The following is a 55,875-nucleotide window of genomic DNA, read 5'->3' as shown; positions in this document are numbered from 1 at the left end:
AGAAACCCGCAAGACCCTGGGAGCCGTTGTACGGGATCTTGACGCTGCCGATCTCCTTCAGCGAACCGTCCGGCTGGGTGCTGTAGCTGACCAGCTTCGAGGCGTTGCCGTAGATCTGATAGAGATAGGCGCCGTCCGGCGAGATCCAGCTATCGCTGGGACCGCTCGTCACGGTCCCGTTCAATCCCCTCGCGGTGCCGTCGCCGGGAACCTTCGGGCACGCCGGATCGCACGCAATCTCCAGGCCGCCACCATTGATGCGGTAGCTGCTGATGTTGCTGTAGCCGAAGTTCGTTGCGTAGATCGTGCGATCATCGGGAGCGACGGCCAGCCAGCACAGCTCGGACGGCAGGCCCGCGCTGGTGTCGATCTTGACGAGCGGGCCGATCTTGATCGAGCCGTTCTTCTCGATGGTGCAGATGGAGCATCCGTCGCCGACGGCATAGCCGATCACGAACGTATTCGGACGCTGATTCAGGAACGCGATGTAGAACGGAGAACCGCCCTTCGCATCGTAGAACCTGGCCGTGCCGAGCGAGCCGTCCTTTTGCAGGGCGAACACGGCAAGGCCGTCCGGATCCGGTGCATTCGACGCAATCGAGTGCAACGCGCCGCCGGCGCGCTGGACCCAGAGAATCGGCGAGCCGTCGGGATACAAGCCGGTGAGCGCGATCGGCTCATCGAAAGTGGTGCCGACAAGCACGAGCTCCTCGTTGGGCGAGACCACGACCATGGTGGAGACACGGTTCCGCTTGCTGTACGTATTCACCGTGTATCGCTCGGGCCGCGTCTTGAGCATGCCTTCGGCATCGACCGACATCAGCCGAAGATGATCCGGTCCGAACGCGTGCAGCACGAAGAGGGTGCGCGTCGACGGAGCGAAAGCCAGCGATTTGGCCGTGCCACTCCTGCCCTCGACCGGGTTGCCGGTCGACTTCACGTCGAGCAGCGTGAGACGACCGTCGCTCTCCAGGCGGAAGCTCGAAACGGAATTGTCTCCGCCATTGGTCGCAAACAGAAAGCGCCGATCGGATGTAATGATGACGCTTCCTGCACCCTCGTAAGAGTTGGGCGCGCTGTCCTGGCCGCTGATCGGCTTGAATTCACCGGAGCCGGCGCCGCCCGTCTTGATACGCGCGACCTCGGCCAGCTTGCCGTCCGCCTGCCGCGTGTAGTGAATAATGGCGTTATCGATCTCATTGGTCTGGATATAGAGATGGCCAGTCTGCCCCTTCGACATTCCCATCTCGCTCGCCGTCGCTTCTTTAGCCATCTCTCGCTCCTTTGATGATTGGCTTTGGTAAATCGAATGACTTTCGGTGACCTGCACCATTGCTATGGCTTCAGCGGAGGGTATCCATCGACGTAAACCCAGTCGGACGCCCGCACGGGTACATGGCACGCCTGGCATTGCGCCCTGTAATTCGTCGTCGTCGTTTTCGAGCGATCGCCCGCGTCGAACCAGGACCATCCCCAGCCGTCGCCCCACAACGCGCTCTCCGGGTGACGGTTCGCGGTGTCCTTCACCATGACGAACCATCCCTTCAAAGCATCGGCGCGGCTGACGGTACCGGTCGTCATTTCAGAGGTTGCCGCCTTGAACACTTCCTTGACCAGCACCGCACCGTCCGGGAAGCGCTTGTCCTTCCGATAGGCGTCGATCACTCCGGGCGAGGCGTACACGACGTGAAGCTCCTTCGAGCCGTGAGTGTCGTCTGCCGCAATCGCCCAGCTTTCGAGGAGCTGATAGGTCGTACGATAGTCATCGGGCACGTGCAGATGCCCGTCGCGGTCGGCGACACTCGCACCGGTCGAAACGCCATCCGCCGCGTTCGCCGGCAGCTGTGACTGCCTGACCGCGGCCGCGATCCCGAGGATCACGACGACGGCGACACAGGCGGCTTTGAGGATTTTCATGCCGATCTTCCGCCGATTACGCGGTCACCGCGCGTCCTTGTTGTCCAGCAGCGGATAGAACTGGGTCCAGACCTCATCCTTCTTGGCGTTGGCGATATGGCAGTAGGCGCACTCGTCCTTCGACTTCACCTTGGCCGTCGGCGCCTTCGGTTCGTGGTGATTGAAGTTGAAATAGCCCCACCCGTTGGTGTCGGCGAAGCGCTTCGAATCCTTGACGGTCACGTCGGCGCCGTTCCACTTGCCCGGGAAGTAGCCCCGTCCCGACGCTTCCGTTCGCGAGCCGTCGGCGTTCTCCTGCGGCAACGTCAGCTGCAGCTCCTTGAACAGGATCGTCCCTTCGGGGAATTCGCTGGTCTTCTTGTAGATCGCGTACGAGCCCGGCTCGATATAGACGTTGTGGAATTCCGGGAAGTTCGCCTGTCCGCCGTTGAGGGCGTTCGGCGTCAGCGGCGAGCCGACATAGACCCACTCGTGGAAATTCTTCGGCAGGAGCAACTGCCCGTCCGCGGTGTATTCCGGCAGATAGCGCGTATTGCTCTGGGCATTGCTATCCCTAAGCGATCCGAAGAACAGAATCGTTGCGACCGCACTGCCTACGATGACCGCCGCTGCTGCCTGGACTCCCACGCGCATTGTCTTCTCCCGCGACTGCGGCCGAACGCGCGAGGCGCCGGCACAATTGACCTGTCGAGAGATGACTTAGCCAGTCGCGGAGGATCCTGCGCGCTGGGGATTGCTTCCGCTTTGGCCATCTTGATGCATTCCGTGCCGAACCTGCGATCGGTGAAGAGGTTGACGCTGCGGAAGCAGGACGCGCGGCCCCAAGCGGCGCCGCGAGCGCGGCGCGGACGGCCATGGAAGCGACCGAGAGGGTGCAAGGTCAGCGGGTGAGGTCTGAAAGCGGGGCTGTTCTCAGGGGGCGCTCGCGGCAGATCCGGTAGTTGTCCTGCCAGGGACGAAGCCGCTCGAAAGCCGCGCTCGCCGCCAGCACGTCGAAGTCGGCGTTTCGCCGACCTATGATCTGCATCCCGACCGGAAGCCCGTCGGACAGACCTGCTGGAATTGAGGCTGCCGGATGGCCCGTAAAGTTGACGAAGTAGGTCAGGGCCCATCCGATCAGAGGATCTATCTCGACACCATTGATCGACTTCGGCCCAGCCGTGTTGCCGTCGCTGGCGTTGTCGACCGGCGGGCACGCGACGGTCGGCGTGACCAATAGATCGAATCTTTCAAGGACGTTCTGGAAGGCATCGTAGACCTCCGACCGGACAGCCTGGTCGCGGAAGAAATCGAGCCCCGACACGCGATTGGTCTTCTCGACCCAATCCATGTATTCAGGCGGAAAGTCGTCGCGATGCTTGCCGAACAGATCGATGCCGTCGCGCTTCATGTTCTCGATCGCCTGCAGGTTCAGAAGCATGTAGAGACGCGACCAGACGTCGCTCAGCTCCCGTTGCGAGCGAACGATGCCGAGCTTCACTTCCTCCACATGAGCGCCGGCTTCCTCGAACGCCTGTACCGCGCGGCGGACCGTCGCCGCGACTTTTCCGTCGACCGGAAAGACGTCCAGATCCGGACTATAGGCAATCTTGAGGCCACGGATCGAACGACGGGTCGCCGCGGTGAAGTCGACGGGCGGCTCGATCAGGCTGAAGGGATCTCGCGGATCAGGGCCGGCAAGTACGTTCAACGCAATTGCGGCATCTTCGACCGTCCGCGTGATGGGCCCTTCGAACAGGAACGGAGAGTCGGCCACGCCGAACGCGTTGGGACGCACGAGGAACGGCACGCGTCCGAACGACGCCTTGTAGCCATAGACCCCACACCAGGCCGATGGGATTCGTATCGAGCCGCCGGCATCCGTGCCTTCTGCAATGGGTAGCAGTCCATCGGCGACCGCCGCGGCGCTTCCTCCGGATGAGCCGCCCGTGTTCTTGGCAAGATTGAACGGGTTGCGCGTGGGACCAAACAGGTAGTTGTCGCAGGTGCCCCGGAATCCCATGAGAGGGCTGTTGGTCTTGCCGAGGAACACGGCCCCCCCACGCTTCTCCATGCGCTCGCAGAACACGCAGTAACCGTTCACGACGTGGTGCTTGAGCGCGCGGATGCCGCCCAGGCTCGCAGGCCAGCCCGGCTTGAAGTCGAACAGATCCTTGAGCGCCGACGGAATGCCGTGCAGTGGGCCCCACGACTCGCCTGCGACCAACGCGCGCTCGGCCTCTTTCGCCCTCGTGCGGGCGCCGTCGAAATCGAGATAAACCAGCGCATTCAGGCTCGGGTTGCGCGCTTCGATGCGCCGGATGAACGCATCGACCACGTCAACCGGCGACAGATCACGTCGCCGGATGCGAGCTGCCAGTTCGTGCGCGGTGAGGTAAGCGAGTTCGTCGGAATGCAAGGACCGGCTCACGCTCGACATCGTCTCCTCCTTCTGAACCACTTCAGGACGAAGCCGCATTTGACATTGAAACAGTTCTTGCCTGCGCAGCCGTGATTGCTTCGTCTTTCGCAATCTTGATGCATTCACCGCGACGGCCATCGACAAGGCATCGATCAGGGTTCATGTGCGCTGACGTGGGCTGCAGGTTACGCCGACGCGCGTTGGCACATCCCGCGCGTCACCGCACAAGGGCACGCTTCCATGGACCGACCTCCCGTTTCTCGCGGCTTCAAATCCAGGCGACAGGCACCCGAAGCCGCCCGGCTGCCGCCGGGTCAGTATCTGACGACCGACTTCCCGGTGCTGTCCGCCGGACCCACGCCGGATATCCGTGTCGCCGACTGGAAGATTGCGCTTCAACTCGGCGGATCGTTGCTGGGGAAATGGACCTGGGACGAATTCGAGGCACTGCCCCAGACCACGATCGCGGTCGACATTCACTGCGTCACCAAATGGACCAAGCTCAGCACGGTCTGGCAGGGCGTCAGCTTCGACGACCTTCTCAAGGTGGTCGGGCTGAGCGAGCCGCCGAACGCCTATGTCATGGCGCATTGCGACGGCGGATACACGACGAACCTTCCGGTGACCGACCTGGTCGCGGGAAAGGCGATGATCGCGACCCGCTATGAGGGCCTGCCGCTCGCCCCGGCGCACGGCGGCCCCGCGCGACTCCTGGTGCCGCATCTCTACTTCTGGAAGAGCGCAAAGTGGCTGCGAAGGCTCCGCTTCATGCCCAAGGACGAGCCCGGGTTCTGGGAATCGCGTGGTTATCACAATTATGGCGATCCCTGGCGGGAGCAGCGCTATGACGGCGACTGATGCGCCTCTGCAGCAGCCCAGCATCGCGTGGCAGACCGGTCGCGTGCAGGCCATCGTGACTGAGACAAGCCGGGTGAAGAGCATCATCCTGCAGCCGGCCAACTGGTCCGGGCACTGGCCCGGCCAGCACGTCGACATCCGTCTCACCGCCGATGACGGCTATCAGGCCGAACGAAGTTACTCGATCGCATCGCCTCCGGAAGAAAAGCTGCTCGCTCTCACCGTGGAACGGGTCGAGGACGGTGAGGTGTCGTCCTATCTCCTCGACGAATTGCAGGTTGGTGATGCTCTCGAATTTCGGGGGCCCATTGGGCTGCATTTCATCTGGAGTCAAACGCGCGGTGGACCGATTTGCCTGGTCGCGGGCGGTACCGGGATTACGCCTTTGATGGCCATGTTGCGCCACCGCAGGAGGTCGCTCGCACGCATACCGGCATCATTGATCTATTCGGCACGCAGCCTTGCCGAAATCGTGTATCGGGATGAACTCGCTACGATGGCTCGCGGCGATCGCGACCTCCGCCTGGTCTATGCGCTCACCCGCGAGCATCCGAGCGACTGGAACGGACATCGGGGACGGGTCAACGAGGCGCTGCTCGCAGAGAACAGCTTTACGCGCGAGCAGAATCCCACGTTCTTCATTTGCGGTCCCACCGGGTTTGTCGAGGGCATCTCGAGCATGCTCGTGAAGCTCGGCTTCGACCCTCTCGCCATAAGAACCGAGCGTTTCGGGCCAACAGGAGCATGATCGCCATGGCAGACAACATCGCCGACCTCATTCTTGGCGGTGACCCCGGCACACATTTGCTTCAAGAAGCCTTTGCCTTTGACATCACCCTGACGAAGATCCGGTGCGCGGCATGCAACACCGTGTCCTGCCTTGGCTCTCTCGCCGTCGACGGCGGGCCGCTGGAGGCGCTCGTCAAATGCGCCGATTGCGGAAGCGATCTGATGAAGGCGACGCGCACTCAGAGGGGATGTGTCCTTGAAATGCACGGTGCCCGGCACCTGTACTTCTGAATGCCGCGCCCGATCGCCCGCCAAGCCCCGAAATCAAAGACCCGCCATGCACGGTGAAGACATCCACCTCGCTGAAATCGAGCGCCAGATTGCCGCCACGGCGGCGAAGCTTCGCGAGCTGATTGAACAGTCGGCCTCACATGTCGCCGCGATGAGCGAAGAGCTCGTCGGCCAGCGAATTGACGATCAGGCCGCGCGGCTCGAGATTCTGATCAGGCGCCGCGACGAGCTCCTCAGAGCCAGATCTGGCGAAGACTGAAAAGGACGGCCGGGGCAGATCGGGAAGCGTCAGCCGTGAAATTTCAACCCGTCGACGATCTTGTCGATCACCTTGCGCTCGGCGCGCATCGAAATTCCAACCAGATTCAGGTCTGTGCGGGAAACGGCCTTCACGACCTCGCGGTTGGCGGCGTCGTGAGCGGTCCTGAACATGTCCTCGGTATAGAGCCCCGGCGTCACTCCGCGCGTCAGTGCGCGATCGAGCGCGCGAGATAGCGCCGCGCGGTCGGCGCCATAGATCAGGATGGGCTGGCCGATCAACGGCAGATATTTCGTCCCGGAGCCGTCTTCGTAGGGGTCGCCGATGCAGGCCGGAAAAGCCGCCGCGATCCCGCTGGCGAGGAAAGAGGCCACGTTCAGCTTCTGCCACGGCTCAAGGTCGGTGCGGACCACGACCGCGATCTTGGTGTCAAACTGCATGACGGTTTTGCCGCTATTCCTCAGCGCTCGCGAAGAGCGAAAGAGCCCTTACTCCATGCTTGCGCGCATCGAACGCTTTTGCAAGTGGGCCACTTCCGCGGACGGCCTTCGGGTGAAAACCAATTATATCGATTTCACCTCGCCGCCGTCCATCCGCAATGCCGAGCCGGTCATCCAGCGCGCGCCGGGCGATACGAGGAACGCCATCAACTCGGCAATCTCTTCCGGCTCACCGTAACGCGCGATCCCGGCGTCCTTGGGAAACTTCGCCGTGGCTTCCTCGACGGTCATGTTGTGCAGGGGCGCCCAGTGCTCGAGGTAGGAGCGGCGGCGGCCCGTCATCACCGGCCCCGGCAGGACGCTGTTGACCTGGACGCCATCGCTGATTCCCTTGTCGGAGAACGCCTTTGCCAAGGCGACGATTGCAGCGTTGATGGTGCCGACCGCGGCATAGGGCGCCTTGGGGAAAGAGGCCGAGTTTCCCGACATCAACACCACCGCCCCCTGCGCGGCCATGAGCGACGGCCAGGCGGCGATCGTGAGCCGCCGGGCGCCATGCAGCTTCAACGCCAGTCCGGCGTCCCACTGTGCTTCCGTCGTCTCGAACAGATCGACCTGAGGTACCGCGCCTGCGATATTGAGCAGGGCATCGATCCGGCCGAACGCCGCCAAGGTCTGGTCGACGACAGATTGAGCGGCACGAGGTTCGGCCAGATCGGCATCGATCACCAGCACCCCGGCGCCGGCGGCCCGGACCGCCCTTGCGGTGTCCTCGAGATTGGCGCGGTTTCGCGCGACCAGGGCAAGCGCCGAGAAATCGCGCGCCAGGCGTACCGCGGTCGCCCGGCCGATTCCCTGGCTCGCCCCCGTCACGATGGCGACTGATTTCGACATATGAACCCTCCCGAATACCAAGCTTGCAAATATCAGTCGCGAACAACGACCATCTTTCCGACTGCCTCGTTCGCCTCCATGACGCGATGCGCCTCGCGAATCTCGTCGAAGCGAAAGACCCGCGCCGGCTTGACGTCCAGCCGGCCGGCCGCCGCATCGGCGGCGATTTCCCGCAGCGGCACGTCGGAGAGCGGGAACCCGGGCGTGCCGAACACGAAGCTGCCGAAGAAGGTCAGGTAGACGCCGCTCGGCATCTGCAGCAGCGGGTTGAAATCCGGAATCGGATCAAGCCCGCCGAGCCAGCCGGCGAGACAGGAGCGGCCGCCGCGGCGAAGCATGGCGAGAGTGTCGAGCACGACGCTGTTGCCGACGAGGTCCAAGACTGCGTCGACCTGCTTCGCCTCGGGCAGATGCTTCGAGAGATCGCGCCGTTCGATTTCGCAGCGCGCGGCTCCGAGCTTCTCCAGCAGGGCAAAGCGTTCCCGGCTGCGCGTCGTCGCGATGACCCGCGCGCCGGCATTGACCGCAAGCTTGAGTGCGGCCTGACCGAACGAGGACGTCGCTCCGCGAATGACGAGAACCTGACCTTTCGCGAGATCGAGATTTCGGAAGAGACAGGTCCATGCCGTCGCGAAGGTTTCGGGGATCGCTGCGAGCTCGGCCCAGGGCAAATCCGCATCGATCGATGCGACGTTCGAGACCGGCGCACGCGTGTATTCGGCGTAGCTGCCGTTGATGGTTCGACCGAGACCGCCCATCAATGCGGCCACCTTGGCGCCCACCGGAAATTCTCCGCCCGGGCACGACTTGCCGAATCCCTTGACCTCGATGACGGCATGACCGAGCTGCGGCTCCGGCTCCGGAACGTCTCGATAGACGAGGCTGTCCAAGCCACCGAATTTTTCAAGAACGATGGCGCGCATGATGGCTCTCCCGACGTTTCTCGCGGCGAGGGAAGCGGCGGTTACCCATTCGAATTCAGCTGGCCAAGAAAATCACCGATCGAAGCTGCGATCTCCCGCGCGTGAGTCTCGAGCGCAAAGTGCCCTGTGTCGAAGAAGCGCACTTCGGCGCCCGGCATGTCGCGCTGAAACGCCGTCGCGCCCGCCGGCAGGAAAAAGGGATCGTTCTTGCCCCAGACCGCCAGGAAGGGCGGCTTGTGCTTGCGGAAGTAGGCCTGGAATTCCGGATACATGGCGACGTTGGTCCTGTAGTCGCCGAAGAGATCGAGCTGGATCTCGTCCGCGCCTGGGCGCTCGAGATAATGGTTGTCCAGCGTGAAGCCATCAGGGGAGATCAGGGAGGTGTCAGGCACCCCGTAGGTGTATTGCCAGACCGTCGTCTCCGGCGAAAGGAATGATCGCAGCACCGCCCGATTCGCTTGCGATGCATCTTGCCAGTAAGCCCGGATCGGGCTCCAGCCATCGCTCAATCCCTCCTCATAGGCATTGCCATTCTGCGAGATGATGGAAACGATGCGCTCGGGATGCCGAAGAGCCATCCGAAAGCCCGTCGGCGCGCCATAGTCGAAGACGTAGAGCGAGAAACGGGCGAGTCCGATGACTTCTGTGAACCGTTCGATCACCTGCGCCAACGCGGCAAACGTATATGCAAAGCTTTCGCGAGCCGGCATGTCGGACTGGCCGAACCCGGGCAGATCCGGCGCCACCAGTCGGAAGCGATCCGAGAGTGCCGGGATCAACTCGCGGAACATGTGGCCGGCCGTCGGAAATCCGTGCAGCAGCAGCAAGGCGGGCGCGTCAGCCCGGCCAGCCTCCCGGTAAAATACGTTCAGTCCGTCCACGTCCGCCTTGCGGTATCGAATGCTCGTCATCTGCGGTCCCTCCCTCGACACCTGTTGCGCCCGGTGAAATCGATGTTCCGATGGCAGCCGATCCGAGGCGGTCTCACCTGGACATTTCGTGGCTCGGGGCGATCCGGTTACAGACTTCCCGGGGATTTCTGCCCGTACGAGGCTGCCTGTCGCCTGCTCTGCCCGATCTATCGTGCCTCGGATCTATTCATTCGAACCCCCTGCGATAGTCCGTAGGAGTCCAACCCGTCGCTTTGCGAAAGGCGGAGCTGAAGGAGCTCGTTTGCGCATAGCCCAGGCTGAGTGCGATGTCCGTAATCGATACCGCGCGATCCGCCAGCCGCAGCTTGGCGAACTCCATGCGTCGCTGCACCTGATACTGGTAGGCCGGGATTCCGAACGACTTCTTGAAAGCGCGGCAGAAGTGGTGAACGCTGAGCCTGACGAGCTCGGCGAGCTTGAGGAGGCAGACCTGTTCTCCCAGATGCCCCTCGACGTACTCGACCACGACACGCTTCTGCCAACCCGCGAGACCTCCACGACTGACCGCTGCCGGTTCGCGAACAACATCGTGATCAGACCTGGAAAGCTCGTGGGCGAGCACGCCGCAGAGCGCTTCGAGGTAGGGCGCGCAATTCGTCTCGGCGCTCTCGATCGCCTTCTTCAATTTGGAGGCGGTTTCCCAGACCAGCGGATCCTCGAAGTATATTCTCGGCGCGAGCCCGGCCGCGCTGTCGTCGGACTTGTGAAGCGCGGCGGGATCGAAGTAGAGGAAGGTCACCTGCGCAGACGAGGCAGTCTCATGCCATTCCCGATAGGCGCGTCCCGCCGGGACAAAGGTCAGCCTGTGCTCGGAGCCGCGCAGCTTCGACGAGCAGAGGCCATCGATGGAGGTCTCACCGCTTTTCCGCGCTCCCTCGTTGTACAACGCCAGGAGATGTCTCGACCCCTGAAAGCGAAATTCAATCCTGTTGCCGACCGGGAGGTGAACGCTCTCCGAAAACCACCAGCGCCAGCCTATCCCAAGGCGCTTCACCGGCTCGGAAGGCGTTATGCTGACCGTCGGATGAAGCGCTGCGTCGGACGGCCTAGAAGACAGCGTCTCGTCCACCGGCCGGATTGGCGAAGCGGAGACCGCCATCCGTGGCGTGCTCTCACTCGAATTTGATACGTACATCCCCATCGTCGTCGCCCTGTTCTGTGCTCCGGATGGCCGCGTCCAATCGTCAACGAATTTCTGCACGGAGGAGATGCCCTGGTCGCCTGGATACGGGCGTTGAAGCCGCAAGCTGCACGTGACGTTACCTCTCCGGTCAAGACGCGCTGCCAACGCCGGCTGACAGCACCGCACAGGGGCAACATGCTTTTCATCGCCCCCGCGGACAATCTCACGCTTGTGCTGTTCCGGCCCATACTTAGGTATGGGTCGCGTGCATTGAAGGCGCCGAGATGATTCAGCACGAGATGCCAGTCCCGAAGCTTCAGCCCTGGAGTTGGAGCGCTTCTGCCATTCGGACGAGCATTGCCGCGGTTTTTGCCCCGAGCTTCCGCATCACGCTGCCACGATGCATCTTGACTGTCGCTTCGCTGATCGAGAGCTCGCTGGCGACCTGCTTGTTCATCAGACCGGATGCCACCAGCGTCATCACTTGCCGCTCGCGCGTGGTCAGGAGTGCAAACTTCTCCTGCAACTGCGTCAGGTGCGCGCTGTCGTCGCGCCGATCGATGTCCTTTCGGATCGCGGCCGTGATCGCATCGAGAAGGTCCTGATCCCGTATCGGCTTGGTGAGAAAATCGACCGCCCCCAGCTTCATGCCTCTTACCGACATGGGAATGTCGCCAAAGGCGGTCATCAGGATCACCGGGATTCCGACATTGATTTTCGTCAGGTACTCCTGCAGCTCCAAGCCACTCGTGCCGGGCAATCTGACATCGAGCACCAGGCACGCAGGGGCATCCGACAGTTCGACCTTGAGGAAATCCGAGGCTGATCCGTACAGGGCGACCTTGTAGTGCAGGGACTCGAGCAGATCGCCAAGGGACTCGCGAACCGCGCGGTCATCGTCGACGATATGAACAACGCCGGAAGGAGGCATGTCTACCGGCTTTCCGACGTCTGAACCGCCTGGCGAAGCGGGAGAGCGAAGGTGAACTTCGCTCCGCACCTCCCGTTTTCTTCCACCCATAGCTGTCCTCCGTGGAGTTTCACTATCTTGCGGCAGATCGACAGTCCCAGACCGAGTCCCGCTCCCTTCGTCGTGTAGAGCGTCTCGAAGACCCGCTCTCTATCAGCCGGGCTGATGCCGCCCCCCGTATCCGCGATTGCCACGGAAATCATACCATCGGCGACCCCCGAAGAGAGGGCCAAAATGCGGTTCCCGTCCTCGACCCCGGCCATGGCCTCGATCGCGTTGCGCACGAGGTTGAGGGCGACCTGCTGGACCTGAACACGGTCTGCTTCGACACGCGGCGATGATCGATCGAAGTCGGTACGGACGATGACCCCGGCTCGCTCGATTTCCCTGTTCGACAGAAGCAGAACCTCCGCAACCGCATCGTTGATATCGAACTCGGCAAAATGGACCTGCGTGCCCCGCACGAGAGAGCGGACCCCGGTCACAACCTCCGCAGCTCGACGTGCCTGTCTGATGATGCGTGCGACCGATTTGCGGGCCTCCGCGGCCTGAACGGGATCCCGGGCGAGCCACCGGAGGCAAGCTTCCGCGCTCATGATCATGCCCGTCAGCGGCTGGTCGATCTCGTGAATGATCGAGCCGGCGAGCTCGCCAAGGGACGTCAGACCCGTCGCACGCGCAAGCTCGTTTCGCGCGTCGGCGAGAGCCTGCTCCGCCGCCTTCCGTTGCGAGACATCCGTGATGATGCCTTCCAGCTCGAGGTCTCCCGTGGGCCCCTCATCGAATTGCCCAACGGCGACGACATGCAACGTCTTGCCGTCCCGGTGGATCACGCGGTACTCGTGGGTGAATGGCGACTTCGTGCTGATCGCCTCGGTGAGGTCTTGCTCCAGCGCGGGATAATCCTCGGGATGGACCCGGCTCCTGAACACCTCGAAGGGCACGGGGTTCACGTCCAGGTCGATATCCAGGATGCGGTAACATTCGCGCGATCCGCGCGAGAGCAGGGTCCGCGTGTTCCAGCGATAGCTGCCCATCCCGCCGATCTGCTGCCCTCTGACCATCCACATATTGGTCTCGCGCAGCGCCTCGAACAGGCGGACGGATTCGAATGAGACGGCGGCCTGATTGGCCAGCATGGATGTCACCCAGACGCATCGCGGCGTGAAGATCTCCGCATCTCCATCCGCTTCGAGATAGAGAACGCCGATCGCCCAGTGCTGGTGAATCAACGGCAGGCACAGCTGCGCTATCTTTCCAGACGGCGGGTTCGCGGGATCGATCAGTGCGGAGCTCTCCGCGCCGGCTTGCCTCACGACCGTTTGCTTTCGATCGAGCACCTCTTCGGCAAGGTCGCTCGGCAGGCGGAATTCGGCGTGCGGCGGGAAGGAGGCAAGGAAGTTCGCCCTCTCGCGCGGGAAGCTCGCATCGGCCTTGGCAAGCAGCTCTCTTTGCCCGCTGAGCAGGATCGCCCCCCGACTGGCCCCGGAGTAGCTCAGCGCCTCCATGAGGAGAGCCTTGGCCAATCCCTGATAGCTGATTTCTCTCGAGATAATCTGAAACGCCTTTGCGACCAGATCGAGTTCGTGCGTCTCGTTATCAAGCCTCATACTGAGATGTCTCGTCGTGAAAATCATTTCCAGACGTCTCGACGCATCACCCCGCCGCTTGCGTATCGAGGGGTGGGACGAGGCGCGTCAGTACGCCGCAACATGTAACGGGACTTGCGAACGTTGCCAAGTTTGGTCGCGAGAGCCGCGGTTCACGAGCCCGCGCCGTGCACGTCGTTGCGCATTGCCCCGATTTTTTTCGAAGCAGCTGTAACCGATGCGACGTTTGCTCCGAATGTCTACGAAAGTGCGGAGCAGCGGCAGTGCGCCCCGCTGGCCGTCGGCATGACTCGCCTGCTGTTCAGGCCCGATCGGGGCGTCGAGACACTGCCGCGCAGGCCTGCATCGGCAAGGAAACAGGAATGATGACCGCGGACTCTCCGAAGACAAAACGCCTGAATGCCCTCTCGGACGCGGTTTTTGCAGTCGTTATTACAATTCTCGCCCTGGACCTGCGCCCGCCGCACGCTCCGAGCCTCAATGCTCTGTTCGAACTCTGGCCGACCGTCATCGGCTACGCAGTCAGCTATCTCTTCATCGCCATCGTCTGGGTGAACCATCACCATCTTCTGCACTATGCCAGCGCGGCGACGCCCCGATTGATCTGGGGAAACTTCGCTCATCTGTTTTCCGTATCGCTGCTGCCGTTCTCGACAGCCTGGATCGCGAGCTCAAAGCTGGCGCCGCTGCCCGTCACCGTCTACGCCGGCGTATTCGCCCTGGTGAACGCGACCTATCTGCTGCTGTGCTGGGAAGCCGTCGACCGGCCGGCGATCGAGGCGATCCCGGACAAGGCGCGCATGATGATGCGGATGCGATCCTTGACCACCCTGTTCGGCTTCCTCGCCGCGGCGGCCGTCTCGTTGCACTATCCCATTCTCGCGCTGGCCATGATCTGCATCTGCCTTGCCGTGTATCTCAAGCCTCAGGTCTCAGGACACGGGCCGCATCTTGCTTCAGCAGATACAACGATACCGCAAGCAGCACGACATCCTTCATCAGGAACGGAACGTTACCCGTCATCGCCGGAAAGCCGCCTGCAGCAGCGTCCCAACCGTCCGGCATAAACGGAATGATCGTGACTGTTGCGATGAAGGTACCGGTCGATCCAAGGGCGCCCAGAATGCCGAGCCGCTTGCTCCAGAAGCCCGCGAATATCAAAGCACCAAAGGTCCATTCGGCGACGCCGAGGAACCAGCTGGCGCCTTGATGGCCGAACGCGGGATAGAGCCACCAGATCAGCGGACCGTTGCTGATGAAGGGGTCCAGGCGGTCCGCCTCGTACGCCCACCATTTCTGGTAGCCGAAGAAGAAGAACAGGATCACCATCGACGCCCGGACGATGTGGTAATCCAGGTCTCCCGCAAGCAGCCCCGATATCGGCAGCCTGCTTGCGAACGATTTGCGCTGGGCTCTCGCCAATGTACTCATGGTGCCGATCCTCCTGATCCTAACTGACAGGCCCTTGCGCGGTCAGCGCCTGACCGAGATCGATCAGAAGCCGGCAGACAAGGCCGTCGGGTGCGAAGTCGAGATCGACCTGCGCGCCCGGCAGGGCCCTTGCGATCAGTTGCGTGCCAAAGCCCTTGCGTACTGGCTTGGTCACAATCGGTCCGCCGCGCTCGCGCCACTGGATCGCAAGACCTTGTCCGCCGAGATAGGGCGGGCTTTCCCAGATCACCTCGACGGCTCCTGCCGTCGATGTCAGCGCGCCGTACTTGCTCGCGTTGGTAACCAGCTCGTGAATGATGACGTGCAGCGCCAAGGCGATGTGCGGCTCCAGTGTGAGGTCCGGCCCCGCGAGCAGAATGCGGCCTCTGTGAAACATCGCGTGCGGCTTGAGCGTTCGCTCCAGCATCGCCGCGAGAGACACGCGCTGCTCTCCCGCGGATTCGATCATCCTGTAGGCGTCGGACAGGGTCGCGATCCGTGCCGAGAGCGCCTCGCGAAAATCGGCGGTCGTATTCGCATCGGTGTTGTTCACGAAGCACAGAACGATGCTGAGGATATTGCGCATGCGATGCTGCAATTCCCTGACGACAAGCTCGAGCTCGTCATCCCGGATCGGGGCGATCCGCTCAAAGTGCGCGCACCCGCTTCCGCCGTCGTGGAACGAACCGGTGACAGTGTGCCTCATGTGCAGACCTATCGCTGTTTGCTGAACCGGATTTCGATCAACATCCGCGGCAGATTTTCAGCTTCTTGTCGAGATCTGCGTCCAGACCTTCCAGTTTCCGGTTGAAGTCGGTAATGCGCTTCTGCAACGCATCCTCGGCGACTGAATTCGGCATGAATTCATTGCCGCGCGGCTGCACCTGGACGGTCTCAGCCGGGCTCGGCGCTTTCGGCGACGGCGCCGGGAGCGGATCTGCCAGGGCGGTTAGAGGAATGGCGGCGAAGCTCAGGATGAGGGATGAACGGAGTTGCATGGTCGCGCCTCAACGCAGTTGATTGCCGTGATGACGCGCACATTATGCAGCATGTGTACGAGCCTCGCTGTTCGTGGATTGCGCCGATTGAGGCGATATTGTTGGAAATGATTCCGTCTGCGCCCCGATTCATCCTAGGGTGCCGCCGGCGCGGGCCTTTGCTCCGCGAGAATGACCGAGAAGAGCCCGCTGTCGTCAGTCCAATCGGCGACGGGATGCCATCCGCCGGCCTGCAGCAGGACGAAGGCATCCCTCCGCCCGTATTTGAGGCTGTTCTCCGTGTGGATGGTCTCGCCCTTCGACAACGAGAAGACGCGACCGTCGACCTCGAAGCGGACGTCGCGCGTGGCTTCCAGATGCATCTCGATACGCGCCTCCGCATCATTCCAGCGCGCCAAATGGCGAAACGCGCCCAGGGGAATCGAGCCGCCCAGCTCGCGGTTGATCCGGTGCAAGAGGTTGAGATTGAATGCGGCCGTCAGCCCTTGCGCGTCGTCATATGCTGGCAGCAGAACATCCTGATCCTTGATACGGTCGATGCCGATCAGCAGCATCGATCCGGCACCCAGGGTCACCGCCATCGCCCGCAACAGGTCGACCGCCGCAGGCACAGTGAGGTTTCCGATCGTCGACCCCGGAAAGAAGCCGAGGCGCGCAGTCGAGGCAATCTCGTCCGGCAGCGCAAAGGGATAGGTGAAATCGGCCTCGGTTGGATAGATCGGCAGTCCCGGGAATGCATGCGACAAGCCTACCGCAACCTCCCGGAGGAATTCGCCCGAGATGTCGATCGGCACATAGGCAGAAGGCTCCGTCTCTGCCAGCAACAGTCGCGTCTTTGCCGACGAGCCTGAGCCGAATTCTATGACTGCGCGGCCCGGCCCCGCGAGCGCGGCGATTTCCGATGCTGCGGACGCAAGGATCGATCGCTCGGTTCGTGTCGGGTAGTATTCGGGCAGCAGCGTGATGGCTTCAAACAGAGCCGATCCGCGGCGGTCATAAAGCCATCTCGCCGGAATTGCCTTTGGCGCGAGGCTCAGCCCTTCCATGATGTCATAGCGGAACGCCGCCGTCAGGTCGGCCACCGTAGATCGCATTTCGTTCTGGAGTTGAAGCAATTTCGGCTTTCCTTCGCACGACGTCTCGGTCGGCCCGGCCCGCGGCCGCAATGACGTCAGGATACCAATGTGGACAATTTCTTCAGGCCGCGATGGATATTGATCTTGACCAGGGCCGCCGACTGTCCGGTCGCACCGGCCGCTCGCGCGATGCTCAGACCATTAAGCTTCACGAGGCGGATCACGGTCTCTTGCGCAGGCTTCAACCGGCCAAGCAGCTGGTCCAGCGCAGCAGCGCTGATCGCGGCACCTTCGTGATCCTCGATTGCGATGTCTTCGTCGAGCGCGAGCGCGCTGTAGCGAGACGCATCGCGCACGCGATCGACCCATTTGTAGCGGGCAATCGCCGTAACCCAGGCGCCGAAGGGCTTCGAGGCCGCGAACGTGTGGCGTTTCGCGTGAATGGCCAGGAGCACCTCCTGCCTCGCATCGTCGGCGGCGGGATAGGGAAGCCGGCGCGCGTAGTAAGCCCGAAGCCACAGATCCAGCTCCCGCAGCAATCGCTCATATGCGTCTCCATCCCCTGCTCGCGCCGCAAGCAGAAGCCGGCCCCATCGCTCCGAACAATCGTTCCATCTCTCCCAACGGGCCGCCCTCCGGCGATCATGTCGCGGCGAATCCATATCCCCCCGGGGGCGTGCACGCCCCGGATCGTCGCCGCCAGACGATTGCGTCGCCATAGAGGACGTGATGTCGTCAGCCGAGAGCGCTTTCATCTTCGAAGGCTCCTGTCGAGACACTCAAGCAGCGCGCTCGTTTCGAACGGCTTTCTGAGAAGGCAGAATGCGCCGATCGAGGCCGCTTCGGCGTCCAGCTGCTTGTGAGGAAGCGCGGTAATGAGAATCACCGGCGCTCCGACCTTCTGCTGCTGGAGCTCGCGAACGAGGTTGAGCCCACCCATTCCAGGCATGTGAACGTCGGCAATGATGCAGTCGAAGCTGAACCGGCCGGCGTAGCTCAGCAGCGCTTCGGCCCTGTCAAACGGCTCGGAGCGGTAGCCGATCGATCGCATCAGATCCACCAAAGACAGGCACAGGGCCTCGTCGTCATCGACGACACCTACGTAAGGGACCTTCACCTGACTTACCCTCGCAAGACGCGATCATCATCGAAACGCGATCGCAACACGGGCGATTGAAGCGCAAGCCGCTCTCCAGTTGACCAGGCGGCTGCTGTCGTGACGTTCGATGCTTGTTCGCGAGAGGCACATGTTCGGTCTCCCCAACTGAGGAAAATCCAGTAGCTGCGCCAGGATCGGTTGCGCATGTCGGCCTCGAGCATGCGTTCGGTGGGTGCCTCCGACAATCTCGCGATTGTGATGCACAGACCCATACTTTGGTATGGGTTTGCGGCGCCAAGAGCGAGCCACCGAGGGCGACGCGATGTCAGGCCACGCCGATCCCGGTCGCCTGCGGCCGAACAGCGCAAGTTTGAGAAATGCACGATAACCCGCGCACAGCGCGCCCTTCGAAGCTTGGCTACCGTTCAGATCGCGACAGACGTCGACGCCGCCCTTGGCGCCAATCCGCGACCTCGAGGATGAGACGACATCAGATGGACCATCTCATAAAGAAGCTGTCCGAGCTCGATCTGGTCAGAGGCGATTTTGACTACCATGTCACGCGTGTGGCGATGATCGTCGTCTTCTTCGTCTTCAGCTGCCAGAAATGGTTCGACTACGAAGCGCACGCGTTGATTCCGTTCATCAGCAATGGTCCGCTGATCTTCTGGCTGTATCCGGTGTTTGGCGTGCGCGGCGCGGCCTACTTCCTGGGTTCAGCGGAATTGTTGTTTGGATTGCTTCTTCTGCTCGGCTTCTGGAGCAGAAGAGTGGCGATCCTGGGATCGCTGGGTTCATGCGCGACCTATGTCGCCACCGTGACGATCATTCCGTTTTTCCCCGATGCCTGGCCCGCGCCGGCCGGCGGATTTCCTGCGGCCACGTTGCCGTTCCTCTTCCTCATGAAGGATGTCGTACTGCTTGCGGCTTCCGTCTATCTGCTCAAGCGTGACCTCCTCCGGGCAGCAGCCGACGTGTCACCGGCTCAGAACGGGATTGTTCGACAGGAAGCGATGCAATAGTGCCGGTTGGCACTGGAAGAGCAGGATCAGCGTGCCGGGCCGCCCGATGAACGCAGCTTCCCAGCCGGCCGCCACGGCGCTACGCGTATCCCAGGCGTGGCAGGCGATCATGCAGAGCTGCGAGGGGACGCCAAGTTCATTCTCCATTTGAGCGTAGGTTTGCGGCGACGGCTTACAGATCTTGAAACTGTCCTCGCTGAATGACCTTTCGAAGAATCCCGCAATTCCCCCACGCTCAAAGCTGGAGGGTCTGAACTTCAGCCAGGTTATTCGCAGAGTGAACAGCCTGAAGCCAGCAGCGCGGAGCCGTCTTCCAGTTCACCGTGCCGATCGATGACGGCTTTGCGGTTGGTTGAGCCACGCCCCGAAATCCGAATGTGGCTCATGCCATGGCTCCGATCCCGGCTATTGTTGGGGATTGGCGTTGGGAGTACGTTCCCGGACGGGACAGGTGAGCACCTTTCCCTCCTTTTCAATCGACTGGCCGGCTAGTTCCGGAGTCCGGCAGATGCACGTATCCTCGCGGGTATCCACGAACGGCAATGCCGGTCTCAAAGCGTCATGGGACGACGGCGAGCGCGTCTTTTGTCGCGAATGGCGCCGGGGCGCCGATGGCGATGTCAACAGTGTCCTGACCGTAAGGGCGGCGACGGAACATCCGCCGGCCGCGGTCCTCGACCGGCTCGCCCATGAATACGCCTTGCGCGACGAGCTCGATGGGACCTGGGCCGTACGGCCGCTGGAGCTGATTCGCGACGGTGGTCGAACCTTGCTGATATTGGAAGATCCCGGCAGCGAGCCGCTCGAGCAGTTGCTCGGCGCGCCGATGAAGCTGGACCATTTCTTGCGATTGGCTCTCGGCATCACCACCGCCGTCGACCAGCTGCATCGGCAGGGCCTGGTCCACAAGGATTTGAAGCCGGCCAATCTTCTGGTGACCGGGGCAGACGAGGTCAGGATCACCGGATTCGGCCTCGCATCTCGCCTGCCGCGCGAGCGACAGCAGCTCGAACCACCGGAGACCATGGCGGGCACGCTGGCCTACATGGCGCCCGAGCAGACCGGCCGCATGAATCGGTCCGTCGATTCCCGCAGCGATCTGTACGCAATCGGCGTGACGTTCTACCGGATGCTGACGGGCGCACTGCCGTTCACCGCGGCCAGTCCGATGGAATGGGTGCACAGCCACATCGCGAGACGTGCCGTTCCGCCCGCCGAACGAGTCAATGGCGTGCCTTATGCCGTGTCGGCGATCATCATGAAGCTCCTCGCCAAGACGGCCGAGGACCGCTACCAGACCGCAGCCGGTCTCAAGAGCGACCTGGAACGGTCACTCGCCGAATGGGAAGCGCAGGGACGAATCGATGATTTCGTCCTGGCCCAAACCGATACACCGAACCGCCTGCTGATTCCCGAACGGCTCTACGGCAGGGAGCACGAGATCGAGGCGTTGCTCACCTCGTTCGATCGCGTCACCCGGAGCGGCACGCCCGAGTTGATCCTGGTGTCCGGCCCCTCCGGTATCGGCAAGTCCGCTTTCGTCGACGAAATGCACAAGGCCTTGGTCCCGTTGGGAGGGTTCTTCGCCTCCGGCAAGTTCGATCAGCACAAGCGCGATATGCCTTACGCGACGCTCGCGCATGCGCTCCAAGGCCTTATCCGAGGCCTCCTCGCCAAGAGCGATGCCGATCTGGCACCCTGGCGTAACGCACTGCACGAAGCGCTGGGCCAGCTCGGTCAGCTGATGGTGGATCTCGTACCGGAGCTGCGGCTGGTGATCGGGGATCAACCGCCTGTCCCGGAGGCTCCCCCGCAAGACGCACAGCGACGCTTCCAACTCGTCGTTCGACGCTTCATTGGCATCTTCGCCAAACCTCACCATCCGCTCGTGCTTTTCTTCGACGACCTGCAGTGGCTCGACGTGGCCACACTTGATCTGATCGCGTTTCTTCTGAACAGATCCGACCTGCAAAATCTGCTTCTCATCGCCGCCTTTCGACGCAAGGATGTCGACGTCAAACATCCGCTGGCACAACGGCTCGTCGAAATTCGCGCCTCCCGTAAACGGGTGCGGGAAATCGACCTGGCACCCCTCACCCGCGCTGCCGTCGAGGAACTCACCGCGGATGCACTTCACTGCGAGCCGGCATACGCCATGCCCCTGGCGCAGCTGATATACGAGAAGACGAACGGGAATCCGTTCTTTCTCACGCAGTTTCTGCGGGCACTGGCCGAAGAAAACCTACTGACCTTCGATCATGACAAGCGACAGTGGCGCTGGGATCTCGAACGCATCAAGGAAAAAAGCTACGCCGAAAACGTCGCGCGCCTCATGGTCGGCAAGCTGAGCGGTTTGCGCGACGAGACACGTCGGGCCCTGCTGGAGCTGGCCTGCCTGGGCAACAGCGCCGAGATCGCAACGCTCTGCCTCGTGCACGGAGCATCGGAGCAGACGCTGCACGCGGATCTGCGAGACGCGACGCGTCTCGAACTGGTCCGACGCCTCAAGAGCTCTTACGCGTTCGTCCACGATCGCGTGCAAGAGGCCGCTTATGCGCTTCAACCGGACCAGGACAGGCGAACGGCCCTGCACCTTCGGATCGGTCTGGTCCTGGCAGCGCAGCTGACGCCCGACGAAACCAACGAGCGCGTCTATATCGTTGCCAACCAGCTGAACCGCGGCATCGCCGCTCTGACCAACGGCGCTGAACGCGAACAGGTCATCGCCGTCAATCTCGCCGCGGGCCGGCGCGCGCGAAATGCAACGGCCTACCACGCGGCGGCAACCTACCTTGAAATCGCCCGCGAACTGCTCGGGGAGGAAGGGCATCCGCGGTGCAGCCGGGACGCCTTCGCGATCGGCCTGCTCCACGCCGAATGCAAATTCCTGCTCGGCGAGCTGAACACGGCGGAAGCGGAATTGACGGTCCTGTCGCAGAGCTGTTCGGACATTCAGGCGAGCGCCGAGGTCGCCAGACTCCAGGCGCAGCTATACACCACCGCGGGACAGCTCGAGCGCGCGGTCGACGTTTGCCTCGCATTTTTGCGCAGAACCGGGATTGACTGGTCTCCTCATCCCAGCCGCAGCGAGGTGGACGAGGATCGGCGACGCCTGCGGAGCTTGACCGAAAAGCTGTCCGACGAGCAGCTTCATGCGCTACCGCCGATGACCGATCCGGATCATCGTGCGACCATGGGCGTCCTGGCCGACCTCCTCACGCCTGCGTTTCTCACCGATCGCAACCTCTCCGACACCATGCTCTTGGAGGCCACTCGACTGACGCTCCAGCACGGGACCAGCCCTGAAGCGTGCTACCCGCTGACCGCCATATTCGGCGTGCTCGCGAGCAATTCAACCGATGCTGAACTTGGATTCCGGCTATCGCAATTTGGCGCAGCCCTTGCTGACAGGCAGCCGCAGACAGGGCTGAGCGGCCGGGCGCTTTTGGTATTCGGCCTTCACGTGACCCCATGGATTCTCCCGATCCGATCGGGACGGCCGTTCATTCGGCGCGCTCTTGCGATCTGCTTGACGACCGGAGATCTGGCATTCGCGGCGTATTCGCATCGCGGACTGATATCGGTGGATCTCTTCTGCGGCGATCCGCTCACGGACGTCTGCTCGCGCGCCGAGCGGTCCCTGGCATTCGCCGAGGGTCTGGGCGTCCGATTGGCTGCGGAGGGCCTCATCAGGCAACGAGATCTGGCGCAGAGCCTTATGGGGCGCGATGGCCGGAATGACTTCGAGAGCCCCGCGGCGCTTCAGCCCTCGGATGCGAGCGAACCGATAAGCGCCTTCTTCTACTACGCGACGCAAATTCAGATCGAAGTCATTGCCGGACGTGACGATGTCGCGATTGCCCTCGCCGCACGCGCAGAAGCGCTCTCATGGTGCGTCCGCTCTTATTCGGATTTCACCGAATACCGGTTCTACACGGCACTCGCTCATGCCGGGGCTTATCACGCATCACGCCCCGAGGATCGCGAGCGGCGCCTCGGCGACCTCCGGGAACACCACCGCAAGCTGACAGTCTGGTCCAACCGCTGCCCCGCGAATTACGCTGCCCGGCAGAAGCTCGTCGCGGCGGAACTTGCGCGCATCGAAGGCCGCGAACTCGAGGCGGAACAGCTCTACGAGGAATCGATCCGATTGGCGCAAGAATCCGGATTCGCGCAGATCGAGGCGATCGCTGCGGAACGCGCAGCAGGGTTCTACGAGGCGCGCGGCATTCGAACGGTTGTCTTGTCCTACCTGACAAAAGCGCGCGATTGCTACGCGCGCTGGGGCGCCGAGGCGAAGGTGAGCCAGCTCGAGAAACTCCATCCGAACCTGCGGGAGAGAGGATCCGCGCTCAGCGCCGCAGGGACGATCGGAGCACCTGTCGAGCAGCTGGACCTTGCGACGGTTCTCAAGGTGTCGGAGGCTGTTTCAGGCGAGATCGTGCTGGAGAAGCTCACGGAGACCCTGCTTCGTTCGGCCATCGAGCACGCGGGTGCGGAACGTGGCGTGCTGATTTTACCGAGGGGTTCCGAGCTGAGAATTCGGGCGGACGCGGTGACAGGCGGCGGTTTGATCGCTCTCGATCTCGCCGATTCACCGATCTCCGCCGCTGAAGTCCCGATGTCGATCGTCCTTTACACGGCTCGCACCCAGGAAAGCGTCGTGCTCGACGATGCCTCGACGAGCAGCGCGTTCGGCGGCGACGAATACATCCAGAAGAAGCACGTCCGATCAGCCTTGTGCGTGCCGCTCGTCAAGCAAGGCAGGGCGGTGGCATTTCTGTATCTGGAGAACAATCTCGCCTCGCGCGTCTTCACACCCGCCCGGATCGCGATCCTCAAGTTTCTCGCATCCGAGGCTGCGACCTCGCTCGACAATGCCCGTCTGTACCGGGAGCTTCAGGAGCGGGAGTCGCGGATCCGCCGGCTGGTCGAGGCCAACATCATCGGGATCTTCATCTTCGATCACACCCCCGACATCCTCGATGCCAACGACGCGTTCCTGAAGACCATGGGATATGATCGCGAGGATCTCGCCGCGGGCCGGTTGCGCTGGGCAGATCTGACGCCGCCCGAATGGCAGGAGCGCACCGACCGCGCCCGGGCCGAATTGAAGGCGACGCGGGTTGTCCACCCGTTCGAAAAGGCGTTCTTCCGCAAGGACGGCAGCCGGGTGCCGGTGCTGACCGGCGGAGCCTTGTTCGACGACGAGCAGGAGCAAGGCGTTGCCTTCGTGCTGGATCTCAGCGAGCGCAAGCGCGCCGAAACCGAGGCACGCGAGAACGAGCAGCGTTACCGCGTGGCTCAGATGGAGCTGGCCCACGCCAACCGCGTGGCGGTGATGGGACAGCTGACGGCGTCGATCGCCCACGAGGTCAATCAGCCGAACACCGCCGTCATCGCCAGCGCGCAAGCGGCCTTGAGCTGGCTCGATCACCAACCACCGGCACTGGAGCAGACGCGCAGGGCGCTGACACGCGCCATCGAGAACGGCATCCGCTCCAGCGAGGTCATTGAGCGAATCCGGGATCTCGTCAAAAAATCACCGCCCAAACGGGATTCCCTGGCGATCAACAGCGTCATCGGCCAAGTCATCGAACTCACGCAGGCTGAAGCAGCGCGGCACGATGTGTCGATCCAGACGATATTCGCCGATCGTCTGCCCAAGGTCATCGGGGATCGCGTCGAGCTGCAGCAGGTCACGCTCAACCTGATCCTGAACGCCATCGAGGCCATGAGCGAGACAACGGGGGGCAAGCGCGAGCTGTTGATCCAGACCGCGAGAGCAGATGCCGAGAGCATACGCGTATCGATCACGGATTCGGGACCGGGCTTGTCTGCGGAGAGCCTCGCGCGGCTGTTCGAACCCTTCTACACGACCAAATCGGGCGGCCTCGGTGTCGGACTGTCGATATGCCGTTCGATCATCGTGGCGCATGGCGGCAGGCTCTGGGCGACCGCAAACGAACCGCGCGGCGCCGTCTTCCAGTTCACTGTTCCGATCGATGACGGCTTTACGGTTGGTTGAATCATCTCGGCTGGCGTCATCACGCCGCAAAATTGGTGGGATGACCTGTAACCAAGGCCGGGCCGCGGACGAAATATAGCCATCGGATCGCGCCGGCGAAGCCAAGCACGGGCCGGAACAGATCCGCCATCGACGGCGTGCTGCAGGGAGAGATCAATTGGGACTGTCCTGGCAACAAGGCCCGCTTTCAACGGGAGCAATCGGCCGCTTTCTCGTCCCCGAGCCGCTGCCCAAGCGACTCCTGTACGTCGAACCGTTACGCCGCCGCATCCGCGTGCGCTTTGGGGGAAGCTGGATCGCCGATAGCGAGCGGGTGCTCCTGCTTTTCGAACCGGGCCGTTATCCCGTCGCCTATTTCCCGGAGGCCGATGTTTCCCCACATGTGCTGGAACCCACCGAGCACATCACTCAACACGCCGATCTTGGGCCGACGTCCTGGTACAGCGTTCGGGTCGACGAGCAACACATCGCGGCGCGCGGAGCATGGCGGCACACCGACCTGCCCGCCCATGCAGGCGATTTGCAGGGTCTGATCGCTTTTGCCTGGCGGGCCATGGATGCCTTCTACGAGGAAGACGAACGCATCGTGGGCCATGCCGCCGATCCCTATCACCGCATCGACATCCGCCAGACCTCTCGTAACCTGGTGGTCAACCACCAGGGCCAGGTCATAGCCGATACAAGGCGGCCGCTGGTCCTTTATGAGTCCGGCTTTGCACCGCGTTGGTATGTTCCTCGTGCCGACATCGATGAGTCTGCCCTCACTCCGGTCAAGCTCCAGACCTTCTGCCCGTACAAGGGCCTCTGCAGCTATTACTCCATCGGAGACGCGCGCCAGGCGGCATGGTCGTATCCCGACGCCTATCCCGAAGTCCGGCGCATCTCCAGTTTTGTATCGTTCGAGCCGGACATCGTGACGGTCCATCTCGATGGCACGCAGCTGCGTCTCGAACCCGGCCAATTAGTGGTTCCACACGGCCCCGATCGTAATCTTGACATCGCCGAGGTGGTCGCCGAGCCAACGCCTGGTGGCCAGCCCGCTGAAGCTGCAACCAGTCCCCTCCATCGACGCTCGTGAGACGAACGAGCATATCTTCGAGATCGCGCAGCATTCAGCCTTTCGCGTCCACGACTATTGTGGCCCTCAACGGAGCCGCTCATCCCGAGCCTCCGCTACGGGAGCGCCACAATGTCCCATCGTTCGAACCAGACACGCTCGATCCGCTCCACTTTTGCGGGCCTTCTCCTGATCGGCCTGCTGTCGCCCGCACATGCTTCCGACCGGAACAGCTCTCGCGACGTCCTCCCCGATCTGCCGTCGCGGGCCGCCGCGCGTTTCGCCTCGGTCGAGCCGACGTCGCGCCTGCCCTGGCTCGCTCCGGTCGGCCACCGTCAGCCGAGCCGGGCCGACGCGCCTCAATCAGATGCCCTGTCGGCCTGGGAGCGCGAGCAGCAGCAGCGCGATCAGATGCTGGATCGCAAGCTCATCATCTGCCGCGGATGTTGAGCTAGCCCGGCCACCTCACGCGCGCCGGCCTAGGCATTCTCGACACCCGATGCCGCCTCGGCGCTCTTCGCCAGCTCCAGCTCGTCAATCGTCGCAGGCGACTGCGCAGCCTTTCGCCATTGCGCGGGAGTGATGCCCATGTGGCTCTTGAAAGCCCGCTGGAATGCCGCCTCGGACAGATATCCGACCGCTTCAGCCACCGCTCCGGTCGAGAGCGAGGATTTCCTCAGTTCGTTCGTTGCCAGCGTCATGCGGATGTCGGTCAGCAGCTCGCTCGGCGAACGTCCGACCTTCTCCTGGAATTGACGGGCGAGTGTCGCACGCGACATGTTGGCGAGCTGCGCGAGCTCGGGCAGCGTCCATGCGCGCGCGGGCGCATTGAACATGGCCGCGACGACCGGCGCGAGGCGCGGGTGACCTGCGAGCGCAAGCAGCCCGCGTGGCGCGTCCCCGGTCTCGCTGGCGAGGCGCAGTACGAGCGCGAACATCGCCGTCGACAACGCGTTCAGCATCGCGCGGCCACCCAGCTGATCGTCTGCGGTCTCGCCGCGCATCAAGGCAACGAGGCCTGCGAGCTGCCCCGCCGTATCCCGCTCTCCGGCCTGCGCGCCGGCCCTCACGATCAGCACCGGCGGCAGATAGTTGCGCAGCAGCCGGTCGTGCGGCGGGGCGATCGAAAAATGTCCGCACAGCAGATCGAGCCGCGCGTCCGAGCCGGGATTCTCGCTGATCGTGAAGTTGAGTGAGGCGCGGTTGCGGGCCTTCAGCGGCGCAGCTCCGCTGCCGTCGTGCATCACGTGCCGGGGGTTGCGCGGCAGCAGCAGAATGTCGCCGGCCTCCAGTAGCAACGGCCGGCCTCCCGCCGGATCGTCCAGCACCGCCGAGCCTGCGAGCACCGCATGGTACGGGATCTCGTTGACCTCGCCCGGCCCCTGCTCGATCCGCCAGGGCGCGCCGTAGGAGCAGCGCAGGTCCAGACGGCCGCGCACCGGCATCATCTCGAACAGCCGGCTCAGCCAATCCATCGTATTCCTCTCTCGGTATGTCATTTGAGACGATTGAGCATATATACAAGCATATCAAGCATTCAACATCTCATGCCACGACCCTACTGTCACTCCGCAATCGTTCACCACCCCAACACGGAGTGCCATCATGTCCCGACTTTCCGTCCCGAACCTCGAAACTGACGCCGGCCCCTCCGGCCAGGTCTATGCCCAGATCAAGAAGGCGATCGGCAGCGTGCCGAACACCTTTGCGGCCATCGCCGCCCATGGCCCCGCTGCGCTCAAGGCCGTGCTCGCTGCCGACACTGTGCTCGCCTCCGGCGGACTGACCAAGTCCGACAAGGAGATCATCAAGCTCGTCATCAGCGAAGCCGCCGGCTGTGACTATTGTGTCGCCGCCCACAGCCATCTCGCAAAGCTCGTCGGCCTGGCGCCGGAGATTGTGAAGCAGATCCGCGATGGCCGGCCCACCGGTGATGCCCAGCGCGATGCGCTGGTCGCTTTCGTCGACAAGCTTGCGCGCACCAGCGGCACCGTCAGCCACAAGGATTTCGTCGCGATCAAGGCCGCCGGCTACAGCGACGCGCAGCTCGTCGACATCAGCCTCGCCTTTGCCACCACCGTGTTCACCAACGTCTTCAACCGCATCAACGATACCGAGATCGACTTCCCGGCGGTCGCCTAACGCGACGGCCGCCACGTCGCTCATCTCACATCAGGGATCACGACCATGACCACGCTTGCCAACACCCACACCGCCCAAAATCCTCTCGTCCGCGCCCTGCAGGGATCCGGCCTGCTCGCGGAAGATCTCGACTACCATGTCGTCCGCGCCTCGATGGTGATCATGTTCTTCTTCTTCGGTTACCAGAAGTGGTTTCCGTACGAGTTCGAACGGTTGGTCCCGTTCATCAGCAACGGCCCGTTGATCTGGTGGCTCTATCCCGTGTTCGGCCATGCCGGCGCCAGCTATTTCCTCGGCGTTTCTGAATGGACCTTCGGCGCGCTGCTGCTCTCGGGCTTCTGGAGCCACCGGCTTGGTGTGCTCGGCGCCCTCGGCTCGACCGGCACCTTCATCGCGACCGTCACCATCATTCCCTTCATGCCGGAGGGCTGGGACGTCGCCGCGGGAGGCTTCCCCGCGATGACGGGCAACGTGCCCTTCCTGATGAAGGACGTCGTGCTGCTCGCGGTCTCCTTCTATCTGCTAAGGCAGGATCTGGTTCGCCTGACGCGGTAACAGGTGGCATTCTGCCCAGCGACGCGTCGCCGGCGAGCTTTCCCGCTCGCCGGCGATTGCACGTCGCGACGATCACGGCAGTGTGCCCGCAAGCAGCCGTTTTCGCAGAGCATCAATGAACGCTCTTACCCGGACGGGCATTTGCGCGCGAGTCAGGAAAACCGCCCATATCCCAAGCTCAACCGGCGCGGCATCCGCCAGAACGATGCGCTTCAACTCTCCGCGTTCAATCTGCTCGTAAACATCCCAATAGGTCATCATGGCGACCCCCACGCCCGCAAGACAAGCCGCTCGAACAGCGTCGACTGTGCTGGCCGACAGCGGGCCGGCGATCCGGATCTGCTCCAATTCGCCTCCACGTACGAACGGCCAGGTCTCCATCGCATGAAGCTTGATGCAGGGGTGGCTCACCAGATCGCCCAGCGTTGCCGGCTCGCCGAAGCGAGCGATATAGGCTGGCGATGCGCAGAGGATGTAGGGATTGTCGGCGAGTCTTGTCGCGATCATGTCGGAAGGCTTCATCGGCGCCACGCGGATCGCAACGTCGAGACCCACCGAAGCGATGTCGACGCGATCGTCGCTCAGGACAAGATTGACCCGAAGCGCCGGGTTGTCCGCGATCAGCTTGGCCACGACGGGTACGATGACCGCATGGCCGATGACGTTCGGCGCGGTGACCTTGAGCACACCTGAGAGCCCCGAGCCGGCGGACGACACGGACTCGAATGCTGAATCGCGGGCGGCTATCAGGGCGGCGGCGTGAGGCAAAAAGGCCTCGCCCTCAGGGGTGAGCGATAGCGAGCGCGTCGTCCGATGAAACAGGCGTGCGCCCAGCTCGGCTTCGAGCGCTGCGAGCCTTCGACTGACCAACATTGGCGTCGTGCCCATCTCTCGCGCCGCAGCGGACAGGCTGCCGGCGGTCACGATGCTGCGAAACAGGGCCACATCCGCGAAATCCATTTTATAACGATAATCGATAAAGTGCTTAGCTTCCAGCCGGGCTTCTGTCGGCTCACGGCGAGATTTAAATCGATCTCCAGCAAGGGAGGCCACTCCCGAAGGTAAAGGCTCTGGAGATTCAAAAATGATGGACAGCGAAGCGAAGGCGCTTTTCACGCCGATCGATATAAACGGCCGTACCGCGAAGAACCGTCTTGCTGTTGCGCCAATGACGCGCATCACGGCGACCCAGGACGGCCGGGCCACCGAAACCATGACGCGATACTACGAGCGGTTCGCGCGAGGCGGGTTTGGAACGATCATCACCGAAGGCATCTACACAGACCAGGCGTTCTCGCAGGGCTACGTCCATCAGCCCGGCATGACCGACGAAGTGCAGGCCATGGCCTGGAAGCCGGTCGTCAACGGCATCAAGTCGCACGGAGCGGTGGCCATTGCCCAGATGATGCATGCGGGAGCGATCAGTCAAGGCAATCGCTTTCGCGACAGCACGGTGGGCCCGTCTGCCATTCAGCCAAAGGGCGAGCAGATGACATTCTATCACGGAAAGGACCGCTACGTACTGCCGGCAGCCATCACGGAAGAGCAGATCGCCGACGCCATCGCCGGCTTCGCGGGCTCGGCTGCGCGAGCGATCCAGGTCGCCGGGTTCGACGCCATCGAGATTCACGGCGCCAACGGCTACTTGCTCGACCAGTTCCTGACCGACTACGCCAACAGCAGAACCGATCGCTGGGGCGGCGCCACGGAGAACCGCGTGCGGCTAATCGTGGAAACCTTCAAGGCGGTGCGCGCGAAGGTCGGGAGCGCGGTGCCGGTCGGCGTCCGTATCTCGCAAGGCAATGTGAACGACTATCATCACAAATGGGCGGGTGCGGAGCGTGACGCCGAAATCATCTTCGGCAGCCTCGGCGATGCCGGCGCCGACTTCGTCCATGTGACCGAGTTTGAGGCGTGGAAGCCTGCTTTCGCCGAGGACGGCCCGTCATTGATGCGCCTCGCCAAGCGCTACGCCCCCAAAGCGACGATTTTCGCCAATGGCAGCCTGCACAACATCGAGCAGGCGGTGGCTGCGCTCGACGATGGCGCCGATGTCGTCACGATAGGCCGCGGGGCCTTGGCGAACCCCGACCTGCCCAAGCGTCTGTTGGACCGCAGCTCTCTGGATGAATTTGACCCTGCGATCCTCGGCCCCATCGCCGACATCAAGGACACCGAACTGATGATGTGAGCGCGTCCCGCGACGTCGATGCCGAGGGCCGACGCTCTGAAGATCGTGCACGCATCGAAAGGAACGATCATGACGGACGCGATCTCCGATGCCTCGGTGGCGTTGTCGCTCATGCTGGAAGCATTGCGCATGCTCGATGGGCCCGAGCATTCGAAGGCTGCGGCCCACCTTCGAGCGGCCATCGAGCAGCTATCGCCTCACACCGCGCAACACTTGCTTCCACCTCTCGGTAAGGCTCCGAGCAGGTCCTAAGTCGTCGTCGGGGGTGTGACCGCAACGATCTCATCATCGCTTCGGCACCGCTCATCTCACCGCACGACCCGTGAAGACGGCAAGGCCGTGATGGTCGAGACCACCGGTGATTTCATAAAAAGACTTCTGATACAGTTCTTATGAATTTTCAAATTCATTCTGGATGACGACTCGCTATCGAAAATATGACTTGCACCAAGTATCTGAAATTACGCGGCTATATTATTTTCTTCGATCACGACAAAGCGAACCAATCCCACGCGTTCTTTGATGTGTTTTTATAAAAACGCATTTTATATAGAGACGCACAATAGTCGGATGCAACCGAAAGGATCAATGGCATGGCCAAGTTCGCCTTCTTCGTCGAGTTGAAAGCCAATCGGGGCAAGGAAGCGGAAGTCGAAGCTTTCCTGAAGCAGGGCGCCGCGATGGCGAAGGCAGAGGCCGGAATAGCGGCGTGGTACGGGCTCAAGGAAGAGGAGCCGGGACGCTACGGAATCATCGACACGTTCAATGACGAAGTTGGACGAGACGCGCATTTGAACGGCGAACTTGCAAAGGCGCTGTTCGCGAAGGCAGGCGAGCTGTTTTCCGAAGCTCCCAAGGTGCACCGGCTTCACGTCATCGCCCAGAAATAGAGCGTCTTACCGAGGCTCTTCGTTGCAAGGCAGATGATGAGCTTGGGCGACGCGACTTAACGAACACTTCAGCGAAGCGACCTCCCCCTAATTCTCCTGAAAAAGGACTCACGATGAACCAGGAATCGCCCAAGCCCACTGTCGTCCTTGTGCACGGGGCCTTCGAAGACGCGTCGATCTGGAATGGAGTGATTGAGAGGCTGCAGCGCGACGGCTACCCGGTCGTCGCCTTCGGCAATCCGCTGCTGGGCCCGGCAATCGACACCGCGTACCTGCGCAGCCTGTTGGACAAGATCCAGGGGCCCGTGATCCTGGCGGCCCACTCCTATGGCGGGGCCGTCATCACGCAGGCCGGGGACGACCCCAAGGTCAAGGGCCTTGTCTACGCGGCCTCCATCATGCCCGCGGTCGGAGAGGCCGCAACCCATTTGCTCGAACGGTACCCCGGCAGCACATTCCCCACGTCCGTCGAGCCGACCACTTACACCCTGCCCGACGGTACCAGCGGCACGTATCTCCTCTACCAGCCCGACAAGTTTCACAGCAACGTTGCCGCCGACGTGCCCGCGAGCGTGGCCGCCCTGATGCTCGCCGGCCAACGCCCCATGAACCTGGCGGCCCTAACCGAACCGCTGACATCCGCGGCATGGACGAGCAAGCCGAGCTGGCAAGTCAGGCCGCTGCAGGATCGCGCCATTCCGGTCGATGAATACAAGTTCGAAGCCGATCGCGCCCACTCCACCGTCATCGAGGTGAACGCTTCGCACGCCGTCCCCGTCTCCAACCCTGAAGTCGTGGCCGACGCAATCGAACAGGCCGCCCGCGCAGCAGCGAAGTAACGGCGTCCGCAAAGGGCGGTTGTCTGGCATCATTCAAACAGGAGGCCCATCCGATGACGCAGGACGGTGAGCAAGAAGCAGCGCCGCCCTGGGATGCGGCTCGGGTGAACCTCACATCGAACGAACTGGCCCCCGGCGTTTTCGCGGTCATGCCTGACGACGTGTTCGAGAAAGACCACGTCGCCACCACGGCCGGCTTCGTGATCGGCGAACGCAGCGTACTCGTCGTCGAGTCAATGCTGAATGGCGATCTCGCCTCGCAGCTTATCGGGCTCGTACGGCAAGTGACGTCGAAGCCGATCCGCTTCCTCGTCAACACCAGCTATCATGGCGACCACGCCTACGGGAATTACCTGTTTCCCGACAGCACTGTCGTGATTCAGCATCCGGCGACCAAGCGCTACATGGAAGAAAGCTTCGAGGACGATCGCCGTTTCATGATCAGCCTCATGGGTAAGGGGAAGGGCATCGAACGCGTGCAGGCACGCGCCGCTGACATCACCGTCCCCGACATGATCAGCGTCGATCTGGGCAGCCGCATCGTCGAGGTCCGTCACTTTGGGTTCGCGCAGACGCCAGGCGATTTGGTCATATGGGCGCCAGACGCGAAGGTGCTTTGGGTCGGTAACATGATCCAAGCACCGTCTCCGGCGCTTCCGTGGCTCCTCGAAGGGCGGCACAAGGAGACGATGACGACCCTTGCGCGCGTGCGCGACTTCCTGCCGGAAGACGCAACCATCATTCCAGGCCACGGCCGGCCGATGCGTCCCGCGGACATCGAATTCCCGCTTCGCTATCTTCGCGAGCTCGACAGCGCCGTGCGCACGGCGATCGCAGAAGGTCGATCGATCGAGGCCACGCTCGAGGCGGTCGCCATGGCGCACTACGGCGAGTACAGCCTGTTCGATTGGGCGCACAACTCCGTCAACGTGCCCGCCGCCTTCCGCCACCTGCAAGAGCCGGGTGGCGGAGTGGCCTAGAGGAAGATGCATCGGGGTCGACCGCGAGCCTGGAGCATCTCGTCGCGTTCGCAACCCTATCGATGTAGCTGATGTTACATCGATTTTTCGTTCGCATCGCCGGGAGAACGTCGATGCCGCCGACGTGTGAATGCAGCAGCGATCGAAGCGCTTGCTGTGCGCGTCACCTCATTGCCGGCTCGCAAGGCAACCCCTTTCGCTGATAGACACAGGGTCGGAGGCAGCTTTCGCCATGGAGCAGTTCGACTCGGTCCGAATCTTCCGGACCGCACGTCGGAAAGCGACTGCGGATTGGTCGGTGCAAGGAAGTCTGCCCCCGTTGTGGTCTTCGTCCTTTGGGCGATCAATTTGCGGGAGCGACCCTTGGCGAAAGGGTTACAGGAAGGGGAAATCAAGCAGGAGCTGCAAAATGGCGGGCACCTGCGCAATGTCCTCATCATCACCAAGACGATCGAGGGTATGGCGGAGCACCTGGCCTATGTTCGGCCGAGCTGGCGACGCGAATTCCTGCCGCTGCGAACCTGGGGCGACAAGGAAGATCGTACCTACAAGGATCTGGATCGGCTGCTCGTGCTTCTCCGCGACGACTTCGGCTATCGGGGCTTCATTGGGCTCTACATGGATGGTGATCCCGATCTCGTGCGCTATCGGGCGCTTTCGGAAAGCGAAGAGGCCGACGACAAGCCGTAAAGCTCGGATCCGACGGCACCGCTGGCTCACTGCGTGGCTCGCGGTGACATCAGGACTCTCACCCGCAGAATAAAAATGGCTCGCTTGATGCGAGCCATTTTCTCATCGGGACCGGTAAAGTCCGAACCTGGTTGCGGGATACACCACCACCGACCATGCCGGGACGACGCCCTTCAGCGATGTCGGGCCGCCAGGGTACGTCACGCGTCAGCGAAGGCCGCCGGTGACGTGGAGTGTCTCGCCCGTGACGTAGGACGCTTCGTCCGAAGCGAAGAAAGCCACCGCGGCAGCGATCTCCTCAACCTTGCCGATGCGGCCAAGCGGGGTGGTGGATTCGATCCAGTTGCGCATGTCGCCCTCGTGCAGGCCGGCGGACACGACGCCTTCGGTGGCGATCATGCCCGGATTGACGGCGTTGACGCGGATCTTGCGCGGCGCGAGTTCCTTCGACAGCACGGAGGAGATCGCATCCACCGAGGCTTTGGTCGCAGTGTAAACGGCGGTGTTCGCCGGCGCGATGGTCGATACGCCCGAGCTGATGTTGATGATGCTGCCCCCATTGGGATTGAAGTGCTGCACCGCTTCCCCCGAGATCAACAGAAGCCCGAGCACATTGAGGTCGAAATGCTTGTGGAAATGCTCAGGCGTGATGGCCTCGAGCGGCGCGAACTCGTAGATGCCCGCATTGTTGACGAGGATGTCGATCGCACCGAACGCCTTCACGGTCTCCGCGACGACGCTTTTCACGTTTTTGGCATCGGCCAGGTTGCCGTGCACGGCGACGGCTTTGCCACCCTTGGCGATGATGGCGGCGACCACGCGGTCGGCGGCCTCTTTGCTGGCGCTGTAATTGACGGCAACCGCCGCACCCTCAGCCGCAAGCCGGGCGGAGATTTCGGCGCCAATGCCTTTGGATGCGCCGGTCACGAGCGCAACTTTGCCTTCGAGTCTCTTGGTCATCGCATGTCTTCCGTTGTTCGGCGGGATGCCGATATTCAATAGTTCAATACTAGTGAACTATTGAATGAATTCAAGGGACGTGCTATATTTTGAGCATGGTGCAGTTCGTTCACCCATCGCGGGACGAGATTACACTCGCCGGGGTGCTTGGAGCTCTCGCGGATCCAATGCGGCTGCGCATCGTCAAAAGCCTGGCCGCGCAAAACGATTGCATGTCGTGCACCGAGGCGGCGCCTTGCCCTGACATGGCGAAGTCGACCCTGTCGAACCATTTTCGGATCCTGCGGGAGGCCGGCCTGATCCGGACGTCAAAGCAAGGCGTCCAGCACCGCAACGTTTTGCGCGAAGAGGATATCAACGCGCGGTTTCCAAAGCTGCTGAAAATGATCCTGAGCTTTCCGGACTGAGGGCATTCGCGCACGACAGATTTGTGGAGCGCGCAAGGTATCCACTGATGTTTCCACCGGGCGTATCCCAAAACAAAAATGGCCCGAGCTTCCGTCCCGGCGCGGCGTGTTGCCCGGCGTTCGCGCCATGATCGATCTTCTGGCTACAGCGCTGAAGGCCCAGGTCTAGCGCGCCGTCTCTGCGCCGACCTGCTAGGGCTGCAAGACATGTTGCTCCGCGCGCGTGACGGAGCCTCCAAGCAGGCACCCCACAGGCCGGCTGTCGGCGAAGCCGAGCCGCACCCGGATCTCGGACAACGACCCCATCGCCCGGCCCTGCATGATGGTGATCCGCGCGCTGTTGCGCTCGACCAGGCCGTTCTTGAGCAGTCCGAACGCGAGCGCCGCGGCGGCAATGCCGGTGGCAGCATCTTCCGGGTAGCCTGATGACTGCGGAAACTGTCGCGCCTCGAAGCGCCGTTCGCCCTGATGTTCGATGGCGTAGGGGTAAAGTCCGGTGGACCCGATCCGCCCGCAGCACGCCTCGATCCGCGCCGGGTCCGGCACCAGCTCGTTGAGCTCGCGGACGCCCTTGATCGGGATGAGCGTCTTCACGCGCGACGTGACGGCGTTCTGCACCGGCATATCCAGCAGATCGCGGCGCGACAGCTTGAGCGTCGACAGAACGTCCTCCTCTTCGGCACGCGAGAGATCAACGACCTTGCCGACGGGCTGGCTGATCTCGACGGACGGTTCGCCCGAGTCCACACGATCGACATAACCCGTCACCGATCCGCTGCGCGTCTCGATGCGGACCTGTTCGCCCGGCAAGCGCCCCTTGGTCGCGAGGACCCAGAGCGCGCCGATGGTCGCGTGACCGCACATCTCCATCTCGTGTCGCGGAACCCAGAACCGGAAGGCATAGTCGGCGTCGCCGCTGGGAGCCGGCAGGACGAAGCCCGACTCATGCCCGAAGCGCCGGGCCACCGACTGCATCCCTGCAGCAGTCAGGTTCGATGCATCGATGACAATTGGACAGGGGTTGCCGCCGCGCCCCGTGTGGGTGAACACGTTGACAAGCTCGACCTCGGTCATTGGACAGCTCGCTTCATGGAGTGCGCGACGGCGTCAACGATCGCGTTGGCAACAGTTTGATGGACCATGGTCAGATTCTGATGGCGCTCGAATGCCTCGCTGGGCGGAAGTGACAACCTCTGCATGTCGAATCCAAACCTGGGAAGTCGTAACGCTATTCAAGTTTTAGTGACATGTCCGGCTAGATCATTTCTTACAAGCGTCGAAATATTTGCACCGCGCCGATGTTTCTTATGCTGATGACAGCAACACCAGGATCCCCGATGCCCCCGGCTGCGCTGGTCTCCCTGGCGACGTCGGTGCCTCCCCACGTGTTTTTGCAAGAGGACGTGCTAACGGCGGCATGGGATGTCTTCGGCGCCCGCTTTCCCGAATTCGAACGGTTCTCAAGCATTTTCTCGAATACCGGCATAGTCAAGCGTCACGGCGTCAAGCCGTTCGACTGGTATCTCGAACGACGAGGCTGGCCCGAACGCACCGAGGCCTTTCTCGAGGGAGCTGAAGCGCTATTTGTCGATGTCGCCGAGAAGGCGCTGGCGAGCGCACAACTTGCTGGCGGCGATGTCGACACTGTCGTGACCGTCTCTTCCACGGGAATCGCGACACCAAGTCTCGAGGCGCGCGTTGCTCGCCGGATGGGCTTCCGGTCCGATACGATGCGTGTACCGGTGTTTGGTCTTGGCTGTGCGGGCGGGGTTTCTGGTCTATCGATTGCGTCGCGCCTCGCCCAAGCGCGCCCTGGCACCAACGTGCTGCTGGTCACGATCGAGCTCTGCTCACTCGCACTTCGCCTGGACGAACTTACCAAAGCCAACATCGTCGCCGTCAGCCTGTTTGGCGACGGTGCTGCTGCAATCGTGTTGCGCGCGGGCGATGGCGGTGCGACGCAGATCGAGGCTGCCGGCGAACACCTTTGGCCGGATACGCTTGGCATCATGGGATGGAGTGTCGATCCGGAAGGATTCGGCGTCATCTTTCGCCGCACCATACCTGACTTCGTCACGAGGCATTTCAACTCCGCCGTGACCGAAATTCTCTCCAGAATGCGTCTTTCGGTGGAAGACATTGACCGCTTCATCTGCCATCCCGGCGGCGCGAAAGTTATCTGCGCATTGGAAGGCGCGCTCGCGCTCGACCAAGGAACGCTCTCCCATGAACGACAGATTATCGCCGACTTTGGTAACATGTCGTCACCCACTGTATTGTTCGTGCTTGAGCAGGCTCGCGCGAAAGGGCTGCCGGCGCGCTCACTGTTGACGGCGCTCGGACCCGGCTTCACCGCGAGCTGTGTCACGCTACGGCACACTGCGTGACGTTTGCTGAACTCATTCTCGGCGCCATCACGCTGCAGCGCGTCGGCGAACTCGTCATTTCGCGCGCGAACACTCGAAAGCTCCTGGCCCGCGGCGCCGTCGAGGTGGCACCCCGGCATTATCCGTTGATCATCACGGTTCATGCCGTCTGGCTGTTGTCGCTGTGGGTGTTCGGCCGCGACCAACCGGTGAATGTCGTTGCCCTGGCCGGCTATCTTATCCTTCAGTGCCTTCGCTTCTGGATCATCTGGACGCTCGGCTCACGATGGACGACGCGGATTATTGTTCTGCCCGAACAGCCGCTCGTGTCAGCGGGACCCTATCGATTTCTGTCGCATCCCAACTATGCCGTGGTTGCCGGCGAGATCGCCGTGCTCCCTTTGGTTCTGGGTTTGCCGCTGCTGGCCATCGTCTTCACCATCCTCAACGCCGCGGTTCTCGCGATCCGCATACGGGCCGAAAACCTCGCCCTCGCCGCATCCCGTGAGACATTATGCGTGGCGCATAATGACTGAACGGGTTACCGAGCCGAGTGCAGCTACGTGGCTTGGCTTCGTCCTGATGTGCCTCGGCATGTTCATGGCGATCCTCGACATTCAGGTCGTCGCCACTTCGCTACCCACGATCCAGAGTACACTCGCCATATCGCGAGAGGCGATGAGCTGGATTCAAACCGCGTATCTGATCGCCGAGATCATCGCCATTCCACTGACCGGGTGGCTTACGCGCGTTCTGACGCTGCGATGGCTGTTCGTTATTGCGATCAGCCTCTTTACCCTTGCCTCCATCGGCTGCGCATTCAGCAGCAGTTTTACGACGCTTGTCAGCTTCCGCGTGCTTCAGGGTTTCGCTGGCGGCGTGCTGATTCCGGCGGTTTTTTCCGCTGTCTTTCTGCTGTTTCCGATCCGTTTGCATCCCGTTGCCACCACCATGGCCGGCATCATGGCCGTGCTGGCGCCCACGGTCGGGCCGGTGGTCGGTGGCTGGATCACCGACACCTGGTCCTGGCATTGGCTGTTTCTGATCAATGTCGCTCCTGGGGTGGTCGCCGCACTCGCCACGCCAATGCTGCTGCCGCGCGAACGACCCCGGCTTTCTGATCTGGCTACACTCGACGTGCCGTCTCTCGGACTTCTTGCGGTTTCGCTTGCATGCCTGGAGATCGGTCTGAAGGAAGGCCCGCAACGCGGGTGGCTTTCTCCATTCTGCTCCATCCTGATCGTCTTGAGTGCTGCCGCGGCAACCGTCTTCGCCATCCGAACACTCAGGGCCGCGCATCCGGTGGTCGAACTGTCAACCTTTAGATCGCGCTCGTTTGCAATCGGTTGCGCATTGAGCTTCTTCCTCGGAGTTGGATTGTTCGGCTCGGTCTATCTCATGCCGGTCTTCCTCGCCTATGTTCGACATCATGACGCATTTGAAATCGGCACGATCATGCTCGTCACCGGCGTTGCGCAGCTTGCCACCGCGCCGATTGCGGGCCTGCTGGAAAGCAGGTTTGATCCCCGCTGGTTGTCGGCGGCGGGGTTTGGTCTGTTCGCGATCGGGCTGGGTTGCAGTGCATTCGAGAGCCGTGTCGCCGACTTTCAAGAAATGTTCTGGCCGCAAGTCTTGCGCGGCGTTGCGATCATGTTTTGCCTGCTGCCTCCGACCCGGCTGGCGTTGGGTTCGCTGACCGCATCACGGGTACCCGACGCAAGCGGCCTGTTCAACCTGATGCGAAACCTTGGGGGCGCAATCGGCATCGCGCTGATCGATACGATCCTTTACGGGCGCACCGGCGGGCACGCCGACGCTTTGCGCGAGCGCCTGATTGCGGGCGATGTGACTGCGGCTCAGGCGATCGGGCTTGACGTCACGCTGTTTACCCACCGCCCTCCGCAGGTCTCCGATGCCACGGTTGAAGCCTATCTGCGTCCCATGGTCGAAAAGGCCGCGTTCGCGCTCAGCGCCAACGAAGCCTGGGCCCTCCTCGCTTGCGTGGCGCTGCTCGGACTGTTGCTCATTCCGTTCGCGGCCGGTCCCCTGGAAGGCACTGATGAGAATTCTGGTGATGGCGCACTCAATTGAGTGGTGAATAGAGATCGCAATTGCCGCGACGCCCGGCCCAACCGGCGAAGTTCGGCGTGGTTCGCTTACCTATCTGAGGAAGGCCGCACTGACCGAGGGACTCGTCGTGACCTGAGACGGTAGGCGCCCGCCCCACCAAAACAAAAATGGCCCGCGTGATGCGGGCCATTTTCGTATCGGAACCGGTAAAAGTCCGAACTTGGTTGCGGGGATAGGATTTGAACCTATGACCTTCAGGTTATGAGCCTGACGAGCTACCGGGCTGCTCCACCCCGCGTTAAACCTTTGCGCGCCTTCGCCGAAATGCCGGGGACGATGAATGAGGGCCGGCGCTATTCGCGTGGCTTGCTCTCGCGTCCCAAAGGCTTCCTTGGAAGGCAACCCCGGGGCAAAGCCCCTCGGGTGCGAGGCGTATGTACCAACCCGGGCTGCCTTTGGAAAGGGCCGCGGGGACGTTTTTTTCGACTTTATGACAGTGAGTTGGGCCGATTTCCGGCCCGTTTGGTGCGCTCTTGCCAGAAGTTCCACAAAGGGCCAGCTTGCGGGCAACAAAACCGGGGGCAAACGTCGTTTTCAGGGGAGACCACCCATGGACCATACCTTGGACCGCCCCTTGGCGAGCGCGCCACTCCCGGCGCTGAAGGATGCCTTCGAGGCCATGGTCGCGCGGGCGCGGGCCGAGCCGGCGCCCGACCTGGCCGAGCGGCTCGACCGGCTGGCGCGGCTGCGCACCGTGGTCGCCGACAACGAGGAGCGATTCCGGCAGGCAATCTCGGCCGATTTCGGCCACCGCTCGGCCGTCGAGACCACTATTGCCGAGACGATGCTGGTGTTCTCCGAGATCCGGCATGCGACCAAGCACCTGAAGAGCTGGATGGCGCCGCAGCGAGTGGCCACCGCGCTGCAATTCCTGCCCGCGCGCAACCGGCTGATCCCGCAGCCGCTCGGCGTCGTCGGCATCATCGCGCCCTGGAATTATCCGCTCCAGCTCACGCTTGCGCCCGCGATCGGCGCGATCGCCGCCGGCAACCGTGTCATGATCAAGCCGAGCGAACTCTCGCCGCACTTCTCAGTGCTGCTGAAGGAGTCGGTGGCCGCGAAATTCGATGCCACCGAGCTACTGGTGACAGGCGTCGAGGACGAAATCGCAAAAGCCTTCGCACACCTCCCCTTCGATCATCTGGTGTTCACCGGCTCGACCCGGGTCGGCCGGCTGGTCGCGGAGGCCGCCGGGCGCAATCTCACGCCCGTAACGCTCGAGCTTGGCGGCAAGTCGCCGGCGATCATCGACGCCTCCGCCGATCTCGAGGAGGCGGCCGAGCGCATTGCCTACGGAAAGCTGCTCAATGCCGGGCAGACCTGCATCGCGCCGGACTATGTGCTGGTGCCCGAGCGCTCGTTGCAGGCCTTCGCCGAAAAAGTGCGCGCGCAGATGCGGCGCATGTTCGGCACCGATCCCGCCAACAAGGACTACACCTCCGTCATCTCCGACCGGCATTATGCGCGGCTTGAAGGACTCGTGGCAGATGCTGCGCAGCGCGGCGCAAAAATCCTGCAACCGGCGAAAGCGGACGATCCGAACTGGAAAGCACACCGCAAGTTCCCGCCGACGCTGATCGTCGGCGCGACCGAGGCGATGGCGGTGATGCAGGAAGAGATTTTCGGCCCCGTTCTGCCGGTGCTGGGCTATCGCGATCCGGCGGAGGCGATCGCTTTCGTCAACGCCCGCGACCGGCCGCTCGCGCTCTACTGGTTCGGCAAGGATCGCGCCGCCCGCGACGAGGTGCTGTCGCGCACGATCTCCGGCGGCGTCACCGTCAACGACTGCCTGTTCCACTTCGCGCAAGCCAACCAGCCGATGGGCGGCGTCGGCGCGTCCGGCACCGGCGCCTATCACGGCGAATGGGGTTTTCGCACGTTCAGCAAACTGAAGCCGGTGTTTTATCGCTCCAAGTTCAACCGCCTCGCCGATCTCTATCCGCCCTACGGCGGCAAGATCGCGCGGCTGGAGAAGTTGATGCGGTTCATGTCGTAGCTTTCAGTCATTGCGAGCGAAGCGAAGCAATCCAGAATCCCGCCGCGGGGACAGTCTGGATTGCTTCGCTTCGCTCGCAATGACGAGAAGAAAATGCAGAGGGGGGAACATCAGTGACTGACACATTCGACTTCGTCGTCGTGGGCGCGGGCTCCGGCGGCTGCGCGGTGGCGGGGCGGCTGTCGGAGGATGCGGCGACATCCGTGGCGCTGCTCGATGCCGGCGGACGGAACGACAATTGGCGGATCACCACGCCATTCGGGCTCGCTTTGCCATACAGCGCGGCCAACTGGGCCTTCGATACCGTGCCGCAGAAGGGATTGAACGGCCGCATCGGCTATCAACCGCGCGGCAAAGGCCTCGGCGGCTCCTCGGCGATCAACGCCATGGTCTACATCCGCGGCCACAAATCGGACTACGACCACTGGGCCTCGCTCGGCAATGCCGGCTGGTCGTACGCCCACGTGCTGCCCTATTTCAAGTGCTCGGAGAACAATTCCGATTTCGACGGCGAGTATCACGGCAAGGACGGCCCGCTGCATGTCAACAGACTGCGCTCGGACAATCCGATCCATGACGTCTTCCACCAGGCCGCGCGCGAGGCGCAGTTCCGCATCCGCGAGGACTTCAACGCCGAGGACCATGAAGGGCTCGGCAGCTACCAGGTGACGCAGCACAAGGGCGAGCGCTGGAGCGCGGCGCGCGCCTATGTGCAGCCCTACATGGACAAGCGCGCGAATCTGCGCGTCGAGACCGGGGCGCAGGCCACGAAGATCCTGTTCGAAGGCGGGCGCGCGGTCGGCATCGAATATGTGCAGGGCAAGCAGACCAAGCAGCTGCGCGCCCGCCGCGAGGTGATCCTCGCCGGCGGCGCCTTCCAGTCGCCGCAGCTATTGATGCTGTCGGGTGTCGGCGATGGCGATGCGCTTGCCGCGCACGGCATTGGCGCCGAACATCATTTGCCGGGCGTCGGGCGCAATCTGCAGGACCATCCGGATTTCGTGTTCGTCTACGCCTCCGACTATCCGCATTTCGTTCATTCATCGCTCGGCCGGTTGCCATCCCTGCTCCGCGCCATCCAGCGGTATCGCCGGGAGCGACGCGGCCTGATGACCACCAATTTCGCCGAGTGTGGCGGCTTCCTGAAGACCAGGCCCGACCTCGCCGTGCCAGACATCCAGCTGCACTTCGTCATCGCGATGCTCGACGACCACGGCCGCAAGAAGCACAAGGAAGCGGGCTTCTCGTGCCATGTCTGCCTGCTCAGACCGAAGAGCCGCGGCAGCGTATGGCTGAAAAGCGCCGATCCGCTCGCTGCACCCATGATCGATCCGAACTTTCTGGGCGAGGCGGAAGATCTCGAGTCGATGGTCGCGGGCTTCAAGACCACGCGGCGGCTGATGGAGACGCCCGCGCTGCGCGCGTTGCAGAAGAAGGACATGTTCACGTCCGATGTGAGAACGGACGACGACATCCGCGCCATCCTGCGCAATCGCGTCGACACCGTCTATCACCCCGTCGGCACCTGCAAGATGGGCACCGATGCGATGTCGGTGGTCGATCCGAAGCTGAAGGTGCATGGCATCGAGGGCTTGCGCGTCGTCGACGCCTCGATCATGCCGACCTTGATCGGTGGCAACACCAACGCGCCGACCATCATGATCGGGGAGAAGGCGGCGGATATGATCAGGGCGGAGGTGCGTGCGAGTTAGCGCAACGCCGCCACCCAATTCTCCGCCGTCGTCCCCGCGACCGAGGGGATCCATAATCACAGGGAGATGTTGTGGGGCGAGATGGCAACTCCGAGTCTTCGCCAAACATCTCCCTGGGGATATGGGTCCCGGGCTCGCGCTACGCGCGCCCCGGGACGACGGCGGGGCTCAATTCAGCAGGAAACCACCATCGACGGTGATGACACTCCCCGTCATGTACCGCGACGCCTTCGAGGCCAGCAGCAGGATCGCGCCATCGAGATCGGACTCGGCGCCGACGCGGCGCTGCGGGATGCGTTTGGCCAATCGCTCGCCCGCGGGCGTCGACCAGAAGGCGTGATTCATTTCCGTGTCGATATAGCCGGGCGCCAGCGCGTTGACGCGGATGTTCTGGCCTGCGAGCTCCAGCGCCATCGCCCTGGTCGCCTGGAGGATGCCGGCCTTGGAGATCGCATAGGGCGACACCGCCTTCAGCACACCGGTGCCGAGCACGGAAGCGATGTTGACGATGTTGCCTTCCTGCTTGCGCGCGATCATGCGGCGCGCGACTTCGGTCGCGAGGAAATAAGCGCCTTTCAAATTGGCGCCGATCACGGCGTCCCAATCGGATTCGGTCTGCTCGGTCGCGAGCTTCTCGATGGCGATGCCGGCATTGTTGATCAGCACCGTGATCGGACCGAGCGCGGCTTCCGTGGCATCCACGGCCTTGGCGATCGATGACATGTCCGTGACGTCGAGCGCGACCGCGGCAGCGCGGCCGCCCTTGCCGCGGATCTCCTCCTCCAGGCTCTTCAGCTTGTCGGTCTGCCGCGCGGCGAGCGCGACGGCCGCGCCATGGTCCGCCAGAACCCGGGCAAATTGCCGCCCCAGCCCCTGGCTCGCGCCCGTCACTAGGATGGTTTCTTGACTGACGTCGAATAAGTCTGACATGACGCTTGCCTTGAGTGTTTTCCCTGAGCTTTGGAGCCACCAATACAGACGATTTTAACGATCTGAAACCGGAATGATCGGTCCGGCGTTCATTCGTTCCAACGACGCAAGCGTTCCATCGAGGCAGGCCTGACGCTCATGAACAGTTTCGATCTCGCGGTCTATGCGGCACTCGCCGTCGCGATCGGCTTCGGTTTCAGGACCGGCCTGCTCGGCAGCGCAATGACCATTCTCGCCTATCTCCTGGCCGCTCCCATCGCCGTCGCGCTGATGCCGTTGATCGTGCCGCAGGTCGCGACCAATCCGAACGCGCCGCTGCTGCAAAACTGGATCTGGTTCTTCGGCATCTTCGTGGTCGTCGGCATGCTCCTTGGTTATATCGGCCGCCTCGCGCTGAACGACACGATACGCGAAGCCGGGATCGGCGACCGGCTCGCCGGCGCCGCACTCGGCGCCGTCAGGGTCGGCCTCGTCGCCACCACGCTGGTGCTGGTGTTCGACCAGATCGTGCCGGCCAACCGCCAGCCGCCGTTCCTCGCCGGTTCGCATCTGCGGCCGCTGTTCTCGGCGGCCGGCAAGATGGGCTTCAAGACATTGCCGCCGGAGGCCGCGGCCGCGATCGACCGCCTCAAGCAGGAACGGCGCATCTAGCTTATTGTCTGGGCATGATCTTTTCGGAAAACCGCTGCACACTTTTCGGGATCATGCCCGCACATTTGCATCGCCGCGCGACCGCGCCATGCATTTTGACGCGGCCCCCTCCCTTATCAGCGGCGCCACGATTGGCTAGAGTGCGGCCCGTCTAAAACCTGCCTGACATTACGGGAGTGAAACAGTGGATCTTGGGATCAAAGGTCGCCGCGCCATCGTCTGCGCATCCAGCAAGGGCCTCGGCCGCGCCTGCGCCATCTCGCTGGCGGAAGCCGGCGTTGACATCACGCTGACCGCGCGCGGCGCCGAAGCCCTGAAGAAGACGGCCGACGACATCCGCAAGGCCTATCCGGGCGTGAAGGTCACCGAAATCGTCGGCGACATCACGACGCCTGCCGGCCGCGAGGCCGTGCTGAAGGCCTGCCCAGAGCCGGACATCTTGATCAACAATGCCGGCGGCCCGCCGCCCGGCGATTTCCGCAACTGGACCCGCGACGACTGGATCAAGGCGATCGACGCCAACATGCTCACGCCCATCGAGCTGATCAAGTCGACCGTCGACGGCATGATGGCGCGCAAGTTCGGCCGCATCGTCAACATCACCTCGGCGGCGGTGAAGGCGCCGATCGACATCCTCGGTCTCTCCAACGGCGCGCGCGCCGGCCTCACCGGCTTCATCGCCGGCCTGTCGCGCAAGACCGTGATCAACAACGTCACCATCAACGGCCTGTTGCCGGGCCCGTTCGAGACCGACCGCTTGACCGGCACCGCAAAGGCCGAGGCCGACAAGCGCGGCACGACGCCGGAGCAGATCCTGGCCGAGCGCGCCAAGCTCAACCCCGCCGGCCGCTTCGGCCAGCCCGACGAGTTCGGCTATGCCTGCGCCTTCCTCTGCGGCGCCAAGGCCGGCTTCATCACGGGCCAGAACATCTTGCTCGACGGCGGCGCCTTCCCCGGAACGCTGTGAGAGCAGTCTGGTACGAGCAAACAGGACCGGCGGCGGATGTCCTCACCTATGGTGAGATGGCGACGCCGGTCGCTGGCCCAGGCGAAGTTCGCATTCGCCTGGAGGCCTCCGGCGTCAATCCGGCCGATGTCGGCCGGCGCGGCGGCAGCTATCGCGCGATGGAATTTTCGCGCGTCATTCCGAACAGCGACGGCGCGGGTTTCGTCGACCAGATCGGCGACGGCGTAACGCGCTTCAGGGTCGGCGACCGGGTCTGGCTGTTCAACGGCCAGCGCAACGGCCGCGCCTTCGGCACGGCGGCCGAATATATCGCGCTCGCCGAGCAGCTGGTGACGCCGCTGCCGGATCATCTTTCCTTTGCGGAAGGCGCAACGCTCGGCATCCCCGCGATGACCGCATGGTGCAGCCTGTTTGCGGATGGGCCGATCGTCGGCAAGACCGTGCTTGTCACCGGCGGCGCCGGCGCGGTTGGCCATTATGCCGTGCAGCTCGCCAAATGGGGCGGCGCGCAGGTGATCGCGACAGTCAGCTCGGCGATGAAGGGCGAGCAAGCCCGGCGCGCGGGCGCCGATCTCGTGGTCAATTACAGGGACGAGGACGTCGTCGCCAAGGCGATGGCGTTCACCGGCGGACGTGGTGTCGATCGCGTGGCCGATGTCGATTTCGGCGGCAACGTCGCGACGACGTTGAAGCTGATGGCGCTCAATTCGACGATCGCCGTCTACGCCACCAACGGCAACCGCACACCCACGGTGCCGATGCGCGAACTGATGGAGAAGTGCATCACGCTCCGCTCGCTCGTCTTGTTCGCGCTACCGCCCGCGCTGCTTGCGGCGGCCCAGGCCGATATCACGAAATGGCTGGCGGCAGGGCCGCGCATTCACAACGTCGCGGCGCAGTTCGCGCTGTCGGATACTGCGCAGGCGCATCTCGCGGTCGAGAAGGGTGACAAGCTCGGCACCGTGATCGTCGACTGCGCGCGGTGACGACTTAGGATACCGGCGTGGTCCGCTCGTCGGTCCAGTCGATGCCGAGCTCGTCCATGCCATCGGCGAGCAGATCGCCCAGCATCGGCTCACCCAGCAGGTATTGCACCGTTTCGCGACGCGGGTTCTTGTATTCACCGCGCGCCTCGGCGGCGCGGGCACGCAGATCGTCCCACTCCTCCACTTCGCCATCGCCGCGGCCAAGCCACATCAGCGTGACGAGGTCGAGCTGCTCGTCCTCGTTCAGCGCGCGGATGAAACCGGACAGTTCGGCTGCGACCGGGTCGGAATTGGTGTCCTCGAGCACGTCGATCTCGTCATCATCAGAGGGATTGGACCCCGAGTCGGGGTCGGACGCCGCCTCCTTGACGTCGAATTCGCGGGCCTTCTCGATGATGAAGGCGACCTTCTCGGCGGAAATGGCAAGCTCTGGCATCGTCGCTCTCTCTGGCTGTCTCGGGGTTCCCCCGATAACGCAACATCGCGACAGATGATCCATTGCGTTCGACGGCGGAAGGCCGCATCTTTCGCGAAAGCAAGAAAATTGGGATCGCCGCATGCCGTGGACCGTGGGCAAGGTCAAAATCACCAAGATCGTGGAAATGGAGACGGTCGGCTCGACCCGCTTCATCCTGCCGGCCGCGACCAATGACGAGATCCAGAAGCTGCCTTGGCTGATCCCGCATTTCGCCACCGAGGAGGGCCGGCTGAAAATGTCGATCCACTCGCTGGTGGTGGAGACGCCGACGCGCCGCATCGTGGTCGACACTGGCCTTGGCAACGACAAGCAGGGCCGCGGTGTCCCGGTCTGGAATAACCGCAGCACGCCGTTTCTGGAGACCATGACGGCGGCGGGCTTTCCCCCTGACAGCATCGACACCGTGCTGTGCACGCATTTGCATGTCGACCATGTCGGCTGGAATACAAAGCTCGTCGATGGCAAATGGGTGCCGACTTTCCCCAGGGCGCGCTACCTGTTCGGCAAGACCGAGTATGAATATTGGCGCGACTATACGGCCGAGCCGGACAAGGTCGCGGTGTTCAACGATTCCGTGAAGCCGGTCGTCGATGCGGGCCTGGCCGAGTTGATCCCGAGCGATCACCGGCTCTGCGAGGAGATCAGCGTGATCCCGACCCCCGGCCACAGCCCCGGGCATATGAGCGTCCTGATCGAGTCCGGCGGCGAACAAGGGTTGCTCAGCGGCGACGTCGCCCATCACCCCTGCCAGATGGCGCATCTCGACTGGTGCTCGGTCGTCGACACCGATACCGCCCAATCGGCCGCGTCGCGGCACAAGGTGTTCTCGCGCTTTGCCGATACCCCGACGCTGGTGATCGGCGGCCATTTCTCGGCCGGGCACATCAAGCGGGACGGGGATGCGTTCAAATTTGTGGCGCTGCAATCGTAGGGTGGGCAAAGCCACCGGGTCGCGCGAATGCGCGCCCGATGACAGGCTCCGCGTGCCCACCATACCGGGCCATCAAAAAGAATTGGTGGGCACGGCGCTCCGCGCCTTTGCCCACCCTACAAAGGAAGGGCTGCAATGCGCCCCGTTTTGAGCGGTTGAATTTCCCGCCGCCCTGTTCCATGAAGCTATTTAACCGATCGGTCCATCTCCAGGGAGAAACGAGAATGAAGCTTGTTCGTTATGGCGAAAAGGGTGTGGAAAAGCCCGGCCTGATCGACAAATCCGGCCAATTGCGCGACCTGTCGGCGCATGTGAAGGACCTGACCGGCGAGGCCTATTCGCCGGAATCCCTGAAGAAGCTGGCGGGCCTTGACCCGGCCTCCCTGCCCGCCGTCTCCGGCAAGCCGCGCTTCGGCGCGCCCGTCACCGGCATCTCGAAATTCGTCGCCATCGGCCTCAACTACAGCGACCACGCCAAGGAAACCGGCGCCGCGATCCCGACCGAGCCGATCATCTTCATGAAGGCCAACACCTCGCTGTCCGGCCCGAACGATGCGGTCGAAAAGCCGCGCGGCTCGACCAAGCTCGACTGGGAAGTCGAGATCGCCGCCATCATCGGCACCCGCGCCAAGTATGTCTCGGAAGCCGATGCGCTGAACTACGTCGCCGGCTATTGCGTCTGCAACGACGTCTCCGAGCGCGCCTTCCAGACCGAGCGCCTGGGCCAGTGGACCAAGGGCAAGTCGCACGACACCTTCGGCCCGGTCGGCCCGTGGCTCGCCACCAAGGACGAGATCAAGGACGTGCAGAACCTGTCGATGTGGCTCGACGTCAACGGCCAGCGCCGCCAGACCGGCTCGACCCAGACCATGATCTTCTCCATGGCCAAATGCGTCTCCTACGTGTCACAGTTCATGACCTTGCTGCCGGGCGACATCATCACCACCGGCACCCCGCCCGGCGTCGGTCTCGGCATGAAGCCGCCGACCTTCCTCAATGTCGGCGATGTCGTCACGCTCGGCATCGAAGGCCTCGGCGAGCAGCGCCAGGAGATTGTGGCGGCGTAAGGCCTCCGCCCTCTCCCCGTCATTGCGAGGAGCGAAGCGACGAAGCAATCCAGACTATTTCCACGGAGACAGGCTGGATTGCTTCGCTTCGCTCGCAATGACGATAACCAACTGCCGGTCACCGCGTAGGACATTTTCCCATGAAACTCTCCTTCTCTGCCGCCTCGCCCTTCGCCCGCAAGGTGCGTATCGCCGCGATCGAGCTCGGGCTGATCGACAAGATCGAGCTCACGCCCGCGACCGTCGCGCCGGGCACGGTCAATGAGGATTATTCGCGCATCACGCCGCTGAAGAAGCTGCCGGTGCTGATCACCAATGACGGCGACGTCATTCTGGATTCCTACGTGATCGTCGAATATCTCAACGAGATGGCCGGCGGCAGCCTGATCCCCGATTACGGCCCGCGGCGCTGGAAGGCCAAGACCGATCACTCCCTGATCAACGGCATGCTCGATTCCATGCTGCTGTGCCGCTACGAGAAGATGGTGCGGCCGCAGGGCCTGCAATGGCAGGCATGGTCGGACGACCATTGGAACCGGGCCTGGACCGGCATGGCGCGCTTCGAGAACATGCCCGAAGTTTTGAACGGCCCGTTCGACATCTCGCAGATCGGCCTCGTCTGCGTGCTCGGCTATGCCGACTTCCGCTTCGCCGATTGCGGCTGGCGCAAGGCCTATCCGAAACTCGACGCCTTCCACCAGAAGATGCTGGAGCGCCCCTCGGTCAAGATCTCGGTGCCTCCAGCGGCGTAAACTAGGCTGCGGGGAGAAGGACGATGCGCGATCGCTTCCCCCGCCTCAGCATTCTCGGCGCGAGCCTCGTGCTCGCGTTGACCGTCTCAGCCACTTCCGTGCAGGCCGACGGCATGGCGACTGGACGACAAAACCTCGCCTGTGGATCGCCGTCGTCAATCGACGACGGGTGGACGACTGCGTCGCCCGACAGCGTTGGCATGGAAGGCATGCGGCTCTGCAGCATCGCTGCACGGCTCGATCAACGCGCGACCTCGGTCCATTCGGTTGTCGTCGTGCGCCACGGCAAGCTCGTCTTCGAGCAGTATTTTCCCGGCTACGACCAACCCTGGGGACAACCGGACGGCCAGCACGAATTTACCGCGACGACGAAGCATGACATGCGTTCGGCATCGAAGAGTGTCGCTTCGCTGCTCGTCGGCATCGCGATCGATCGCAAGCTGATCGAAGGCGTCGACGAGCCCGTGCTCAAATTCTTCCCCGACCATCAGGCGGCGAAGCAGGCGGGCTGGGAGGCCATCACGCTGCGCCATCTGCTAACGATGTCCTCCGGCATTGAATGGGACGAGGCACGGTCCTGGACCGATCCGAAAAACGACGAGCCGCATCTCACCTTTGAGGCCGATCCGATCGGCTATGTGCTCGCAAAGCCAGTCGCTGCGCCGCCCGACGTGCTGTGGACTTATAATGGCGGCGGGACTGAACTGCTCGGCAACATCCTCGAACGCGTCTCGGGCAAGCCGCTGGAGGCATTTGCTCGCGAGGTGCTGTTCCAGCCGCTCGGGATCAGCGATTTGGAGTGGAAAGCCTATAAGAACGGCAAGATTGCAGCGGCCGCGGGCCTTCGCTTGCGGCCGCGCGATGCGACGAAGATCGGCCAGCTCGTGCTCAATCGCGGCCAGTGGAACGGCCGGCAGATCGTCTCGGCCGACTGGATCGCACAATCTACCACGCCGCGCTTCCAGGCGATCGGCTATTTCGGCAGCACGATGTTCTACGGCTATCAATGGTGGATGGGCCGCTCGCTCGCCGGTGACAAGGAAATCAAATGGGTTGCTGCCTTCGGCTGGGGCGGCCAGCGCATCTTCATCGTGCCCGAGCTTGATCTCGTCATGATGACCACCGCTGCCCAATACGGCCAGCCGAAGGAAGGGCTGGCCGCGATCGACATCCTCTCCAACATCGTCATTCCATCCGTGCGCGATGCACGGTGAGTGCAAGGGAAGCGAGCATGAGCCTGAAATTCACCGTCGGCGATCTCACCATCCATCGCGTCATCGAGCAGGAAACCTCGTTCGTGCCGGCGCTGGAGATGCTGCCGGGACTGACGCCTGAGGTCCTAGCCGAGAACCGGGCATGGATGCGGCAGGCCAAGGCGCTGGACGAGCAGGACGTGCTGCTGCTGTGCTTCCAGTCCTATGTTGTGAAGACGCCGCATCACACCATCCTGATCGACAGCTGCATCGGCAACGACAAGCCGCGCCCGCAGCGGCCGAAATGGAACATGAAGACCGACGATACGTACTTGCGCGGACTCAACGCCGCCGGGTTCGCGGTCGACGACATCGATTTCGTGATGTGCACGCATCTGCATGTCGATCACGTCGGCTGGAACACGCGGCTCGAGAACGGCCGCTGGGTGCCGACCTTCCCCAAGGCGCGCTACCTCTTTGCCAAGCAGGAATTCGATCACTGGTCCGAGCAGAACGCGAAGGCGGAGATCCCGCCTTTCGCTGACAGCGTGCTGCCGGTGGTCGAGGCCAGGCGCCACGAGCTGGTCGGCAACGATCACCAGATCGGCGATCACGTCCGCATCCTGCCGACGCCGGGACATACGCCCGGCCATATCGCCATCACGATGGGCCGCGGCAAGGACGACGCCGTGTTCTCCGGCGACCTCATGCATTCGCCGCTGCAGACGCTCTATCCGGAGCTGTCGATCAAGTTCGACGTCGACCCGGCCGCGGCGGCGAAAACGCGCCGCAGCTTTCTCGAGCGCTATTGCGACACCGACACGCTGTGCTGCACCGCGCATTTCCCCTCGCCGTCGGTCGGGAAGATCAGGCGCAAGGGCAGCGCGTTCGTGTGTGCGGCGGTGTAGCGCGCGGCAATCGCCCGGCTTCCGTCATGCCCGGGCTTGTCCCGGGCATCCACGTTCTTACAATCAACGGCAACAAAAACGTGGATGGCCGGGACAAGCCCGGCCATGACGAGGAAACAAAAAATGGCCGACCTCCCCGACGTCCCTCTCCCCGCCGGCATCCGCTCGCGCTATGTCGACGGCATCAACGGCTTGCGCATGCACGTGCTCGAAGCCGGCTTCGAGACCAAGGGGCGGCCCTGCATCCTCTTGCTGCACGGCTTTCCTGAGCTCGCCTTCTCCTGGCGCAAGGTGATGCCGGCGCTGGCCTCGGCCGGTTATCACGTGATCGCGCCGGACCAGCGCGGCTATGGCCGCACCACGGGATGGACCGCGGATTACGACGGCGATCTCACGCCGTTCTCGCTCCTCAACCTCGTGCGCGACGCGCTCGCCCTGGTGTCGGTGTTCGGCTACAGGCAGGTCGATCTCGCCGGGCATGATTTCGGCAGCCCGGTTGCGGCCTGGTGCGCCCTGATCCGGCCCGACGTGTTTCGCTCGGTGACGCTGATGAGCGCGCCGTTCGGCGGAGCGCCGCCGATGCCGTTTGGCACCGTCGACAGTCCGGCAAAGCCGCCAGCAGAAGACCCCGTGCATCGCGAGCTCGCCGCGCTGCCGCGCCCGCGCAAACACTATCAATGGTATTACGCGACGCGCCCGGCCAACGCCGACATGCAGCACGCGCCGCAGGGCGTGCACGATTTCCTGCGCGCCTACTATCACCAGAAGAGTGCGGACTGGACCGACAACAAGCCATATCCGCTGACGTCGTGGTCCGCGGGCGAACTCGCAAAACTGCCGACCTACTACGTGATGGACGCCGGCGAGACGATGGCGGAGACGGTTGCGAAGGAGATGCCCTCGCCGGCCGCGATCGCCGCCAACCAATGGCTGCCGGACAGCGACCTCGCCTATTACAGCGCCGAATACGGCCGCACCGGATTCCAGGGGGGCTTGCAATGGTACCGCTACGGCACCTCGGGCATGCTCAACAGCGAGATGCAGCTGTTTGCGGGCCGCAGCATTGACGTGCCCACCTGCTTCATCTCGGGCAAGCAGGATTGGGGCACCTATCAGCGCCCCGGCGTGTTCGAAGCGATGCAGGGGCGCGGCTGCACGAAGATGCTCGGCTGCCATCTCGTCGACGGCGCCGGCCATTGGGTGCAGCAGGAACAGCCGGCCGAGGTGAGCCGCTTGCTGCTCGAGTTCCTCGCAAAAGTCGCCTGATTTGACCCGGGAACCCCGGCGCCTTATATAGTTTAGAATAATTCTAAACTATTAAACAGGTCCGCCGTGAAGACTTTTGCCGAACTGACCGAGCGCGAGGTGCTTGCGGTCGCGATCTCCTCCGAGGAGGAGGACAGCCGCATTTACATGACCTTCGCCGAGGACTTGCGCGAGCGTTACCCGGACACGTCGAAGATTTTCGAGGAGATGGCCGAGGAGGAACGCGGCCACCGGCATCGGCTGCTGAAACTCTATGAGGAACGCTTCGGCCAGCACCTGCCGCCGATCCGCCGCGAGAACGTCAAAGGCTTTCTGCGCCGGCGGCCGATCTGGCTGACGAAAAACCTGCCGCTCGACACCATCCGGAAAGAGGTCGAGACCATGGAGCTCGAGGCCGAGCGCTTCTACGCGCGGGCCGCCGAGCAGGCCGAGGATGTCGGCGTGCGCCGCCTGCTCGGCGATCTCGCCGAGGAGGAAAAGCATCACGAGAACCGCGCCGTCGCGCTCACCGACGAGATTTTGAAGCCCGACGTGCGCGCCGAGGAAGACCGCACGCGACGGCGCATGTTCGTGCTGCAATATGTGCAGCCGGGCCTCGCCGGCCTGATGGACGGATCGGTCTCGACGCTGGCGCCGCTGTTCGCCGCGGCTTTCGCCACCCACCAGAACTGGCAGACGTTTCTGGTCGGCCTCGCCGCCTCGATCGGCGCCGGCATCAGCATGGGCTTTGCGGAGGCGCTGTCCGATGACGGCTCGCTCACGGGACGCGGCTCGCCATGGCTGCGCGGCATCACCTGCGGCACGATGACGACGCTCGGCGGGCTCGGCCACACCCTGCCTTATCTCGTCCCAGACAGCTGGCCGAACGCATTCTGGATCGCGACGGGAATCGCCGGCGTCGTCGTGTTCTTCGAATTGTGGGCAATCGCCTTCATCCGCGCGCGCTACATGGACACCCCGTTCCTCCAGGCCGTGTTCCAAATCGTGCTCGGCGGCGCCATCGTGCTCGCGGTGGGGATATTGATCGGGGCGGCGTAGCTACCTCGGTGTCATGCCCCGCGAAGGTGGGGCATCCAGGGCGGATTCAAACGGTCGTCGCAACACTCGGAGGTTGGAGGTTGCGATGAACGTTGTAAGGCGCCGATCGGCGCGGTCAGGACGAGCCCCATTGCCATCGCCAGGACGGCCGTCTGTTGCAGGACGCGATGAACAGAATAGATTTTGGCTGGCGATTGCCGCGGGGCTAAGCAGCGAGGATGCTGCGCTGGAAGCCGGATTGTCACAACCTGTCGGAAGCAGATTATTCCGAAAGGCGGGCGGCATGCCACCAGCGATGTTCAGATCTTCGGCAAAGGTACTCTCCGGGCGGTACCTCTCATTGGTAGAGCGCGAGGAGATCGCACTCCTCAAGGTGCAGGGCCATTCCAGGCAAGAGATTGGACGTCGCCTGGGGCGGGCTGCTTCGACAATATCCCGTGAACTGCGACGCAACGCGGCTACCCGCGGCGGCGGGTTGGAGTATCGGGCAACAACTGCCCAATGGCATGCGAATCGATCCGCCCGCCGACCCAAGCCGACCAAGCTTGCGCTCAATGCAACCTTGCGCACTTATGTGGAGGAGAGACTTGCTGGCGGCGTCGTAGCCCCGAGCGGCGCGCTCGTTCCTGGTCCCGCCGTTCTGTGGAAGGGCCGCCGGCATGGCCCACGCAAGGATCGGCGATGGGCCAAAGCCTGGAGTCCCGAGCAGATTGCCCGACGCTTGCCGATCGACTTCCCGGACGACAAGACGATGCGCATCAGCCACGAAGCTATCTATCAAGCTCTCTTCGT

The 55,875-nt window shown here is 62.9% G+C and carries 55 protein-coding genes, 1 tRNA gene and 1 pseudogene (1 of these 57 only partly in view); 33 read left to right on the top strand and 24 right to left on the bottom strand.

The features are described 5' to 3' along the window. From AC0L3X_RS25815 to AC0L3X_RS25800, 4 genes are all read right to left on the bottom strand, one after another. Nucleotides 1-1,273 carry the 5' portion of a beta-propeller fold lactonase family protein gene (locus AC0L3X_RS25815; RefSeq protein ID WP_063980893.1) on the bottom strand. It extends 2 nt beyond the left edge of the window, so only the first 1,273 of its 1,275 coding nucleotides appear in the window; its start codon is at nt 1,271-1,273; only part of the stop codon is in view: it crosses the left edge, with 1 base visible at nt 1. Between the two features lie 62 nt (nt 1,274-1,335). Further along, nucleotides 1,336-1,917: a cytochrome P460 family protein gene (locus tag AC0L3X_RS25810; protein WP_473316966.1), complete on the bottom strand. Its 582-nt coding sequence runs from the start codon at nt 1,915-1,917 to the stop codon at nt 1,336-1,338. A gap of 24 nt (nt 1,918-1,941) precedes the next feature. Further along, complete coding sequence (locus tag AC0L3X_RS25805; protein WP_063980891.1) at nt 1,942-2,550, bottom strand: cytochrome P460 family protein; 609 nt, start codon at nt 2,548-2,550, stop codon at nt 1,942-1,944. Nucleotides 2,551-2,797: 247 nt separating this feature from the next. After that, nucleotides 2,798-4,336 (bottom strand): amidase, encoded by a 1,539-nt coding sequence (locus AC0L3X_RS25800; RefSeq protein ID WP_063986067.1) that lies wholly within the window; start codon nt 4,334-4,336, stop codon nt 2,798-2,800. A gap of 222 nt (nt 4,337-4,558) precedes the next feature. Between AC0L3X_RS25800 and AC0L3X_RS25795 the strand changes: the two genes are divergently transcribed. The 4 genes from AC0L3X_RS25795 to AC0L3X_RS25780 are packed head-to-tail and all read left to right on the top strand — an operon-like array spanning nt 4,559 to nt 6,455. Then, nucleotides 4,559-5,176, top strand: coding sequence for a sulfite oxidase-like oxidoreductase (locus AC0L3X_RS25795; protein ID WP_063980890.1), 618 nt, complete (start codon nt 4,559-4,561; stop codon nt 5,174-5,176). Further along, nucleotides 5,163-5,924: a ferredoxin reductase gene (locus tag AC0L3X_RS25790; RefSeq protein WP_063980889.1), complete on the top strand. Its 762-nt coding sequence runs from the start codon at nt 5,163-5,165 to the stop codon at nt 5,922-5,924. The genes AC0L3X_RS25795 and AC0L3X_RS25790 overlap by 14 nt, the downstream gene beginning before the upstream one ends. 5 nt (nt 5,925-5,929) lie before the next feature. Further along, nucleotides 5,930-6,196: a DUF6510 family protein gene (locus tag AC0L3X_RS25785; protein WP_224517587.1), complete on the top strand. Its 267-nt coding sequence runs from the start codon at nt 5,930-5,932 to the stop codon at nt 6,194-6,196. Next, entirely contained in the window at nt 6,162-6,455 is a 294-nt protein-coding gene (locus AC0L3X_RS25780) for a hypothetical protein (protein WP_187387914.1), read from the top strand. Before AC0L3X_RS25785 ends, AC0L3X_RS25780 begins: the two co-directional genes overlap by 35 nt. Before the next feature lie 29 nt (nt 6,456-6,484). On the opposite strand, the gene AC0L3X_RS25775 is transcribed toward AC0L3X_RS25780, so the two are convergent. From AC0L3X_RS25775 to AC0L3X_RS25745, 7 genes are all read right to left on the bottom strand, one after another. After that, complete coding sequence (locus AC0L3X_RS25775) at nt 6,485-6,895, bottom strand: DUF2000 family protein (RefSeq protein WP_063980886.1); 411 nt, start codon at nt 6,893-6,895, stop codon at nt 6,485-6,487. Nucleotides 6,896-7,018: 123 nt separating this feature from the next. Beyond that, on the bottom strand, nt 7,019-7,789 hold the full coding sequence (locus tag AC0L3X_RS25770; RefSeq protein WP_063980885.1) for an SDR family oxidoreductase: 771 nt from the start codon (nt 7,787-7,789) through the stop codon (nt 7,019-7,021). A gap of 32 nt (nt 7,790-7,821) precedes the next feature. After that, nucleotides 7,822-8,712: a zinc-binding dehydrogenase gene (locus tag AC0L3X_RS25765; RefSeq protein ID WP_063980884.1), complete on the bottom strand. Its 891-nt coding sequence runs from the start codon at nt 8,710-8,712 to the stop codon at nt 7,822-7,824. A 41-nt stretch (nt 8,713-8,753) separates the two neighbouring features. Continuing rightward, nucleotides 8,754-9,623: an alpha/beta fold hydrolase gene (locus AC0L3X_RS25760; RefSeq protein WP_063980883.1), complete on the bottom strand. Its 870-nt coding sequence runs from the start codon at nt 9,621-9,623 to the stop codon at nt 8,754-8,756. Nucleotides 9,624-9,810: 187 nt separating this feature from the next. Then, nucleotides 9,811-10,713, bottom strand: a complete 903-nt coding sequence (locus tag AC0L3X_RS25755; RefSeq protein ID WP_231143842.1) for a helix-turn-helix transcriptional regulator — start codon at nt 10,711-10,713, stop codon at nt 9,811-9,813. A 370-nt stretch (nt 10,714-11,083) separates the two neighbouring features. Next, the gene (locus AC0L3X_RS25750; RefSeq protein WP_063980882.1) at nt 11,084-11,698 is read right to left on the bottom strand and encodes a response regulator transcription factor; all 615 of its coding nucleotides are present in this window, start codon (nt 11,696-11,698) and stop codon (nt 11,084-11,086) included. A 2-nt stretch (nt 11,699-11,700) separates the two neighbouring features. Further along, a complete protein-coding gene (locus AC0L3X_RS25745; protein ID WP_063980881.1) occupies nt 11,701-13,347 on the bottom strand; it encodes an ATP-binding protein in 1,647 nt (548 codons plus the stop codon). Nucleotides 13,348-13,709: 362 nt separating this feature from the next. Between AC0L3X_RS25745 and AC0L3X_RS25740 the strand changes: the two are divergent. Continuing rightward, nucleotides 13,710-13,982: pseudogene (locus AC0L3X_RS25740) on the top strand (TMEM175 family protein); the annotation flags it as partial. Nucleotides 13,983-14,265: 283 nt separating this feature from the next. On the opposite strand, the gene AC0L3X_RS25735 reads toward AC0L3X_RS25740, so the two are convergent. The 6 genes from AC0L3X_RS25735 to AC0L3X_RS25710 form a co-directional block, all read right to left on the bottom strand. Then, nucleotides 14,266-14,778, bottom strand: coding sequence for a YkgB family protein (locus AC0L3X_RS25735; protein WP_084794953.1), 513 nt, complete (start codon nt 14,776-14,778; stop codon nt 14,266-14,268). A 19-nt stretch (nt 14,779-14,797) separates the two neighbouring features. Continuing rightward, nucleotides 14,798-15,484 carry a sensor histidine kinase gene (locus AC0L3X_RS25730; protein ID WP_063980879.1) on the bottom strand — a complete coding sequence of 229 codons (687 nt, stop codon included), beginning with the start codon at nt 15,482-15,484 and terminating at the stop codon, nt 14,798-14,800. Between the two features lie 37 nt (nt 15,485-15,521). Further along, nucleotides 15,522-15,776 carry a hypothetical protein gene (locus tag AC0L3X_RS25725; protein WP_063980878.1) on the bottom strand — a complete coding sequence of 85 codons (255 nt, stop codon included), beginning with the start codon at nt 15,774-15,776 and terminating at the stop codon, nt 15,522-15,524. A 134-nt stretch (nt 15,777-15,910) separates the two neighbouring features. Beyond that, complete coding sequence (gene egtD, locus AC0L3X_RS25720) at nt 15,911-16,858, bottom strand: L-histidine N(alpha)-methyltransferase (protein WP_283017982.1); 948 nt, start codon at nt 16,856-16,858, stop codon at nt 15,911-15,913. An 89-nt stretch (nt 16,859-16,947) separates the two neighbouring features. After that, nucleotides 16,948-17,391, bottom strand: coding sequence for a sigma-70 family RNA polymerase sigma factor (locus AC0L3X_RS25715; protein WP_231143841.1), 444 nt, complete (start codon nt 17,389-17,391; stop codon nt 16,948-16,950). 212 nt (nt 17,392-17,603) lie between these two features. Further along, the gene (locus tag AC0L3X_RS25710; RefSeq protein ID WP_063980875.1) at nt 17,604-17,969 is read right to left on the bottom strand and encodes a response regulator transcription factor; all 366 of its coding nucleotides are present in this window, start codon (nt 17,967-17,969) and stop codon (nt 17,604-17,606) included. Nucleotides 17,970-18,445: 476 nt separating this feature from the next. Between AC0L3X_RS25710 and AC0L3X_RS25705 the strand changes: the two genes are divergently transcribed. The 4 genes from AC0L3X_RS25705 (at nt 18,446) to AC0L3X_RS25690 (ending at nt 26,508) form a co-directional block, all read left to right on the top strand. Continuing rightward, nucleotides 18,446-18,973, top strand: a complete 528-nt coding sequence (locus AC0L3X_RS25705) for a YkgB family protein (protein ID WP_063980874.1) — start codon at nt 18,446-18,448, stop codon at nt 18,971-18,973. Nucleotides 18,974-19,481: 508 nt separating this feature from the next. Beyond that, nucleotides 19,482-25,001 carry a trifunctional serine/threonine-protein kinase/ATP-binding protein/sensor histidine kinase gene (locus tag AC0L3X_RS25700; protein WP_063980873.1) on the top strand — a complete coding sequence of 1,840 codons (5,520 nt, stop codon included), beginning with the start codon at nt 19,482-19,484 and terminating at the stop codon, nt 24,999-25,001. A 157-nt stretch (nt 25,002-25,158) separates the two neighbouring features. Continuing rightward, a complete protein-coding gene (locus tag AC0L3X_RS25695; protein WP_063980872.1) occupies nt 25,159-26,079 on the top strand; it encodes a DUF427 domain-containing protein in 921 nt (306 codons plus the stop codon). Between the two features lie 111 nt (nt 26,080-26,190). After that, nucleotides 26,191-26,508 (top strand): hypothetical protein, encoded by a 318-nt coding sequence (locus AC0L3X_RS25690; protein ID WP_231143840.1) that lies wholly within the window; start codon nt 26,191-26,193, stop codon nt 26,506-26,508. 29 nt (nt 26,509-26,537) lie between these two features. On the opposite strand, the gene AC0L3X_RS25685 is transcribed toward AC0L3X_RS25690, so the two are convergent. Then, nucleotides 26,538-27,533 (bottom strand): AraC family transcriptional regulator, encoded by a 996-nt coding sequence (locus AC0L3X_RS25685; RefSeq protein WP_063980871.1) that lies wholly within the window; start codon nt 27,531-27,533, stop codon nt 26,538-26,540. Nucleotides 27,534-27,663: 130 nt separating this feature from the next. Here AC0L3X_RS25685 and AC0L3X_RS25680 point away from each other — a divergent pair, with 130 nt between their 5' ends. Further along, on the top strand, nt 27,664-28,200 hold the full coding sequence (locus tag AC0L3X_RS25680; RefSeq protein WP_063980870.1) for a carboxymuconolactone decarboxylase family protein: 537 nt from the start codon (nt 27,664-27,666) through the stop codon (nt 28,198-28,200). A 45-nt stretch (nt 28,201-28,245) separates the two neighbouring features. Continuing rightward, a complete protein-coding gene (locus AC0L3X_RS25675) occupies nt 28,246-28,755 on the top strand; it encodes a YkgB family protein (protein ID WP_063980869.1) in 510 nt (169 codons plus the stop codon). A gap of 72 nt (nt 28,756-28,827) precedes the next feature. Here the strand turns inward: AC0L3X_RS25675 and AC0L3X_RS25670 are convergent, their stop codons facing one another. After that, nucleotides 28,828-29,934, bottom strand: a complete 1,107-nt coding sequence (locus tag AC0L3X_RS25670; RefSeq protein ID WP_231143839.1) for a LysR family transcriptional regulator — start codon at nt 29,932-29,934, stop codon at nt 28,828-28,830. Between AC0L3X_RS25670 and AC0L3X_RS25665 the strand changes: the two genes are divergently transcribed. The 5 genes from AC0L3X_RS25665 to AC0L3X_RS25645 all read left to right on the top strand — a co-directional run bounded on the left by AC0L3X_RS25665 (nt 29,843) and on the right by AC0L3X_RS25645 (nt 34,345). Beyond that, complete coding sequence (locus AC0L3X_RS25665; RefSeq protein WP_473316977.1) at nt 29,843-30,946, top strand: NADH:flavin oxidoreductase; 1,104 nt, start codon at nt 29,843-29,845, stop codon at nt 30,944-30,946. The two genes, AC0L3X_RS25670 and AC0L3X_RS25665, sit on opposite strands and share 92 nt — an antisense overlap. 593 nt (nt 30,947-31,539) lie before the next feature. Continuing rightward, nucleotides 31,540-31,836: a putative quinol monooxygenase gene (locus AC0L3X_RS25660; protein ID WP_063980866.1), complete on the top strand. Its 297-nt coding sequence runs from the start codon at nt 31,540-31,542 to the stop codon at nt 31,834-31,836. A 113-nt stretch (nt 31,837-31,949) separates the two neighbouring features. Next, nucleotides 31,950-32,675 carry an alpha/beta fold hydrolase gene (locus AC0L3X_RS25655; RefSeq protein WP_063980865.1) on the top strand — a complete coding sequence of 242 codons (726 nt, stop codon included), beginning with the start codon at nt 31,950-31,952 and terminating at the stop codon, nt 32,673-32,675. 53 nt (nt 32,676-32,728) lie between these two features. Then, the gene (locus tag AC0L3X_RS25650; protein ID WP_231143837.1) at nt 32,729-33,655 is read left to right on the top strand and encodes an MBL fold metallo-hydrolase; all 927 of its coding nucleotides are present in this window, start codon (nt 32,729-32,731) and stop codon (nt 33,653-33,655) included. Between the two features lie 321 nt (nt 33,656-33,976). Then, nucleotides 33,977-34,345 carry a hypothetical protein gene (locus AC0L3X_RS25645; protein WP_063980863.1) on the top strand — a complete coding sequence of 123 codons (369 nt, stop codon included), beginning with the start codon at nt 33,977-33,979 and terminating at the stop codon, nt 34,343-34,345. A 207-nt stretch (nt 34,346-34,552) separates the two neighbouring features. Here AC0L3X_RS25645 and AC0L3X_RS25640 read toward each other — a convergent pair whose 3' ends face one another. Then, complete coding sequence (locus tag AC0L3X_RS25640) at nt 34,553-35,305, bottom strand: SDR family NAD(P)-dependent oxidoreductase (protein ID WP_063986064.1); 753 nt, start codon at nt 35,303-35,305, stop codon at nt 34,553-34,555. A gap of 95 nt (nt 35,306-35,400) precedes the next feature. Here AC0L3X_RS25640 and AC0L3X_RS25635 point away from each other — a divergent pair, with 95 nt between their 5' ends. After that, complete coding sequence (locus tag AC0L3X_RS25635) at nt 35,401-35,712, top strand: ArsR/SmtB family transcription factor (protein ID WP_028148917.1); 312 nt, start codon at nt 35,401-35,403, stop codon at nt 35,710-35,712. A gap of 192 nt (nt 35,713-35,904) precedes the next feature. Here the strand turns inward: AC0L3X_RS25635 and AC0L3X_RS25630 are convergent, their stop codons facing one another. Then, a complete protein-coding gene (locus AC0L3X_RS25630; RefSeq protein ID WP_063980861.1) occupies nt 35,905-36,786 on the bottom strand; it encodes a PhzF family phenazine biosynthesis protein in 882 nt (293 codons plus the stop codon). Between the two features lie 263 nt (nt 36,787-37,049). On the opposite strand from AC0L3X_RS25630, the gene AC0L3X_RS25625 reads away from it, so the two are divergent. From AC0L3X_RS25625 to AC0L3X_RS25615, 3 genes are read left to right on the top strand one after another with little or no spacing between them, the layout of a single operon-like run. Continuing rightward, nucleotides 37,050-38,099, top strand: coding sequence for a type III polyketide synthase (locus tag AC0L3X_RS25625; protein ID WP_063986063.1), 1,050 nt, complete (start codon nt 37,050-37,052; stop codon nt 38,097-38,099). Next, a complete protein-coding gene (locus tag AC0L3X_RS25620) occupies nt 38,096-38,614 on the top strand; it encodes an isoprenylcysteine carboxyl methyltransferase family protein (protein ID WP_063980860.1) in 519 nt (172 codons plus the stop codon). The genes AC0L3X_RS25625 and AC0L3X_RS25620 overlap by 4 nt, the downstream gene beginning before the upstream one ends. Continuing rightward, nucleotides 38,607-40,169, top strand: a complete 1,563-nt coding sequence (locus AC0L3X_RS25615; protein ID WP_231143836.1) for a DHA2 family efflux MFS transporter permease subunit — start codon at nt 38,607-38,609, stop codon at nt 40,167-40,169. The genes AC0L3X_RS25620 and AC0L3X_RS25615 overlap by 8 nt, the downstream gene beginning before the upstream one ends. 200 nt (nt 40,170-40,369) lie before the next feature. Here the strand turns inward: AC0L3X_RS25615 and AC0L3X_RS25610 are convergent. Then, nucleotides 40,370-40,446: transfer RNA gene (locus AC0L3X_RS25610), tRNA-Met, on the bottom strand. Between the two features lie 312 nt (nt 40,447-40,758). Here AC0L3X_RS25610 and AC0L3X_RS25605 point away from each other — a divergent pair. After that, nucleotides 40,759-42,204: a coniferyl aldehyde dehydrogenase gene (locus AC0L3X_RS25605; protein ID WP_063980858.1), complete on the top strand. Its 1,446-nt coding sequence runs from the start codon at nt 40,759-40,761 to the stop codon at nt 42,202-42,204. Nucleotides 42,205-42,317: 113 nt separating this feature from the next. Beyond that, entirely contained in the window at nt 42,318-43,916 is a 1,599-nt protein-coding gene (locus AC0L3X_RS25600; protein ID WP_063980857.1) for a GMC family oxidoreductase, read from the top strand. 168 nt (nt 43,917-44,084) lie between these two features. Here AC0L3X_RS25600 and AC0L3X_RS25595 read toward each other — a convergent pair whose 3' ends face one another. Continuing rightward, entirely contained in the window at nt 44,085-44,846 is a 762-nt protein-coding gene (locus tag AC0L3X_RS25595; RefSeq protein WP_063980856.1) for an SDR family oxidoreductase, read from the bottom strand. A 138-nt stretch (nt 44,847-44,984) separates the two neighbouring features. On the opposite strand from AC0L3X_RS25595, the gene AC0L3X_RS25590 reads away from it, so the two are divergent. From AC0L3X_RS25590 to AC0L3X_RS25580, 3 genes are all read left to right on the top strand, one after another. Further along, complete coding sequence (locus tag AC0L3X_RS25590) at nt 44,985-45,497, top strand: CvpA family protein (RefSeq protein ID WP_028157265.1); 513 nt, start codon at nt 44,985-44,987, stop codon at nt 45,495-45,497. A 184-nt stretch (nt 45,498-45,681) separates the two neighbouring features. Next, complete coding sequence (locus AC0L3X_RS25585; RefSeq protein WP_231143834.1) at nt 45,682-46,464, top strand: SDR family oxidoreductase; 783 nt, start codon at nt 45,682-45,684, stop codon at nt 46,462-46,464. Next, entirely contained in the window at nt 46,461-47,450 is a 990-nt protein-coding gene (locus AC0L3X_RS25580) for an NADPH:quinone reductase (protein WP_063980854.1), read from the top strand. Before AC0L3X_RS25585 ends, AC0L3X_RS25580 begins: the two co-directional genes overlap by 4 nt. A 4-nt stretch (nt 47,451-47,454) precedes the next feature. Here AC0L3X_RS25580 and AC0L3X_RS25575 read toward each other — a convergent pair whose 3' ends face one another. Further along, a complete protein-coding gene (locus AC0L3X_RS25575; protein ID WP_038933620.1) occupies nt 47,455-47,886 on the bottom strand; it encodes a DUF3775 domain-containing protein in 432 nt (143 codons plus the stop codon). 121 nt (nt 47,887-48,007) lie between these two features. Here AC0L3X_RS25575 and AC0L3X_RS25570 point away from each other — a divergent pair, with 121 nt between their 5' ends. From AC0L3X_RS25570 to AC0L3X_RS25535, 8 genes are all read left to right on the top strand, one after another. Further along, complete coding sequence (locus AC0L3X_RS25570; protein WP_063980853.1) at nt 48,008-48,859, top strand: MBL fold metallo-hydrolase; 852 nt, start codon at nt 48,008-48,010, stop codon at nt 48,857-48,859. 224 nt (nt 48,860-49,083) lie between these two features. Then, on the top strand, nt 49,084-49,926 hold the full coding sequence (locus AC0L3X_RS25565; protein WP_063980852.1) for a fumarylacetoacetate hydrolase family protein: 843 nt from the start codon (nt 49,084-49,086) through the stop codon (nt 49,924-49,926). A 140-nt stretch (nt 49,927-50,066) separates the two neighbouring features. Then, on the top strand, nt 50,067-50,678 hold the full coding sequence (locus AC0L3X_RS25560) for a glutathione S-transferase family protein (RefSeq protein WP_063980851.1): 612 nt from the start codon (nt 50,067-50,069) through the stop codon (nt 50,676-50,678). Nucleotides 50,679-50,701: 23 nt separating this feature from the next. Continuing rightward, complete coding sequence (locus tag AC0L3X_RS25555; RefSeq protein WP_063980850.1) at nt 50,702-51,892, top strand: serine hydrolase domain-containing protein; 1,191 nt, start codon at nt 50,702-50,704, stop codon at nt 51,890-51,892. Between the two features lie 17 nt (nt 51,893-51,909). Then, nucleotides 51,910-52,779, top strand: coding sequence for an MBL fold metallo-hydrolase (locus AC0L3X_RS25550; protein WP_063980849.1), 870 nt, complete (start codon nt 51,910-51,912; stop codon nt 52,777-52,779). Nucleotides 52,780-52,902: 123 nt separating this feature from the next. Further along, the gene (locus AC0L3X_RS25545) at nt 52,903-54,045 is read left to right on the top strand and encodes an alpha/beta hydrolase (protein ID WP_354131613.1); all 1,143 of its coding nucleotides are present in this window, start codon (nt 52,903-52,905) and stop codon (nt 54,043-54,045) included. Between the two features lie 66 nt (nt 54,046-54,111). Further along, nucleotides 54,112-55,083, top strand: a complete 972-nt coding sequence (gene mbfA, locus AC0L3X_RS25540; RefSeq protein ID WP_063980847.1) for an iron exporter MbfA — start codon at nt 54,112-54,114, stop codon at nt 55,081-55,083. 85 nt (nt 55,084-55,168) lie between these two features. After that, nucleotides 55,169-55,875, top strand: a 707-nt coding sequence (locus AC0L3X_RS25535) for a transposase (RefSeq protein ID WP_473316962.1), incomplete at its 3' end; no start/stop codon positions are given.

The organism is Bradyrhizobium sp. MI1.7 (genome assembly GCF_055811795.1).
This window is presented reverse-complemented; position numbering and strand designations above follow the sequence as displayed.

Excerpts from the sequence above, each read along its gene's own strand:
- AC0L3X_RS25810 (WP_473316966.1), bottom strand. The coding sequence starts at position 1,917 with ATGAAAATCCTCAAAGCCGCCTGTGTCGCCGTCGTCGTGATCCTCGGG.
- AC0L3X_RS25805 (WP_063980891.1), bottom strand. The coding sequence starts at position 2,550 with ATGCGCGTGGGAGTCCAGGCAGCAGCGGCGGTCATCGTAGGCAGTGCG.
- AC0L3X_RS25800 (WP_063986067.1), bottom strand. The coding sequence starts at position 4,336 with ATGTCGAGCGTGAGCCGGTCCTTGCATTCCGACGAACTCGCTTACCTC.
- AC0L3X_RS25795 (WP_063980890.1), top strand. The coding sequence starts at position 4,559 with ATGGACCGACCTCCCGTTTCTCGCGGCTTCAAATCCAGGCGACAGGCA.
- AC0L3X_RS25790 (WP_063980889.1), top strand. The coding sequence starts at position 5,163 with ATGACGGCGACTGATGCGCCTCTGCAGCAGCCCAGCATCGCGTGGCAG.
- AC0L3X_RS25785 (WP_224517587.1), top strand. The coding sequence starts at position 5,930 with ATGGCAGACAACATCGCCGACCTCATTCTTGGCGGTGACCCCGGCACA.
- AC0L3X_RS25775 (WP_063980886.1), bottom strand. The coding sequence starts at position 6,895 with ATGCAGTTTGACACCAAGATCGCGGTCGTGGTCCGCACCGACCTTGAG.
- AC0L3X_RS25770 (WP_063980885.1), bottom strand. The coding sequence starts at position 7,789 with ATGTCGAAATCAGTCGCCATCGTGACGGGGGCGAGCCAGGGAATCGGC.
- AC0L3X_RS25765 (WP_063980884.1), bottom strand. The coding sequence starts at position 8,712 with ATGCGCGCCATCGTTCTTGAAAAATTCGGTGGCTTGGACAGCCTCGTC.
- AC0L3X_RS25760 (WP_063980883.1), bottom strand. The coding sequence starts at position 9,623 with ATGACGAGCATTCGATACCGCAAGGCGGACGTGGACGGACTGAACGTA.
- AC0L3X_RS25750 (WP_063980882.1), bottom strand. The coding sequence starts at position 11,698 with ATGCCTCCTTCCGGCGTTGTTCATATCGTCGACGATGACCGCGCGGTT.
- AC0L3X_RS25745 (WP_063980881.1), bottom strand. The coding sequence starts at position 13,347 with ATGAGGCTTGATAACGAGACGCACGAACTCGATCTGGTCGCAAAGGCG.
- AC0L3X_RS25735 (WP_084794953.1), bottom strand. The coding sequence starts at position 14,778 with ATGAGTACATTGGCGAGAGCCCAGCGCAAATCGTTCGCAAGCAGGCTG.
- AC0L3X_RS25730 (WP_063980879.1), bottom strand. The coding sequence starts at position 15,484 with ATGAGGCACACTGTCACCGGTTCGTTCCACGACGGCGGAAGCGGGTGC.
- AC0L3X_RS25725 (WP_063980878.1), bottom strand. The coding sequence starts at position 15,776 with ATGCAACTCCGTTCATCCCTCATCCTGAGCTTCGCCGCCATTCCTCTA.
- AC0L3X_RS25705 (WP_063980874.1), top strand. The coding sequence starts at position 18,446 with ATGGACCATCTCATAAAGAAGCTGTCCGAGCTCGATCTGGTCAGAGGC.
- AC0L3X_RS25700 (WP_063980873.1), top strand. The coding sequence starts at position 19,482 with ATGCACGTATCCTCGCGGGTATCCACGAACGGCAATGCCGGTCTCAAA.
- AC0L3X_RS25690 (WP_231143840.1), top strand. The coding sequence starts at position 26,191 with ATGTCCCATCGTTCGAACCAGACACGCTCGATCCGCTCCACTTTTGCG.
- AC0L3X_RS25685 (WP_063980871.1), bottom strand. The coding sequence starts at position 27,533 with ATGGATTGGCTGAGCCGGCTGTTCGAGATGATGCCGGTGCGCGGCCGT.
- AC0L3X_RS25680 (WP_063980870.1), top strand. The coding sequence starts at position 27,664 with ATGTCCCGACTTTCCGTCCCGAACCTCGAAACTGACGCCGGCCCCTCC.
- AC0L3X_RS25675 (WP_063980869.1), top strand. The coding sequence starts at position 28,246 with ATGACCACGCTTGCCAACACCCACACCGCCCAAAATCCTCTCGTCCGC.
- AC0L3X_RS25665 (WP_473316977.1), top strand. The coding sequence starts at position 29,843 with ATGGACAGCGAAGCGAAGGCGCTTTTCACGCCGATCGATATAAACGGC.
- AC0L3X_RS25670 (WP_231143839.1), bottom strand. The coding sequence starts at position 29,934 with ATGCGCGTCATTGGCGCAACAGCAAGACGGTTCTTCGCGGTACGGCCG.
- AC0L3X_RS25660 (WP_063980866.1), top strand. The coding sequence starts at position 31,540 with ATGGCCAAGTTCGCCTTCTTCGTCGAGTTGAAAGCCAATCGGGGCAAG.
- AC0L3X_RS25655 (WP_063980865.1), top strand. The coding sequence starts at position 31,950 with ATGAACCAGGAATCGCCCAAGCCCACTGTCGTCCTTGTGCACGGGGCC.
- AC0L3X_RS25650 (WP_231143837.1), top strand. The coding sequence starts at position 32,729 with ATGACGCAGGACGGTGAGCAAGAAGCAGCGCCGCCCTGGGATGCGGCT.
- AC0L3X_RS25640 (WP_063986064.1), bottom strand. The coding sequence starts at position 35,305 with ATGACCAAGAGACTCGAAGGCAAAGTTGCGCTCGTGACCGGCGCATCC.
- AC0L3X_RS25635 (WP_028148917.1), top strand. The coding sequence starts at position 35,401 with ATGGTGCAGTTCGTTCACCCATCGCGGGACGAGATTACACTCGCCGGG.
- AC0L3X_RS25630 (WP_063980861.1), bottom strand. The coding sequence starts at position 36,786 with ATGACCGAGGTCGAGCTTGTCAACGTGTTCACCCACACGGGGCGCGGC.
- AC0L3X_RS25625 (WP_063986063.1), top strand. The coding sequence starts at position 37,050 with ATGCCCCCGGCTGCGCTGGTCTCCCTGGCGACGTCGGTGCCTCCCCAC.
- AC0L3X_RS25615 (WP_231143836.1), top strand. The coding sequence starts at position 38,607 with ATGACTGAACGGGTTACCGAGCCGAGTGCAGCTACGTGGCTTGGCTTC.
- AC0L3X_RS25605 (WP_063980858.1), top strand. The coding sequence starts at position 40,759 with ATGGACCATACCTTGGACCGCCCCTTGGCGAGCGCGCCACTCCCGGCG.
- AC0L3X_RS25595 (WP_063980856.1), bottom strand. The coding sequence starts at position 44,846 with ATGTCAGACTTATTCGACGTCAGTCAAGAAACCATCCTAGTGACGGGC.
- AC0L3X_RS25590 (WP_028157265.1), top strand. The coding sequence starts at position 44,985 with ATGAACAGTTTCGATCTCGCGGTCTATGCGGCACTCGCCGTCGCGATC.
- AC0L3X_RS25575 (WP_038933620.1), bottom strand. The coding sequence starts at position 47,886 with ATGCCAGAGCTTGCCATTTCCGCCGAGAAGGTCGCCTTCATCATCGAG.
- AC0L3X_RS25570 (WP_063980853.1), top strand. The coding sequence starts at position 48,008 with ATGCCGTGGACCGTGGGCAAGGTCAAAATCACCAAGATCGTGGAAATG.
- AC0L3X_RS25565 (WP_063980852.1), top strand. The coding sequence starts at position 49,084 with ATGAAGCTTGTTCGTTATGGCGAAAAGGGTGTGGAAAAGCCCGGCCTG.
- AC0L3X_RS25560 (WP_063980851.1), top strand. The coding sequence starts at position 50,067 with ATGAAACTCTCCTTCTCTGCCGCCTCGCCCTTCGCCCGCAAGGTGCGT.
- AC0L3X_RS25555 (WP_063980850.1), top strand. The coding sequence starts at position 50,702 with ATGCGCGATCGCTTCCCCCGCCTCAGCATTCTCGGCGCGAGCCTCGTG.
- AC0L3X_RS25550 (WP_063980849.1), top strand. The coding sequence starts at position 51,910 with ATGAGCCTGAAATTCACCGTCGGCGATCTCACCATCCATCGCGTCATC.
- AC0L3X_RS25545 (WP_354131613.1), top strand. The coding sequence starts at position 52,903 with ATGGCCGACCTCCCCGACGTCCCTCTCCCCGCCGGCATCCGCTCGCGC.